We start from the raw sequence: 56143 nt of genomic DNA on the forward strand, positions 1-56143 counted from the left end.
ACGGACGCACCCCACGGTTCCGGGCCATGACCCAGCACCGCCTGCCTCTCCACCTCACCTTCGCTGGAAACCGCGAGGCGGCATCGGCGTGCCCGACGGTCGACGCACCGCTCACCCCGTGACAACGCCCGCCAGGCCGGTTAGTCGTCAAAAACAACCAAGGAGGGCCTGCCCATGTTCACTCACATCGTCGTCGGCGCGAATGACCCCGAGGCCTCCCGCGCCTTCTATGACGCTGCCCTGGGCGCCCTTGGCCTCGGTCCGGCGCAAGGTCCCGACCCGAAGGGCCGCTACTGGTGGCGCAATGACCGGGGCGTCTCTTTCGCGGTCGGCAAGCCCATCGACGGCGATCCGGCCTGTCATGCCAACGGCGGCACCATCGGCTTTCACGCCAGGACGCCCGAGATGGTCCAGGCCTTCCACGACGCCGGCGTCGCGGCGGGCGGTCGTTCCATCGAGGATCCGCCCGGTGAGCGCAACGGCCCTTTCGGAAAGCTGATCCTCGCCTATCTGCGTGATCCTGACGGCAACAAGGTCTGTGCCCTGCATCGCCCGGGCTGAGGTTTGCGTGACTTTTGACGACGTCGGCCTCACGCTCACAGCCCGGACTTCGGAGGCGGTCGATCGCGCTGATCTGAAACCGGGGGCCGAGGCTCTGTTCCGGCTGTTCCTCCAGAGGGAGCCGGAGTTCGGCTTCAACCCCGACATCACGGTCGACTATCCCGAGATTGACCAGGGTGTGGACAGCCCCTTTCTGGACGAAGCTCCAGCCTATCTGGCGAAGCGGCTTGCGGAGCTGGAAGCAGAAGGCCGGTCGGTCGGTCGGGTCGTGATCCTGACGACCTGGGCCGATCGGGTCGGTGCGGCGCTGACGGCAGCGGGTTGGACCGGCCAGCCCATCGATATGCCTGCCGGACCGGACGGCACCTGGACCTATGCGTTGAACCGGTCCGACGGCGCGCACACGCTCTATGTCGAGGCCGTCAATGAGGCTGACCCCAAGATCAGGCCGGACTTCCTGCTGGAATTGCATGACGCTGATGGGCGGCTACGCGGCGGGGCCTGGGGCTCGATCCATGATCGCGACGGACAGCGGTATGCCTATCTGGCCACCATGACCCTGGACGAGGGCCTGCCGCCGGGTGTTGGAACCGCCCTGGGTCAGGCCGTGGACGCCGCCATGAGGCAGGCCGGGGTCGGCGTGGTGCATCTGGGCACCCAGACGGCAGGCCCCTTCTACCGGCGGCTGGGCTATCGCATCACCCACAACCTGGTACCGGGTCTGCGGGTCAGGACCGATGCGAACGGCCAGACGATCAGCACCGATCTGGTGATGATGGAGCGCCGACTGGCTGACGGTTGACGCATGGGGCCCATGCGTCGAGGAAGGGCCATGGAAACCCTCAAGACCCACACTGTCCACGGCGGCACCCTGCGCTATCTGAGGCACGACAGCGTTCAGACCGGTACGCCGATGACCCTGTCGGTGTTTGTGCCGCCCGGCGAGGGGCCGTTTCCGGTGTTGATCTGGCTGTCGGGCCTGACCTGCACTGAGGACAACTTCACCACCAAGGCCGGGGCGTACCGGGCCGCGGCCGAGCATGGCCTGATCATCGTCGCGCCCGATACGTCGCCGCGCGGCGAGGGCGTGGCGGACGATCCGGCCTATGATCTGGGGCAGGGGGCCGGCTTTTATCTGGATGCCAGCCAGGCCCCCTGGACGCCGAATTTCCGCATGGAGTCCTATGTCATTGAGGAGTTGATCGCCCTCATCGATGCTGAGTTTCCGACAACAACGACCCGCTCGATTCTCGGCCACTCGATGGGCGGTCACGGGGCCTTGACCCTGGCGCTGCGCCACCCGGATATGTTCCGGTCGGTGTCGGCCTTTGCTCCGATCAGTTCACCGACGCGGTGCCCGTGGGGCGAAAAAGCCTTCAGCGCCTATCTCGGCGACGACCGGTCCGCCTGGGCCGAGCACGACGCGGCCCTGTTGCTGGCCTCCGGCGCCGGGCGCGGTGCCTTCGACGACATTCTGGTCGACCAGGGCGATGCTGACCCCTTCCTGACGGAGCAGCTCAAGCCCGAGCTGTTGCGATCCGCTGCTGACGCTGTGGGACAGCGCCTGACGCTGCGGATGCAGCCAGGCTACGATCACAGCTATTTCTTCATGGCCAGCTTCATCGACGACCATGTGGCGTTTCATGCGGCACGGCTGAGGGGCTGACACCGTGGCGGGATCCGTATCCATGCAGGAGTGGCTTGCTCGGGCATCTGCCGCGCGACAGGCGGGTCGTGCAGCAGAGGCCGCGACGGCGTACGAAGCGGCCCTGGCGATCCAGCCGGCCAATCCAAACGCCTGGTACAATCTCGGTCTGATGAGGCGCCGCCTGGGGCAGTTCGAAGCCGGGCTGGAGGCCTATGCCGAGGCATTGCAAAGGGGCATCAGCGACCCGGAAGAGGTCCATCTCAATCGTGCGGTCATCCTGATTGACGACCTCGACCGACCCGAGGATGCGCAGCGCGAGTTGGCGGCCGCCCTTCATCTCAATCCTGCCTACGTTCCCGCGCTACTCAACCTTGGGAACCTGCATGAGGACCGGGGAGCCCGGGAAGAGGCGCGCGCGACCTACGCGCATCTTCTGGCTTTGGTTCCCGACATGCCGTTGGCCTTGGCTCGGCTGGCCAATGCGACGCGGTTTTCCAGCCGCACTGATCCGCTGATCGTTCAGCTAGAGCAGGCCCTGACGCGACCGGTGGCCCAGGATGACCGGGCGGAGCTTGCGTTTGCATTGGGCCGCGCCCTGGATTCGGTGAGGGACTACGACGCCGCGTTCCAGGCGTTCAGCGCCGCGAATGCCGCCTCACGCCAGGCCTCAGGTGCCCGGTATGACCGCAAATCCGCTGAGGCGCTGATTGGCCGCCTGATCGCCACCTTTCCTCGGAAAAGTGCGAGCTCTGCGTCTAACCGGGTTTCGCCATCTGTTTTTATTTGCGGGCACTTCAGATCCGGCTCGACGCTGCTGGAGCGGATTCTGGTGGGACACTCCGGCCTCCGCTCAGGGGGTGAGCTGGATGTCTTGCCGTCGTTGATTGTCGGGCACCTTCAGCCCTGGCCGGAGGCTGCGGCTCGTTTGAGCCCCGATGCGACCGCCCGGTTAGCTCAGCTCTATGTCGATCAGGTCAACGCGCGGCGTCCGGGGGCTGGCCTGGCCATCGACAAGCGCCCGGACAATTTCCTGGCCATCGGTCTGATCAAGACGCTGTTTCCGTCGGCCAGGATTCTCCACACCATACGGGACGCGCGAGACGTCGCGCTCTCGAACTGGATGCTGCACCTGAGTCCGAGCATGGCCTACGCCCTGGATCTGGAGGATCTGGCCCACTGGCATGGCTGCTATCGGCGCCTGATGGACCATTGGAAGGCGCTCTGGCCTTCGGACATTCTGGATGTTGACTATGACCGTCTTGTCCGGGAGCCAGAGGCCGCGATCAAGGATGTGACGACCTTTCTTGGTTTGGCGTGGGAACCTGACGTTCTGGACTTTTCGGCACGGCAAGGCGCGGTGCGGACCGCCAGCGTCTGGCAGGTGCGTGAGCCGCTCTACTCGACCAGTTCCGGGCGCTGGCGAAACTATGCCGGCTGGTTGCCTGAGCGTTGGCCGGCGACCCTCGATGTGCCTGACCAGATCGAGAACTGAACCCTGGGAAGCGTGCAATCTGACTGGGCAGTCCGATCGATTTCAAGGACACCTATTTGATGACGCCAGGAACGAATTCGTGTTTCGCGGCTTGGCATTGCCAGCGGCTCGCCTAGATACGGCGTAGCTGAAGATTCTTCTCAAGGAGCCGTTCCATGGCCTTCACCCTGCCGCCCCTTCCTTATGCCTATGACGCCCTGGAGCCGGCCATCGACGCCGAAACGATGACCTTCCACCACGACAAGCACCATCAGGCCTATGTCGACAACCTGAACAAGGCCGTCGATGCCGACGCCTCGCTAGCCGGCAAGTCGATGGAAGAGATGTTCGCCACTATGTCCAAGCTGCCCAAGGCCGTGCGCAACAACGGTGGCGGTCACTGGAACCACAGCCTGTTCTGGGAGCTTATGGCGCCGCACGGTCAGACGGGTGAGCCGTCCGCTGAACTGGCCGCCGCCATCGACCGCGATCTGGGCGGCCTGGACAAGTTCATGGCTGACTTCAATGCCGCCGGTGCCGGCCAGTTCGGCTCCGGCTGGGCCTGGCTGATCGTTCAGGACGGCAAGCTGAAGATCACCTCCACGCCGAACCAGGACAACCCGCTGATGGACGTCGCCGACGAAAAGGGTGCCGTGGTCCTGGGTGCCGACGTCTGGGAGCACGCCTATTACCTGAAGTACCAGAACCGCCGGGCCGACTACCTCAAGGCCTTCTGGTCGGTGGTGAACTGGAACAAGGTCAACCAGCTTTACGCGGCTGCGATCTGATCCCGCTGGGCTAGAGCGGCGTTGACATGCCGGCCTGCGAACCTTCCAAATCCAGGTAACGCCGAATTTCGGTGGGCGATGGAGGATTGCAGGTGGCTATTCGCTCATGTCTAGCAGTCTTGGTGCTGGCTGCGTCGCTTGGCGTGGCCGCGGAGGCTGCGGCCCAGTCTCGACCGACCATAGGCCCGCCCGCACCACCGCTACCGTCACCACGGCCTCCTGTCGCGCCGCTTTCGCAAGCACAGGTCCAGGCGTCAGTGCGACAGGCGACCGGTCGTCTCGACGCCTCTGTGACCGGTGCGCCGATTACCGTGTCGGTGCGGCAGCCCTACCACGCCGCGACCGGGGCCAGCCTTGGTTTCGGCAACGCCTATCAGGTCTTGCCCCAGGCGAATGAAGCGTTGCTACCTGCCGGGCAGACGGGGGGGCTTGCCATCGTCACCCTGCCGAACACCTTCACTGGCGAAACAATGATCGATTGCGAGATTGCCAATGCAATGTCGGTCCGTTGGTTCGGAGCCTCAGAGGAGGCGGGCGAGGTTGGGACGATGAATAACCACGCCGTCTTCGTTGTGCCCGCGTCGGCTGGAAGTACGATCTATATTCAGTCGTTGAGCGTGGGCTCCTGGACGTTGCAGGCCTGCCGGTTGCAGCGCGTCCACTGAGCGGTCGGGCAGCCTCAGCAATGGCTGCCGTCGTATGCTCTTAACGCAGGTACTTTATCGAGCGAGCTCTCGGATGCGCTCTTGCCGCTGCGGCCTGCCTTAAGACTCGGCGACACAACTGAATTTGCTCGCCCCGAGGCTTCGGGTAACGTCGCAATGTGGGAATGGAGGTCAATGCCATGATGTCTCGTGTGCTGTTTGTAGTGAACCTTGGTCTTGCATGGGTGATAATCTCGAGCACGGTTTTAGCTCAGCCGCAGATTGCGCCAGGCCGGGGGCCCCGCTCCGAGCCGCCGGTGCCAACTACATTGCCTGAAATCCCGCCGCTTCCGGACTCTCAGGTTCGCGCGGAGCTGAGGCGTTGGCTTGGACGAGACAATTTTTCTTTCAGAGGGTCTGCGATCACCCTCTCCGTGCAGCGACCTTATGACTCGGCGTCTCAAATCGCCCTGGGCTTCAGGAATGCCACTTATGCACTTTCGGGAATCAATCGGGCCTGGTTTGGACAATGGGGAGTGACCGGGGTGGTCGAGGTGAGTTTCCCACCAGCCAGCGAAGGCCTCTATGCGGTCGATTGTGCGCTTTGGGGCACCAGAGAAATTCAGTGGAGCGGCATGCATGAAGGCAGAGGCACTGTCACCGTGATTGACGATCATGCTGTCTTCGTTGTGCCAGCGACCTTCCAGAATACAATCACTATTCGGCCTGTCGAAGCGGAGGACTGGGGGTTCCATAGCTGTCGCCTTCAACCCCTTCAGTGATAGCGCCTCAGATTCGTCCGCAACTCGCATAAAATTCGTTTGTCGTTCGGGCTTGGGAACGGCCTTGGTCCGAAGTGCTTGGATGGGCCAAGCGCTTGTGTTTCAGATTCTGGTCATGCTGGAACAGGTGCGGACAAAGGGGAGTGCAAGCAGACCAACGATGTCGTATTTGTCTTGGTATCTACCATTCTCAGTCGACTTGGAGCCCCGCCGTGATCCGATTTCTCTGCCTCTTTGTGCTGACACTCGCGTTCGCTGGATCGGCTGCGGCCCAGAATGTCGCCGCTGACGCCGGCGATGAACCGTTGCGCTGGACTATCGCCATTCACGGCGGAGCTGGAACCATCGAGCGCAGCCAGATGACGCCCGAGCGCGATGCGGAATACCGGGCGGCCTTGACCGCTGCCATCGAGGCCGGGTCCGAGGTGCTGCGCAACGGCGGCTCGTCGCTCGACGCCATCCAGGCCTCCATCGAGGTCATGGAAGACAATCCGATGTTCAACGCCGGGCGCGGCGCGGTCTTCACGGCCGAGGGCGCCAACTCGCTCGACGCCGCCATCATGGACGGCGAAATGATGCGGGCCGGCGCCGTCGCCGGCGTCTCGCGCACGCGCCACCCCATCGCCCTGGCCCGCGCCGTCATGGAGCAGTCGCCCCACGTCATGCTGGCCGGGGAGGGGGCGGACGCCTTCGCCGTCTCAGTCGGCCTGGAACAGGTGGAGCCGGCCTTTTTCTTCACCCAGCGCCGCTGGGACCAGTTGATCGAAACCCTGAATCAGCGCGGCTGGCCAATCCCCGAGCGTCCGGCCGGCACGGAGCCCACCCCTGGGGCTTCTGCCGCACTCAGCGACGGCGACGACCACCGCTTCGGCACCGTCGGCGTCGTGGCCGTCGACAGCCAGGGTCGCATCGCGGCGGGCACCTCCACTGGCGGCACCACGGCCAAGCGTTGGGGCCGGATTGGTGACACGCCGGTCATCGGCGCCGGCACCTGGGCCGGACGCGGCTGCGCCGTCTCGGCGACCGGAACGGGCGAGTATTTCATCCGCCTGACGGTGGCGCGTGACATTTGCGGCCTGAACGACATCAACGACATGCCGATCGCCGAGGCGGCCGAGGCCATGATCAGTGAACTTGGCGCGATCGGCGGCGACGGCGGCGTCATCGCCCTGACGACCGACGGCTCGGTGGCCTTCTCGATGAACACCTCGGGGATGTACCGCGGCTGGGCCGACCAGGACACCGCGCCCCGGGTGGCCATCTATTCGGATGAGGACGTCCTGCCCTGAGGCGATGGACCGCCGCCGCCGGGGCCGAATTCGTCGGCTGATTGGCGGCGTCGTCCTTGACTCCCCGCCAGCCTCTGCCTACCTCCCGGACGCCTTTGGCACTCAGACACGACGACTGCTAGCAGGCGCGACTGAGGGCCGCTCAACTGTCCACTAGGGAGACACATCACATGGCGTTTCGTCCGCTCGGCGACCGCGTCCTGGTCAAGCGCGTCCAGGAAGAAGAAAAGACGGCTGGCGGGATCATCATCCCCGACAATGCCAAGGAAAAGCCGCAGGAAGGCGAAGTCGTCGCCGTCGGCCCCGGGGCCCGCGACGATGATGGCGACTTCATCAAGATGGAACTGTCGGTCGGCGACCGCATCCTGTTCGGCAAGTGGTCGGGCTCGGAAGTGAAGATCGACGGTCAAGACCTCATCATCATGAAGGAATCGGACGTCCTGGGCGTGCTGTCCTAAGCACCCGGCACCGCCGAACCTCTTTCCCGAAATTCTGAAATCAGGAGCACGCCCCAATGGCTGCTAAACAAGTCTACTTCAACACCGACGCCCGTGACCGGATGCTCAAGGGCGTCAACATCCTGGCCAATGCGGTCAAGGTGACGCTGGGTCCCAAGGGCCGCAACGTCGTGATCGAAAAGTCCTTCGGCGCGCCGCGCTCGACCAAGGACGGTGTCTCGGTCGCCAAGGAGATCGAACTCGAGGATCGCTTCGAGAACATGGGCGCCCAGATGATCCGTGAGGTCGCGTCCAAAACGAACGACAAGGCCGGTGACGGCACGACCACCGCGACCGTCCTGGCCCAGGCCATCGTGGTCGAGGGCATGAAGTCGGTGGCCGCCGGCATGAACCCGATGGATCTGAAGCGCGGCATCGACAAGGCCGTGGCCAAGGTCATCACCGAAATCAAGGACAGCTCCAAGAAGGTCACGTCCAACGACGAGATCGCCCAGGTCGGCACCATCTCGGCCAACGGCGACGACGAAGTCGGCAAGATGATCGCCAAGGCGATGGACAAGGTCGGCAACGAAGGCGTCATCACCGTCGAAGAGGCCAAGACGGCCGAAACCGAGCTGGACGTCGTCGAAGGCATGCAGTTCGACCGCGGCTATCTGAGCCCGTACTTCATCACCAACGCCGACAAGATGCAGGTCGAGCTGGAAGAGCCGCTCATCCTGCTGCACGAGAAGAAGCTGTCGTCGCTCCAGGCCATGCTGCCGATCCTGGAAGCCGTGGTTCAGTCGGGCCGTCCGCTGGTGATCATCGCCGAGGACATCGAGGGCGAGGCCCTGGCCACCCTGGTGGTCAACAAGCTGCGCGGCGGCCTGCGGGTCGCGGCGGTCAAGGCGCCGGGCTTCGGCGATCGCCGCAAAGCCATGCTGGAGGACATCGCCGTCCTGACCGGCGGCCAGGTGATCTCTGAGGACCTCGGCATCAAGCTGGAAAACGTCACGCTCGACATGCTGGGCAAGGCCAAGAAGGTCACCATCACCAAGGACGACACCACCATCGTCGACGGCGTGGGCGAGAAGGACGCGATCGAGGCCCGCATCGGCCAGATCAAGACCCAGATCGAAAACACCACGAGCGACTACGACAAGGAAAAGCTGCAGGAGCGTCTGGCCAAGCTGGCCGGGGGCGTGGCGGTGATCCGGGTCGGCGGCTCGACCGAGATCGAGGTCAAGGAGAAGAAGGACCGCGTAGACGACGCCCTGAACGCGACCCGCGCGGCCGTGGAAGAAGGCATCGTCCCGGGCGGCGGCACGGCCCTGCTCAAGGCGTCTCTGGCGCTTGAGAACATCGCCACCGACAACGCCGACCAGCAGGCGGGCGTCGCCATCGTGCGCCGCGCGCTGCAGGCCCCGATCCGCCAGATCGCCGAAAACGCCGGCGTCGAAGGCTCGATCGTGGTCGGCAAGGTCCTGGACAACAAGACCGCGTCGTTCGGCTACAACGCCCAGACCGAAGAATACGGCGACCTGGTCAAGATGGGCGTCATCGACCCGGCCAAGGTCGTGCGCACGGCGCTTCAGGACGCGGCCTCGGTCGCCGGCATCCTGATCACCACCGAAGCCGCCGTGGCGGATGCGCCCAAGAAGGCGGCCCCGGCTGCGCCCGACATGGGCGGCATGGGCGGCATGGGCGGCATGGATTTCTAATCCAGCCGTTCAGACCCGAACGACGGAAAGGGTGGGAGCGAAAGCTCCCGCCCTTTTTCTTTGTATCGACCCACGCGAGCCGCCTCGGGACGGTTGGCGTGTGAAGATTGTCAGATTTCAACAGAAAATCAGTCTTGGAAGCCCCGTTCTCGCGGGCTAGCAAGGGTCGTCGATCGGCCAAAGGGGCATCGGCAGGGGGATATTTCATGCGCACCAGCGTCGCAATTGCCGCTCTAGTCCTTGCCGCGTCAGGCACCGCCGCCTGGGCCCAGCCGGGGCCGAATTACCAGGGCGCTCTGACAGACCGGGCTCCTCGGGCGGAATACACCCTGGATCTCAGCGCCGGTCAGATCGTGACCCTCACGGCCTTCGGCACATCAGGCCTGGATACGATGCTCACCCTGATCGGGCCGGATGGTCGCCAGGTGGCGGCCAATGATGACGTCGTGCCCGGCGATCTCAGTTCGCGGATCATCTATGCGGCGCAGCGCCCGGGCCGCTACCAGGTGCAGGTTTCCGGTTACGGCAATGCCACCGGCGACTTCGAGATGGACGTCTATTACGGGGCCAACGTCGGCCTGTCGTACCAGTCGCGGTCACTTCAGGATGCCATTGCGGCCCTGTCGCGCCGGCAGACCGAGGCGCGCTATGAGGTCGACCTGCCGGCCGGGGAGCCGTTCGTTGCGACCACCATCGCCTTGTCCGATGGCCTGGATACAACCCTGACGCTGATCAGCGCATCCGGCGAAACCGTGGCCGAAAACGATGACCGGGGCGACGGCACCCTGAACTCGCAACTCATCTATCGGGCCGATCAGCCGGGCCGGTACACGGTGGTCGTCAGCTCCTTCAGCGGCCAGGACACCGGCGATGCCGTGGTGTCGATGGCGATCGATCCCAACGCCCAGGCCCCGTTCAACTACGCGACCATCGCACGCAGCGTGATGGCGCGGCATACCGGAACCATCAACGACAACAATCCTGAAGACGAGTATCCGCTGGACCTGACGGCGGGCCAGACCATTCTCGTTATGGCCGACTCTCCGAATGAAGACCTGGACCCGGTCATCACCCTCAATGGGCCGGATGGCTATCCGGTGGCGCTGAACGATGACCGCAGCGACGGCACGCTGAACTCGGCCTTTGCCTTCACAGCCCCGTCGGCGGGTCGATATGTGCTGAACATGACCCGGTATTCGGACGGCGCGTCGTCGGGCGACTATGCGCTGGAAATCTCCGGCGTCGATGCCGGCCTCGTTGCCGAGTTGCAGGCGCAGTTTGAAAATCCGGTGCATCTCAGCGGGCCGGAACAGGTTCTGGAGACGACCGATTTCCGCCTGATGTACACCTTGCAAGGGCGCGACCGTACGACCGAGGAATATGCGCGCGCGACGGCGGACGCCATCCAGCGCGCCTATGACACCCAGATCAACGGCATGGGGTGGTCCGCACCCGTCCGAGACTCCAATGGCCGCTATCGCGCCTATATCGCCGACGCGGGTGAAGGCACGATGGGCTATATGAAGGGGGTCGAGGTCATCTTCGACAATCCCCAGACGCCTGGTGTGCGCGAGCGGGCGGCTTCACGCACCATTCTGGTGATCGACAACAACCTCAGTGAGGGCCGGGAAGAGGGCGAAGACCCCATGCGTCTGATGCGGGCGACCGCCGCGCATGAGTTCAATCACATGGTCCAGTACGGCTATGACGCCGAAGAGGGGCTCCAGTGGTTGTATGAATCGACCGCGTCCTGGATCGAGACCGCCACCATGGGGCAGGACGAAGACGCCGCCCGCTATGCGGTGACGGATTTTGCAGCCCCGCAGCTATGCTGGACCACGACCGAGGCTGGGCACAACTACGGTCAATGGACCCTGTTGCAGTCACTGGCGGACCGTCACGGGCCGCGCATCGTGACCCGTCTGTGGGAGAATGCCGCCACCCTCGATGGAATGGAAACCATGACCACCACGCTGACAGAGGCCGGGACTTCGATCCCGATGGCTCTTTTGGATTGGCGGATCCAGAACTTTGCCCGAGACTATGAAATGGCCCCCCGGATCGATGGGGCGGTGGCCCTTGCCGGTGCCGGCAAGCGGTCAGGCGGAGCGGTCCGCGGGTCCGTTCAGGAACTGGGTGCCGCCTATCATCAGGTTCGCGCGCAGGGGCCCCAGCGTTATGCGATCGAGGGACCGGACAGCCTGTCGATGACTGGTCTGGGTGTTCGCAACGGACAGGTTGAGGTCACGCCTTTGGGCCGCGACGGTGTGTTTGATGCGACCGGCTATGATTTTGCGGTGATCATGGTGTTCAACGGCGAAGTGCCGGACGCGCCCGGCGATTGCAGCGACACGAGCTATCGGATCGACATGTCATCGTCGCGTGAGGCTGCAGCTCCCGCTCAGTCGCGCGTCGATGCTCAGCACTTCCGCACGCCGGGGGCCTAGTGACCGGCCCGCGTCGTCGCCTGTGACGGATCGCGTTCGCCTGACGTTGGAGGCCGGCGTCGCCGACGTGCGGCTGAGCCGCGACGACAAGATGAATGCGCTCGATCCGCCGATGATCGAGGGCATTGCCGCGGTGATCGATCAGCTCGCGGCGACGCCGGGCCTCAGGGCCGTCGTGCTGTCGGGCGAGGGGCGGGCCTTCTGCGCGGGGCTGGACATGATGTCGATGGCCGGGCTGGCCGCGACCGACTTCGACATCATGGCGCGCACCCATGGGCCAGCCAATGTGTTTCAGCAGGTGTGCTGGGGCTGGCGGAGCCTGCCGGTTCCGGTGATCGCGGCAGTTCACGGCGTCGCCTTTGGTGGTGGACTGCAGCTGATGTCCGGCGCCGATGTCTGCGTCGCGCGGCCTGATACGCGGCTGTCGGTCATGGAGATGAAGTGGGGCATCGTGCCGGATATGGCGGGCTTCGCCCTGTGGCCCGGCCGGGTGCGCGACGATGTGCTGCGCGAGCTGGTCTATACGGCGCGCGAGTTCTCTGGCGACGATGCGGTCGGCTACGGCTTCGTCACCCGCACGGCGGAAGATCCCCTGGCCGAAGCCCTGGCCCTGGCGCGCGAAATTGCGAGCAGGAATCCCGAGGCGATCCGGGCGGCCAAGCGGCTGTCCAACCTGTCGATCAGCGGGAATGTCGAGGCGGTGCTGCTGGCCGAAAGCCGCGAACAGGGCGCCCTGATCGGACGTCCGAACCAGATCGAGGCGGTGGCCGCCGGGATGCAGAAGCGGCCGGCGCGCTTCGAGGATTGATGGGCTCAGTCGCCGGCGTTTGATGATGGCCCGAGCGGCAGGACGAACCGCTCGCCCCGGGCGTTGACCCGGAACCAGCGGCCCTGTTCGCGCAGGGTGCCTTCGAGGACCGGCGCACCGGTCAGGGCGTCGCGGTGCGGATAGACCTGAACGGCGATGACGCGCCCGTCATAGAGCGGCGTCACTTGGTCCATCGCCGTGTGGCCGACCAGGATGCGGCTGACCCCGTAGAAGGTCAACGACCGGTCGACCTCGGCGCGCGGCATATAGGGTCGGTCGGGCTCAGCCGCTTGCGGGAAATAGCCGCGGAACCACAGCGGGCCGAAGGTCCCGGCGATGAGAAACGCGTCCGCATCCAGTTCGGTGCGCCGGGCGACCGGGGTGTCCAGGCTTCGCCGGACGCCGGCGTTCAGGTCGCGGATCGACAGGCCGCGATCTACCACCTGGGGCGAGATGCCGCCGTGCAACAGCAACAGGTCGCCCAGCTTGAGGACCGCCGGCCGCGAGCGCAGCCAGTCGCCCAGCAAGGTCTCGGCGGTGAACAGGTCGGGATAGGTCTCAACACCCAGAATGCGCGCCACCTCCGGGTAGCGCGGGTGCAGGTAGCGCAGGTCGTTGCGCAGCACGATGTTCTCGTGATTGCCCAGCAGGACGTGTAGCGCGCCGCCCGCCGCGCGCGCCTCGCTCTCCAGCTTGTAGAGCAGCCACAGGATTTCCAGCTGATAGGCACCGCGATCAAAGATGTCGCCCGTCACCACCATCTGGCCGCCGCCAAAGGTCCAGTTCAGGTTCGCGTCGATCACCCCCTGACGGCGCAGGAACTCCACGACGATGTCGTATTCGCCGTGGGTGTCGGCCAGCACCAGCAGGCGTGTCGCCGGATCGAGCGGCAGCTCATCGGGGGCCGGCGCCTGGACCCGGGCGCGCAGGGGAACCTCGAAGGCGGGGATGTCGCCAACGGCCCGCACGGTGATCCGGCCGGTCCGGGAAACGCGATGTTCGTGCGGGTTGAGATCATCGGACACGCTCAAGGCCCGCCAGTCCCGGGTGGTGCCAGGCAACAGATAGGGACCATCCCCGGCGGCCGTGACCGGGGCCGGCTGTTCCGGTTCCTGCGCGGCGGTAGCGAAGGCGGTGCCGGCGACCGCAAGGGCCACCAGCAGCGGTCGGATCACTCCCACTCGATCGTCCCCGGCGGCTTGGACGTCACGTCATAGACCACGCGGTTCACGCCGCGGACCTCGTTGATGATTCGGGTCGCCGTGCGGCCGAGCATTTCCCAGGGGAACTGGTAGAAGTCCGCCGTCATGCCGTCAGTCGAGGTGACGGCGCGCAGGGCCAGGACCTTCTCATAGGTGCGGGCGTCGCCCATGACGCCGACGGTCTTGACCGGGAGCAGCACGGCGAAGGCCTGCCAGATGTCGTCATAGAGGCCGGCCTTGCGGATCTCGTCCAGATAGATGGCGTCGGCGTCCTGGAGCGTGGCGACGGCGTCGGGCGTGATCTCGCCGGGGATGCGGATGGCCAGACCGGGGCCGGGGAAGGGGTGGCGACCGACGAAGGCGTCGGTCAGGCCCAACTCGCGGCCCAGCGCCCGCACCTCGTCCTTGAACAGTTCGCGCAAGGGTTCGACCAGCTTGAGCTTCATATAGTCGGGCAGGCCGCCGACATTGTGGTGGCTCTTGATCACATGGGCCTTGCCGCTGGAGGCCGAGACGCTCTCGATGACGTCGGGATAGAGGGTGCCCTGGGCCAGGAACTCGGCCCCGTCGATCTTGTTGGCCTCACGGTCGAAGACCTCGATGAAGACCCGACCGATGGTCTTGCGCTTGATTTCCGGGTCCGACTGGCCGGCCAGGGCACCGAGAAATTCCTGAGACGCATCAACGTGGATCAGCGGGATGTTGTAGTGCTCTCGGAAAAGCGTCGTGACCTGTTTGGCCTCGTCTTTCCTCAGCAGGCCGGTGTCGACGAACACACAGGTCAGCTGGTCGCCGATGGCCTCGTGGATCAGCACGGCGGCGACCGATGAATCCACCCCGCCCGACAGGCCGCAGATGACCTTGGCGTCGCCGACCTGTTCGCGGATATGGGCGATCTTTTCGTCGCGATAAGCGGCCATGGTCCAGTCGCCCGACAGCCCCGCAATCTTATGGGTGAAGTTCTTCAGCATCTGCGCGCCGCGCGGCGTGTGCATGACCTCGGGGTGGAACTGAATGCCGTAGAGACGCCGGCGCTCGTCGCCGATCACCGCATAGGGCGAGCCGGGCGAGGTGGCGATGACGTCAAAGCCTTCGGGGATGGCGACGATCTTGTCGCCGTGGCTCATCCAGACCGTCTCTTCCTCGCCGACGCCGGCGAGGCCATCGAGCAGGGGCGAGGCTTTCTTCACCGTGATCTCGGCGCGACCGAACTCTCTGGTGTGGCCACCCTCGACCTTGCCGCCGAGCTGCTCGCACATCGTCATCTCGCCGTAGCAGATGCCCAGGACGGGGACCCCCGCGTCGAAGACGGACTGGGGCGCGCGGGGGCTGCCTTCCTCGTGCACGCTCTCCGGCCCGCCCGACAGGATGATGGCGGCAGGAGACATCGCCTCAAGCGCGGCCTCGGCCTTCGCATAGGGATGGATCTCGCAATAGACGTTCGCCTCGCGCAGCCGCCGGGCGATCAGCTGGGTCACCTGGCTGCCGAAATCGACGATGAGGACTTTCTGGTGGGCGGTCATTGCGGGTCCGTAGTTCGGGTAAGTGCTTGAGCAAAAAAGCCGTCGGTTCCGGCGCTGAGCGGCGACAGGCGCATCGCCTCGCCGATCTGCGCGAAACCCTCCGCGCGCTCCACAAACGCCGCCACCCGGTCCTCGTTCTCTTCGGCGAAGAAGGAGCAGGTGACGTAGATGAGGCGACCGCCCGGTTTGACGAAGGGGGCGGCCTGATCGAGCACGGCGTCCTGTTCGACGGTGCGGCGTTCGAGTTGGTCGGGCGTCAGGCGCCATTTGGTGTCGGGGTGACGCCGCCAGGTGCCCGAGCCGGTGCAGGGGGCGTCGACGAAGACGACGTCCATCTTCCCTTCGAGCCCCTTGAGGGCGTCGGGGTCGACAGGGCTGCGGACCTGAAGGTTTCGCACGCCGGCCCGCTGGGCGCGGGGGATGATGTCGGCCATCCGCCGGGCGTCACTGTCATAGGCGTAGAGCTGGCCGGTGTTGGCCATCAGGGCGGCCAGGGCCAGGGTCTTGCCGCCGCCGCCGGCGCAGAAATCAAGAACCTGTTTGCCCTTGATGTCGCCAGCCGTCAGGGCGGCCATCTGGCTGCCGAGGTCCTGAACCTCGAACCAGCCCTTGTGGAAGGCCGGGATGGTCTCGACCGCGCCGGTTCGGACGGCTGGGTCGGGTGCCGGGATGCGGGCGGCGGTCGGAACGTCGGCGACCGGCTCGGCCCCCAGCGGCTGGAGCGCCTTGAAGGCGCGCTCCGGCTCGGTCTTGAGGCTGTTGATGCGCAGATCGACCGGCGCGCGCTCGGCCAGCGCCGCAGCCTCCTCGGCGCGGGCGTCGCCGAAGACGCGATCCAGATGCGCATCTAGCCAGTCGGGATAGTCGCCGCGCACCGGATCGGGCGCGTCGTCGAGCGGGCGAGGCGAGGCGAGGGCGGCGGTTTCGACCTCGGTCAGGGTGCCGGGACCATGCGGTTCCTCGGCGGTGGCGTCCGCGATGCGCTCGAGCGGCCAGCGCCAGCCCCAGGCCAGCACGCCCAGAATGGCGGCGCGCGGACTGTCATCGTCCATGCGCCAGCCGGTCGAGCGGCGCTTTCTCAGGGCGTCGAGCACCAGGCCGGACACGAAGGCGCGGTCTTTGGCTCCGGCGAAGCGGGAGCGGTCTGACCAGCTTTTCAGCGCCACCTTGGCCGGGACACGGCGGGTCTCAAGGTCCGTGAGAACCTCAAGCGCTGCAGAGATCCGGCCACCGTCTCTCATGCCTCAGGTGAACAACGCATAGAGGGTCATGCCCAGGCCGACGAGCGACAGCATCCAGGCCGCGGTGCGCAAGCCGGTCACGCCGAACCGATAGAGCGGCAGATAGATGACGCGACCCAGCAGGAACAGGTGCGTGCCCCACATCGACAGTTCGCCCTGCTTGTCAGCCAGATGCACCAAGGCCACGGCCCCGAGGAACAGCGGCAGGGTCTCCATGAGATTGATCTGGGCGCGGATCAGGCGTCCGGCGGCCACACCCGGCGGGGCGACCTCGCCGTCGCGGGGGCCGGCGTTCCATTTCAGGCCGAGTTCATTGGTCCGCGCGGCGGCGGCCCAGAGGATCTGGACCAACGCCAGAACGATGGTGAAGCCCGCGACGATCAGGTCGGGGTGCACGTCAGAAAAGATCGACGGATGGTGCATGATCAGAGCCCTCCCAAGCTCAGCCTTGCCGATAGTTCGGCGCTTCGCGCGTGATCATCACGTCGTGGACGTGACTTTCGCGCAGGCCCGCGCCGGTGATGCGAACGAACTTCGCGCGTTTCTGGAATTCTTCGATGGTCGCGGCGCCGACATAGCCCATCGAGGCGCGAAGTCCGCCGACCAACTGGTGTAGTACCGGCGAGATCGGCCCCTTGTACGGCGTCTGGCCCTCAATGCCTTCGGGGACCAGCTTCATCTGGTCAGAGACTTCCTTCTGGAAGTAGCGATCCGCGGAGCCGGAGGCCATGGCCCCGACCGAGCCCATGCCCCGGTACGATTTGTAGGACCGGCCTTGATACAGGAAGACCTCGCCGGGGCTTTCGTCGGTGCCGGCGAACATCGAGCCGAGCATGGCGACCGAGGCACCCGCCGCAATCGCCTTGGCCAGGTCGCCCGAATATTTGATGCCACCGTCGGCGATGATCGGCACGCCGCTGTCCCGCGCGGCGCGGACCGAGTCCATGATGGCGGTCAGCTGGGGCACACCGACCCCGGCGACGATACGGGTGGTGCAGATGGACCCCGGCCCAATGCCGACCTTCACGGCGTCAGCACCGGCGTCGATCAGGGCACGGGCGGCGTCATAGGTCGCGACATTGCCGGCGATGATCTGGGTGCGGTTGGTCTCACGCTTGATCCGCTCGACCGCGCGGGCGACCTGAACCGAGTGGCCGTGGGCGGTATCGATCACCACGACGTCGGCCCCTGCCTCGGCCAGCATCATCGACCGCTCATAGCCGGCGTCGCCGACGGTAGAGGCGGCTCCGACCAGCAGACGGCCCTGATCGTCCTTGGCGGCGTTGGGGTGGGCCTGGGCCTTTTCGATGTCCTTGACGGTGATCAGGCCGACGGCGCGGAAATCTTCGTCGACGACGATGACGCGCTCGATCTTGCGGGTGTTGAGCAGGCCTTGTGCCTCTTCGCGACCGGTGCCCTCGCGGACGACCGCGAGATTGTCGCGGGTCATCAGGTCGCCGGCGGTGCGCGCGCCGTCGCCTTCAAAGCGCATATCGCGGTTGGTCAGGACCCCGACCAGCTTGCCCGTGTCGCGCTCGACAACCGGGAAGCCCGAGATCTTGCGACGTTCGCGGATGGCCCGAACCTCATCGAGTGAGGTGTCCGGGTGGATGGTGATCGGGCTGACCACCATGCCGCTCTCATAGCGTTTCACGCTACGGACCTGCTCGGCCTGTTCCTCAGGTGTCAGGTTGCGGTGAATGACGCCCAGCCCACCGGCCTGGGCCATGGCGATGGCCAGCCGGCTCTCGGTCACCGTGTCCATAGCCGACGAAGCCAGCGGAATGTTCAGCGTGATGTCGCGCGTCAGCCGGGTCGAGGTGTCCACCTGGGTGGGCATGACCTCGGACGGGCCGGGTTCGAGCAAAACATCGTCGAAGGTGAGGCCTTCGCGAATCTCCATGGGAGTCTCCGTTTTGCGGGCGGGCTATAGACCCCTCTTCGCGGGTGCGGCAAGGGGCAGGCCGCGCTTATCGTCATGATTAGAATTATTGCCTTGTCGCGTGGCGGGCGAGTGACCATCCTTTTGCGATGGTCAGAATGATCGCAGATGCCGCCAGACAGCTATGGCTCAAGATCGCCTCCTACGGAGCGATGCACCTGGTCGTGGCAATCCTGGTGGCCTGGGCGATCACGCGCGATTGGCGTCTGGCGTTGGCAGTCGGGATGATCGAGCCCGTGGCCCAGACCCTCGCTTTCGCGGTCCATGACCGGGTCTGGCACCGGATCGAAAGGCGAGGTCGCCTGTCGGGTCTGCAAGAAGCGTCTGAGGCGATTGAAGGGCGTTTGGGTCTGCACGACCATCACGCCTGCAATCATGCCCTTCCGACCAGCTTCAAGACCCTGGCAGCCAAGTCGTTCAGCTATGGGATCATGCACTTTGCCGTGGCGGTGACGGTGGCCTTCGCCCTGACGCGCGATTGGCGCATTGCCCTGGCGGTCGGGATTATCGAACCGATCGTGCAGACCGTCTTCTTCACCGTGCATGACCAGATCTGGCGACGGATCGAACGCCGCCGCGCCGGGATCAGTCCCGATCCGGTGCCCCGAGGGGAAAGTAGGGCCTGAAACGTCGGGCCGCCTCGACGCAGCGCGCAAAGGACGGGCGGGCCAACAGGCGCTGCCGATAGGCGATCAGATGGCTGAGATTGGCCGGGATTTCGTGGGTCCAGTCCGCATAGAACAGCGCCGGAGCGGCCGCACAGTCCGCCAGGCTAAAGCCGCCGCCCACAGCCCATTCCCGACCGGCCATCCGATAGTTGAGCCAGGCGTAGCTGGTTTCCAGCATATCGCGGGCGCGACCAACCCCGAACGGATCGGGGTTGGCTCCTTGAGGACGGATCGCCTCGAAGATGATGTCCTGTTGTGGGCGATTGACGTAGTTGTCGAAGACGCGGTCCATCATGCGCGTCTCGACCGCAAGGATCGGGTCGTGCGGGATCAGCTGGATCGGCCCCGGATAGAGGGCCGCCAGATATTCGATGATGGCCGTCGCTTCCATCACGGTCCGGTCGCCATCGACCAGCAGCGGAAACCGCTTCATGGGCCACCGCGAGGCTAGCTCGTCCATGACACCGGGGTCTTCGAGAAACCTTTCCTCGAAGGGGATGTCGTTCTCATAGAAAGCGATCAGGGCCTTCTGGCAGTAGGACGAGAACGGATGGGTGTAGAGGCGCATCTCAGGCTCCGTTTGGGCCCGAAGCCTGGTGTTTTTTGCCCAGGTCGGGAATCGGGCAAAACGGGTACCATGACCTATACGCTCTATGGCATCCCCAACTGCGACACCGTCAAGAAGGCCCGGATGTGGCTGGACGAGCGGGGCGTGCGCTATGCCTTTCACGATTACAAGAAGGCCGGAATCGACGAGGCCCGCCTCAAGAGCTGGGTCGAGGAGCTGGGCTGGGAGGCGGTACTGAACCGGGCCGGGACCACATTCAAAAAGCTCGACGACGCCGACAAGGCTGATCTGAACGCTGGCAAGGCCGTGGGCCTGATGTTGGCGCAGCCGTCCATGATCAAACGCCCCATTCTGGATCTGGGTGATCGGCGGATCGCGGGGTTCAAGTCAGACATCTATGAAGCCGCCCTGGGCGCTTTTCTTTAGCGGGTGCTGCATCCGATCTGGTGGGCGGCGGCGATACAGTCTCGAACGGGCGTCGACGGGGCGGCCTGAACGGAGACGAAGACGATGGTGGAGCTGTTCCGCGACTTTTGGTGGCTGATGTTCCCTCTGGCCGCGGTGATCTGCGGTGCCTGGGACCAGTGGATGAAGAGCCGGACCCGCGCCGACGAGATGCGGGTGCTGGCCGCTTATGCGGCGGCGGGCAAGGAGCCGCCCGCGGAGCTTCTGAGAGCGTTGCGGCGCGATCCGGTGGAGGGCTGATCGATGGAAGACCTGTTTCGCAATTTCTGGTGGCTGATGTTCCCGATGGCGTGGTTCGTCGTCGAGGGGTGGAACAGCTGGCTGAAGTATCAGGCACGACGTGACGCCCTGAAGCTGATCCAGGCCTATGCCGAAAAAGGGCAGACGCCGCCGCCCGAACTGTTGGGCACGCTCAGCGGCGTCACCGCCGCCGACCCGTTGCTCGGCGATCTGGCGGCCACTGGAAGCGCCGCGCCCTCGACGACCAACTGGGGCTGGTATCAGGTGGCCTTGTTTGGCGGTCTGGCGGGCGGTTTCGTCTTCCTCGCGCGAAGCAACATTCTCGGCGACGAGGGGCTGGGCGACGCCATGATGGTGGCGGCGGTGGTGCTGGGCGCTCTGGCCCTGGCGTCGCTGGTCTACGCCATCACCTGGAAGCGCCCCCGAGGCTGAGGTGGATGCCGGGGGTGCCAGCCATCCGACGGATCAGGCCCTGGCCGAGGCGGCCAAGGCCGGGTCATCGCGCGCCTTCTCGGAGCTTGTGCTGAGACATCAGGCGGCGGTGCGGGGGTTCCTGAGGCGGGTGTGCGCCGATCCGTCCGAAGCGGACGACATGGCGCAGGAGGCACTTGTGACGGCATGGACGAAGATCGGAACCCTGAAACCGGACGCCAGCGTGCGGTCGTGGTTCTGCGGCCTGGCCTGGCGCAAGGCGATGACGACCCAGCGCGGTCGGGCGCGGTCCGCCGCGCGGGATCGTCAGTGGCTGGAGACCCGGCCTGAGTTCGATACCCCTGCGGCGCGCGACCAGATCGCGGTGCGCAAGGCGTTGGACAACTTGCCGGAGGATCAGCGTGCCGTGGTGGCCCTGTGTCTGGCCGGAGACTGGTCGCACGCCGAGGCAGCTGAGGCTTTGGGTCTGCCGCTGGGCACCGTGAAGTCGCATGCGGCGCGCGGACGCGCTAAACTGCTCGAAGCCATGGGAGAAGCGCCATGACCCCCGACGATCGTCTGAAAGCCGCGCTTGGCCTGGGTGCCGAGCCGCCGCCGGTTGATCACGCCTTCGTCGCCCGCGTGGCCGAGGGGATCGAGGCGCGGCGGTTCAGGCTGAAGCTGTCAGTGCTGGCGCTCTGGGCCGCGGTGGCGGCGCTCCTTTGCTGGGTGCTGGTTCCCGTGATCGAACAGGCCAGGTCCAACGCGGCTGCTTCGCTTCAGCCCATTGGGCTGGGTCTGGTGGTGGCGGTCGGCGTCTGGTTGTTGCGACGGGCGGATGTCGGCGGTGCCTTGCGACTGGCGCGCAGGTTCGTCCGCCCCGGCACGTTCTAGGCTTACAAAGAATTCATGCGACGGTCTGCATCCGTCGGGCTGGGTCTGAGCCTCTTCCCATCAGACGGCGGGCGTCGGGCCTGCCGATTAATGAATGAGGCCCCCCATGGGTGTTGAAGTGATTGTTCCCCTCGGCCTGTTTGCTGCGGTTGCGGCGATGGTGCTGGTACCGGCGTGGCTCAAGAGCCGGGATCGGCGCGACATGCAGCAAACCGTGCGCCATGCGCTCGATAAGGGAGAGGCTCTGCCGGCCGAACTGGTTGAGGCGATCGCCAAGGCCTCGCGTGGTCGGATCGCCACGGCGCATACCGACCTGCGCACGGGCGTGATTTGGCTGGCGGTGGCCGCCGGCGTCGCCACCTTCGGCTGGATGATTGGGTTCGAAGATCAGGAAGCGGTCTATCCGATGGTAGGACTGGCTGCAGTTCCGGGCTTCCTGGGTCTGGCTTTCGTTGTCCTGAGCTTCTTCAACAAGACGCGGGCGGACTAGGCGGATCAGGACCAGACGGAGGACGGTCGGTGACCGCAACATCATCCAGACTGGCCCGACTTCACGACACCGAGCTGGTTGCCATGGCAGCGGCCGGCGGTCGACGGGAGTTCGGGGAATTGGTCCGCCGCCATGCCGCTTCTGTCCGGGGTCTGCTGCGTCGCATGGGCGCGGATCCGGCCCTGGCTGACGACGTGGCCCAGGATGCCTTTATCCAGGCGTTCGAGCGGTGCGCGGATTTTCGCGGTGAGGGCACCTTCTCCGCCTGGGTCCGCAGGATTGCAGCGCGGCTCTACATCAAGCGCCGTCAGAAGGAGGCGCGCTGGACGGAACTGTCAGAGGCGGAAGAACCCGTGACCCTGATGCCAGACGGGGCCCGAAGCCTCGATCTTGATGACGCCCTCAAGGGACTGAGCGAGATCGAACGGATGTGTGTCAGCCTTTGCCATGGTGCCGGTCTGACCCAGGCGGAAATCGCCGATGCCTTGAAGTTGCCGCTAGGAACGGTGAAATCTCATGTCAAACGTGGTCTGGATAAACTTCGCGCGCAGCTGGCCGTCGCGCCGACCGGTCAAGGGAGACGCGCCCATGTCTGATCCGGACGCCTTCGACGGCGAGATCGAGCGGATGTTTGCCCGCGCACCCGCCTTTGACGACACGGAAGCCTTTGCTGATCGGGTCGATCGGAGGCTTGGCCTCAGTTGGTACCTGCGAACGGTGGTGTTGACAGGGGCCGGCGTGGTGGGAGGGTTCTTCGCGGTCCGTGAAACGCTTGACGCAGGGCTCGGGACGGGGTTGAGCCAGATCGCCGCGATGACGTCACAGACGCCGCAATCCTCCGCAGGCCTCGACTGGAGCCAGCTCGGCGCCCTGATGAGCAGCAGGGGCCTGGACCTCGCCATGATCCCGGCGATGCCTCTGTTCTGGCTGGTTTCGGTGGCGGTGATCGGGGCGGCTGTGGCCTCGGCGGTGCACGCGAACCAGGGCGGATGAGACCCGCGTCGATAAAAAGCCGCGTTTGAGGGGTGAGCTTGCGTTGCGGCGGACAGCGCGAACCTCTAGGTTCGCGGCGCTTTATGTTCCGCCCGTTCCGGGCCAGGGGAGTCGACGCGCCTTGTCAGACGTATTTGAAGAGGTCGAAGAGAACCTTCGTTCCGAGCGCTGGAAGCATTTGTTTCAGCGTTGGTGGCCGGCTGCGGCGGCCATCGCGGGGGTAGCGGTTCTGGTGGTTGGGGGGATCTGGTTCCTCGACGCCCGCAAGGGTTGGTCGGGGGCTGAAGCCTCACAGGCCTACCAGCGGGGTCTGGACGCGCTCCAGGCTGAAGACCAGTCAGCGGCCGAAGCCGCCTTTGTCGAAGTCGAAGGTGCCGGCAATGGCCCGTATCGGGCTTTGGCCTTGATGCAACGCGCGGCGTTCCGGCTGGAGCGGGGTGAGACAGCCGAGGCGGTGGCCCTGTTCGATCAGGCTTCAGAGGCGACCAATCAGCCGTTGATTTCCGATATTGCCCAGCTCAAGGCGGCTTGGGCGTTGATGGACAGCGGGTCGCTGGAAGATGTGACGACACGGCTGTCTCCGTTGACCGAAGAAGGCCGTCCGTTCCGGTTTGAGGCCCAGGAGGCCCTGGCCCTCGCTCGGCTTCAGCATGGCCAGACAGATGCAGCGCGCCAGCAGCTTCAGGCCCTGACGCTTGAGCTCGAACTGCCCGACTCCCTGCGCCAACGTGCCCAGATTACGTTGGGGCTCATCGAGTCCGGTGCTGCGGCCAGCATCCCCGGCATCATTGAAGCCGCGGGCCGAGCTGCAGATCAGGCCGAAGCCGAAGCGGCGGCGGCTCCGCGTCCGGGGGCGACCGCTCCCGGAGCCCAGGCTCCCGCGGCAGGTGCCGCGACAGATCATTGATTTCAGGCGAAAGTCCCTGTCCATGAAACTGAACCTGAAAATTGTCTCGACAGCTGCCCTCTGCGCTCTGCTGGCCGGCTGTTCGACCGTTAGCAATACGGCCCAGCGAATCTGGCCGTTCGGCAATGACGACAACGACCGCCAGGCCGTGGCTTCCGATGGCGAGCGTGTCTCGATCCTGCAGTTCGAAGACTCGGTCGAGGTATCGAGTGAACTGGCCGGTCGGGCGTTCAACCTGCCGACGCCGCGTGCGGTGACGGCCTGGCCAGAGCCGGGCGGAACGGCTGAGAACTCCATCGAACACGCCCAGGCCGGTGAGCAATTCCGTATCGCCTGGCGTCACGACATCGGCGAGGGCTCAGGCCGGACGACCCAGGTGACGTCTCCGATCGTCGCCAGCGATGGTCGTCTCTACGTGCTGGATGGCCACAACCAGGTATCGGCTGTGGATGCGGCCTCCGGGCGGACCGTGTGGCGCTACACCGTGACCAACAGTGAGCGGGATCGCGGTGGCCTGCTGTCCTTTGGTCGCACCGGCGGTCAGAATCAGGGCTTTGGCGGCGGCCTGGCCGTGGGCGGGGACCGCGTTTTCGTGACCTCTGGCCTGCGCGTGGTGACGGCCCTCAATGCCGCCACCGGCGACGTCATCTGGACGAGCGAGGTTGAGTCCCCGATCCACAGCGCCCCCACGGTGGCCGGCAATCGGGTCTATGCCGTGGATATCGACAATCAAATCATCGCCTTTGATGTGACGACCGGAAATCAGAACTGGTCGTACCAGGCCATTGCTGAGCCGGCACGCATCCTGCGTGCTTCCAGCCCAGCGGTATCCGGTGAGGTCGTGATCGCGCCCTTCTCGTCGGGCGAGCTGGTAGCTCTGCGGACCTCCAATGGGCAGATGCTGTGGCAGCAGGTGCTGTCGCGTACCAACCGGACGAATGCTCTGTCGGAGCTGCGCGATATTACCGGGCGTCCTGTCGTCTATCAGGGCTCGGTCTATGCCGGCAGCCATTCAGGCCTGTTTGCGGCTATGGACCTGCGTTCGGGTACGCCGCGCTGGCAACTGCCGATTGCGACGTTGAATGCCCCGTGGCCCGCCGGAGATGTGGTCTATGTCGTCTCCAAGGCGGGAGAGGTGATCACCATCAATCGCGCCAATGGCCAAGTCTATTGGATCTATGACCTGAACGAGGGCCGCCAACGCCAGGAAGGTGGGGTGCTCGGCATGTTTGATCGCACCGTTCGCCCGATCTGGTCGGGTCCGCTGCTGGCCACCAATCGCCTGGTTCTGGTCAGTTCGGAAGGTGAGGCCGTCGCCCTCAACGCCCGGACCGGGGCTGAGGAAGCCAGCCTGAATCTGGGCGGGGCCGCCTATATTGCTCCGATCGCTTACAACGGCATGATCTACGTCCTCACCGACGAAGGTCAGCTGATTGCCATTCAATAGGCCGGGGAGGCCGTCCGTAGCGTGAGCCTCAAGGTCGCGATCGTCGGACGGCCGAATGTCGGCAAGTCGACCCTGTTCAACCGCCTGGCGGGCAAGAAGCTCGCCATCGTGGATGACCGGCCGGGCGTGACCCGTGACCGTCGCTATGCGCGCGGCATGCTGGGGGACATCGACCTCACATTGATTGACACCGCCGGGTTCGAAGACGTCTCGGACGAAAGCCTGGAATCGCGGATGCGCCGCCAGACCGAACTGGCGGTCGAGGAAGCCGACCTGATCCTGTTCGTCATCGACGCCCGCGAGGGGATCGTGCCGCTGGACCGGATCTTTGCCGACCTGGTGCGCAAACGCGACAAGCCCACCATCCTCATCGGCAACAAGGCCGAGGGGAAGGCCGGCGACGTCGGTCTGGCCGAAGCGGTGCGCCTGGGCTTTGGTGAGCCGATCGGTCTGTCGGCCGAGCACGGCGAGGGCATGGCGGACCTCTATGCCGCCGTCGCCCCGTTCGAACCTGAGGACGAAAGCGACCAGGACGAGGCCGGCAAGCCGATCATGGTCGCCATCATGGGTCGCCCCAACGCGGGCAAGTCCACCCTGGTCAACCGCCTGCTGGGCGAAGACCGGATGCTGACCGGGCCCGAGGCCGGTATCACCCGCGATTCCATCTCCGTCGATTTTGAATGGGACGGCCGCCCGGTGCGGCTGGTCGACACCGCCGGGATGCGCCGCAAGGCGCGCGTCCAGGAAAAGCTGGAGAAGCTGTCGGTCGCCGACACCATCCGCGCCCTGACCTTTGCCGAGGTCGTGGTTCTGGTGATGGACGAGGCCAACGCCTTCGACACCCAGGATCTGCAGCTGGCCGATCTGGTGGAGCGCGAGGGTCGGGCGCTTGTCTATTGCATCGCCAAGTGGGACCAGGTCGACGACGGCAAGGAACGGCTGGCCAAGCTCCGCGAAGAGGCCGACCGCCTCTTGCCCCAGCTGAAGGGATCGCCCCTGATCGCCTTGTCAGCCCAGACCGGGCGCGGCGTCGACCGGCTGATGCCGGCGGTGTTCGAGGCGCACCGGCAGTGGTCGGCCAAGGTCAAGACGCGGGATCTGAATGACTGGCTGGCCATGGCCGTCCAGCGCCATCCGCCGCCCGCTGTCGATGGTCGCCGGATCAAGCCGAAATATATGACCCAGACCAAGGCGCGTCCGCCGACGTTCGTGCTGTTCGCTAACCGCGCGTCGCAGATGCCGGATCATTATAAACGCTATCTGATCAATAGTTTGCGTGAGAGTTTTGATCTCCCGGGCGTGCCCATGCGCCTCACGGTCAAGTCCGGGGCCAATCCCTTCGCCGACGGCCCCGGCCCGGAGAAGACCGCGCCACGCCGCAAAATCAAGGCGGACGCCGCCGAGGCGCGCGACGACAAGCCGCGCAAGCCCAAGGTCGCCACCAAGCGCGTTACGGGCCTCAAGTCCGGTTCGGGCAAGAAGTCCGGCTCCACCGTCCTGGTCGGCAAACGCGCCCGCGGCGGGGCCAGGCCCGTGAGCCGGTCGGGCCGGATCAGGACGGCCCCGAAAGGCAGCGGGAAGCGTTAGGCCCCCTCCGTCGCCGCATAGACCATGATCCCGGTGGCGATCGCCAGGTTGAGGCTGTCGGCCCGGCCGCGCATGGGGATCTTGACCGTGAGATCGCAAGCTCCCGCCAGGTCGTCGGTCAGGCCGGCCTGCTCATTGCCCATCAGGATCAGACTGGGTGTCCGGTAGGGCGCGGCACGATAGTCGTGTGTGGCGTCCAGCCGGGTGCCGACCACCGAGCCGGGCCAGCGGGAGCGCCAGGCCAGGAACTCCGTCCGCGACGCGCGGCTGACGCCGACGGCGAAGATCGAGCCCATGGTCGCGCGCACGGCCTCGACCGAGAACGGATCGACGCAGTCGTCGATCAGGATCACCCCGCCGCAGCCGGCGGCATCCGCCGTGCGGATAATGGTCCCAAGATTGCCCGGATCACGCACCTGCTCCAGGGCCACCCAGCAGGGCGCGCGGGCCGGCTCGATGTCATCGAGCGCCGTAAAGGCCTGATCAAAGACGGCCAGGACCGTCTGGGGATTGTCCTTGCGCGACACTTTCTCAAGGATCTCGCGGGTGACGACGATGACCTCGCCGCCGTTCGCCAGCGTCTCGGCGCGGGCTCGGTCGAGCAGGGGGTGCGGGCGGGCGTCCTTGCCGACCAGAAGCTGACGCGGCGTCTGACCCAGATCGAGTGCCTCGCCGATGAATTTGAGGCCCTCGGCGAGGAAGGTCCCGGTCTGGTCGCGGGCCTTCTTCATATGGAGGGCGCGCACGGCCTTGATGGTGTCGTTGGTGAGGGAGGTGATCTCCCGCTCGCGGCTCACAGGTCGCTCCAACGTGCAAAGAAGCTGAGGCCGATTTCCGCGGCGCGGGGGCTGTCCTCCACCAGACCCAGTTCGCCCCAGTCGATGACCCCGCCGCGATCTTTCAATCGGTCGGCCAGTAGATGGGCCAAGGCCATGCCCGAGATGCGCGCAGCATAGGCATTGATCAGGAGGAATGCGGCGTCTTCGGCCAGCAGTTCGGCACAATCGCTGACCAGCTGAGCGGTGTCTTCGAACAGCCGCCAGACCTCGCCATCGGCCCCGCGACCGTATTTGGGCGGATCGAGGATGATGCCGTCATAGCGGTTGCCGCGGCGGATCTCGCGCTGGACGAACTTGCGGGCGTCCTCGACGATCCAGCGGACATTGCTGACGCTCGATAGCTCGGCGTTCTCACGGGCGTAGGCGACGGACTTCTTGGACGCATCGACGTGGGTGACCTGTCCGCCCGCCGCCGAACAGACCAGTGAGGCCACGCCGGTATAGCCGAACAGGTTGAGGATACGTGGGGCCTCGCGAGCCGCAACCGCCCCCTGCAACCATTCCCAGTTGGCCGCCTGCTCCGGGAAGAAGGCGAGGTGGCGAAAGTTGGTGAAGCGGGCGTTGAAACGGGCCGCGCCCCAGGCCAGTGCGGTCGTTTCGGGCTGAGGTCGGTTGAAGCGCCAGTTGCCGGCTTCGTCGTCGTCGGTGGGATCGAAGACGGCGTCCGCCTTGTCCCACATCGCGGGCTTGGCCGGATGCCACATGGCCTGAGGCTCGGGGCGCACCACCAGGGCCTGGCCGTAGCGTTCGAGCTTCTGGCCATCGCCGCTATCGACCAGGGCGTAGTCGCCCCAGGCGCGGGTCCGCAAAATCTCAGGCTGGTCGGCGAGGCGTGGGCTCATGGGGCGCTTTTAAAGGGCGGAGAGGGCTGGGGCCAGCGTGTCACCGCCGCCGGCGGCGCGATCGGCGTCGACGCATCAGCGACAACAGCAATCCTTCACGTAGCCCGCGATCCGCGACGCGGAGGTGTTCGCAGGGCCAGGCACGCTGCACAGCCTCGAGAATGGCGGCACCGGCGAGAACCAGGTCAGCTCGGTCCGGTCCGATACAGGCGTGGCCCGCGCGCCCGGCCCGATCAAGTTCAAGCAGGCGATTGGCCACGGCGCGGCATTCGCCGGACGTCATGCGCAGCCCATCGACCCGGGCGCGCTCATATCTGGTTAGCCCCAGGTGCAGGCTTGCCAGGCTGGTGACGGCCCCCGAGGTCCCAATCAGCTGCGCGCGGTTGTCAGCGAAGGCCGGCCGATGGGCGTCGGCTCCGTCAAACGCCTGTAGTCGTTCCTGAATGGCCCCGACCATGGCCTCATACCAAGCGAGATCCGGCGTAGGCGGTTCGGGGAATCGCTCCGCGAGGGTGACGACACCGATCGGGATGCTGTGCCAGGCCAGCATTTCAGCCGGCTGGCGGTCAGTTCCGCCGCGCGGGCGAACCCAGGACACTTCGGTGGAGCCGCCGCCAACATCGAGGATGATGGCGGCCTGAAATTGGCTGTCGATCAGGTCGGTACAGCCGACGACGGCCAAACGCGCCTCTTCCGAGGGGGCAATAATGCTCAGGACCAGGCCGGTTTCCCGCTCGACCCGCGCCAGGAACTCGGCTCCATTTCCAGCTCCACGGCAGGCCTGGGTCGCGACGGCACGCACCCGGCTGACCTGCCGACGTCGGATTCGTTCGGCACAGATTCCGAGGGCCGCAACTGCCCGGTCCATGGCTTGCGGCGACAGCTGGCCGGTTTGCGACAGACCCTCGCCCAGACGGACAATGCGCGAAAAGGCTTCGACGATGCGAAATCCACCATGGGCGCGGCGAGCGATCAGAAGGCGGCAATTGTTTGTGCCAAGGTCCAGCGCCGCGTAGAGCGGCGCATCACTGCGGGCTGCGCGCTCGGCCTTGCGAGCGGGCCCGGGGAGGGCAGTCTCAGGCATGGCCCGATCCATCATCAGAACACAAGGCACCAGCGCCTCGGCTCGTTTTCGTGAACCAGAATAACGGGTTGGCGGTTCCTGTCTAGACACCAGCACGCCGCGTTCAGGGTCAGGTCATGTCGGGTTCGTCAGTTTCAGGCCATGAAACCGAGATTGGCAAAATTTGCGATCGGCCAGATGGTGCGTCACCGGGACCTGCCGCTACGGGGCGTCGTGATCGATGTCGATCCCGAGTTTGCTCACGGCGATGACTGGTGGGAGGCCCTGCCGTTGGAAGGGCGGCCTGAGCGTCGCCAGCCATTCTATCGGATCATCACCGAAGGGTTGGATGCAGACCAGGCGGCCTATGTGTGCGAACAGAGTCTGTTGGCTGACCCTTCCGGTGAGCCTATCCGTCACGTTGAGGCTGAGCGGCATTTTTGCGGCTTCAGGGATGGTCGCTATCAGGTTCGTCGCAACGACTTGAACTAGCCTGACCTACCGCCGGGGCGTTCGGCAGGCTACATAGGCCCCAAGCGCGAATGGAGGCCGCAATGTCCGATTTCGAACACGTCTTTGACAAGCCGCCCGAGGGGGCAGCGGACGATTGGACCATCCCGCAGGATTGGGTCGCCTACACCGATGTCGAACATCAGACGTGGGACACGCTGTATGCGCGGCAGATGAAGGTACTCCCTGGTCGCGCCGCCGAGGTCTTCTTGGATGGCTTGAAGGCGCTTGATCTCAGCACCGGCGGCATCCCGGATTTCGCGGTGATGAATCCCAAACTTCAGGCCCTGACCGGCTGGACTGTGGTCTGCGTGCCGGGGTTGGTTCCTGATGAGGTGTTCTTCGACCATTTGGCCAATCGACGTTTCCCCTCCGGGCAGTTCATCCGTCGACCGGATCAACTGGACTATTTGCAGGAGCCGGACATCTTTCACGATGTCTTCGGCCATGTGCCGATGCTGACCAATCCGGATTTTGCTGCCTACATGGAGGCCTATGGTAAGGGGGGGCAGCGAGCCGCCTCTCTCGGCATGCTCCCCAATCTGGCGCGATTGTATTGGTACACCGTTGAGTTCGGCCTGATGAAGGAGGACGACGAACTCAGAATCTATGGTGCCGGTATCGTTTCGTCCGCAACGGAGAGCGTTTTCAGTTTGGATGACCCGTCCCCCAATCGTCTGGGGTTCGATCTCGAGCGCGTGATGAAGACCCTCTATCGGATCGACGATTTCCAACAGGTCTATTTTGTCGTGGATACGATCGAGCAGCTGAAACGCGAAACGCTTCAGGATTTCGGCCCCATCTACGACCGGCTGGCCGGGCTGGAGCCGATCCCCATCGAGACGATCTTGGCTACGGATGTGGTCTATACGGACGGGACCCAGGCCTACGCCAGCAAGGGTGGCCGCTTCGCCGGCTGAGGCTTTGGGGCTCTGGACGGCGCAAGTCGGAGGAACGCCGTTCTGGAGAATTGAATGGACGGGCCTCGCGGTAAGGGTGAGGCTGGCGCGTCAGTTGTGAAGGCGTAGTCTGGGAATGTTTGCTCTAGCGACCCTGGGTCTGGTTGCGGCGGCGTCACTTGCTGTCGTTCATGATCCGCATGGGTGTCCTGAAGCACCGCATGACGTCCGCGCGTTCTGCAATTGCGTCGACTACGGACAGGCTGCGGCAGCGCGCGGCTACTATCAGCCGCGCGTATCGATCTATCGCAGACCCGGATATCATCCGAGGCCTTATCCGGTTCCGCCGACCCATGAACCGCCAGCCTACTATCCGCCACCGCGCGAGCCGGTGCCGCCGGCGTACTATGGTGGGGGGCCTAACTACTATGTTCGTGGACGTCCGGTGCAGGTCGCCGGCGGACAGAGCTATGTGCAGGGGCCGCGCATCTATGTTGACGCTCCGCCGGTCTATGTGGAGCCGGCTCAGATTTACATCGAACGGCCCGAAGTCATTGTTCGCCCGTCGGAAGTGATCGTCGCACCGCCTGAGGTCCATTTCGGCCCCTGCCCGGAAGGGGTGGAGTGCTATCAGGATCCTTCCGTGGCCGCGCAACCGCAGCAAGCCAACGGCGGTTAGTCGGCGGTGTCCACCGTCGAGCAGAGGTCCTGGGTTTCGCGGGCCATTCGGAAATAGCCGCCGCTCAGCGCATGGGCCCGAGCGCCACCGCAATCGCCTTCGCTCAGCAGGTGGCCGACACGTAGGCGGGCCGCCTCATACGCGTTTGCGAGATCACGCAGACGGCGGGCCTCGACCCTTTGCGAGGGCAGGCACAACGACATCCAGCGGGCTTCGGCACAGCGAGCGACCAGAGACGTCTCGGATTCAGTCAGCACGCCAGGGTCACGACTAAGCGTCGCGACTTCGGCGTTTGTCGTGGAGGTGCCGGATGATGTTGATGACACTGCGGTGGCACCGGTGTTCTCCGCGCTGGTCCCTTCTGACGTCCCCGTCGGTGCTACAGGGACCGAAACGGGCACAGAAGCTGGGGCAAGGGGCTCGCTGGTTAGAAGTTGGACCTCGGGCAGTCGATACCGGCAAATCCATCGCTGATCGACGAATTCACAGCCCTCAAGCGTCGCCGCCTGCGGCTGCCCTGCCATCGCGGCCGCCAAGGCCAGGCTGATTTCCCACATAGGCACCGTCCCGGTTGCGGTCGCACACCCCTGTTCACTCTAGCAGCAGGCGGAGGAAAGGGCGAATGATCCAGCAGGAAAAGCAAGAATTCGCCTGGTGGGAGAAACTGGTCGGCTTCCGTTGCGCGAAGCCTTCATGTACCGTTGCTATTCATTAACCATATAGCTGGGGAGTTTTGGGGATGTTTTGGCTTTCAAGTTTGGTTCTTTCAGCGGCGCTGTCGACAACCGCCGTTGTAGATGACCATGGCTGTCAAGAGCGGGTGCATAACCCGAACGAGCCTTGCCTCTGCACCATCGAAGTCGATTTCTATCGACCGGGTCCGGGACAAGGACCAGGAGGCCCGGGTGGGCCGGGCGGCCCGGGTGGTCCGGGTGGTGGCTGGAATGGTCCAGGGACGATCCACGTAGCGGCTCCGGGAGCCCGCGTCATCGGTCGCCCGATCCGTATTGACGGGCCTGTCGTACATATCGCGGGTCCGCCGATCTACGTCGACGCCCCGCCGGTCTATGTCTCGCCGGCCCAGATCTATCTGGCCCGGCCTGAAGTGGTGGTTCGTCCGTCGGAAGTCGTGGTGGCTCCGCCGCAGGTCAATGTTGAGCCCTGCCCGAACGGCGGCACCTGCCAGTAGTCTGTCTCGGCTTCTCTGAAGCCGAACGATCCTAGATCGATGAGCGGGGTCGCTTCCTGGGCGGCCCCGTTTGTCGTTGCGCAGGCAATCACGCCGAGGCAGGTCGTATCGTCTTGCCCATGCGGATCAACGGCACCGGTGCGCCACCGCGTGCATCGACGATCCGCTCAATGTCGTCATACCCGCAGGCGCGATACAGCGGTTCGCCGCCCAGTGTCGCCACCAGTTCCACGCGATCAAAGCCGGCCTCTCGCGCCGCGGCCTCGCACAGGCTTAGGACCAACTTCCCCACACCGCGGCGAACGAAATCCGGGTGGGTGTACATGGCGCGCACCCTTGCCGCGTCGACGCCTGGGTTCAGAGGCGCGGGCTCGCGGCCCGGCGTATGGTCGCCGCCGTACGAGGTGATCCGGTAGCTCCATCCGCCACAACCTGCAGCCTGATCGTCGATCTCGATCAGAAAATAGGTTCTGTCGGCAATCAACTGGCTGTCGACCCCCATGATCAGGCGGCTGGCCTGGACTTGTTCGGGTGTCAGGAACGCGGCCAGGGGACCGGAGATGGCGGCATCCATGAGGGCATGGAGAACCGGGATGTCATCCTCGGTCGCGATGCGCCAAGCCAGGTCGGTCACCGAACCGCCTGCTCAGGTTGGCAGGGCGGCTGCGACACCTCAGTCCCTCTGAAAGTCGTAGAAATCCGACCCCAGCGCCAGGATCGAGGTCAGTTCATCCAGCGCCCCCTGCGTCTCCAGCAGCAGGGCCGGGTCGGCGAGGTCAGCGGGTAGCAAACGGTCGCGGTACCAGTGGCTGGCCCAGACGGTGAGGGCGGCGTGCAGGCCCTCATCAAGTCGCTGAGCCGGGTTGGCAGCCTCCAGTTGCTCGCGGGTCAGGACCACGCGCAGGCGCAAGCAGGCAGGCCCACCGCCATTGGCCATCGACTGGCGGACATCGACATACTCCACGCGTCCGATCGGTCCATTGGAAGCGGCGAGGGCTTGTGCAGCCTCATGGGCGCGCGGGTTGGCTTCCGTCTCGCTTGGGGCTAGCAGGACCAGTCGATCCTCACCCGGAACGACCAGAAGTTGGCTGTTAAACAGATAGGATTTCACGGCATCAGCGAGCGGCAGATCGGCCGAGCTTATCTCCAGGAAGGCCGGATCGAACAGACCATCGGCGGCGCGGCGGATGGACTCCAGCGTGGCGGCCTTGTCCTCAAAGGCCGTCTCATGGAACAGCAGTGCTTCGCGTGTGCCGACGCAGACCACGTCGTTGTGAAAAGCGCCGCCGAGGATGGCGGCCTTGCCCTGACGGGCCAGAATCGGGCGGGCCGCGCCATGACGGCGGGCGATGGCGGCGGAGGCCTGTTCGGTCTGACGGGCCGGAAAGTCGGCGCTGGGCCAGTGTTCGAACGCATCCTTGCCCCAGACCAGCAGATTGACCCCCGGAGCACCGTGTTCGGCGCAAAGACGAACGTGGTTGGCCGCGCCTTCGTCTGACAGGTGGGCGACAGCGGGCAGGGGGTCGTGTACCACGAACTGGGTGGGATCAGGGAACAGGGCTCTCAAGGCCCGTGTCGTCTGGGTCGCCTCAATCGAACGGTGCAGGTTGGACACCAGATTGGCCGGCGTGAAGTGAACCCGGCCATCTGTCGAATCCGCGCTTGGTGTCACCGTGGCCGCGTTTGCCGCCCACATGGACGAGGCCGAAGAGGCGGCAGCAGCAAACGACGGTGCGCTCTTCCAGGCGGCTTCGACAACCGAGGCATCGCTCCCGCCGAAACCGAGTCCTCGCAGCCAGCCGACATAGGGGCGTTCGTGCGGCGGCATGACGAACTGGGGGAGGCCCAGGTCGACCAGCCGTTTCATCTTGGCCAGGCCTTGAAGAACGGCCCCGCGCGGATCTGACGCCTCGCCGGCGTTCAGGGCACTGGCCAGATTGCCGGGCGACAGACCGGCATAACTGTGCGTCGGGCCGACCAGCCCATCGCAATTGGCTTCATAGGCGAGGGTCATGCGCGCAATCCCTTGATTTCGCCCTCGACATTCCTGACTTCGCTGGCCTCAAAGCTGGCGACGGGATAGGCGCAATAGTCCGCGGCGTAATAGGCGCTGGGGCGGTGGTTGCCAGAGGCCCCCAGCCCACCGAAGGGCATGTCGCCCGCCGCACCGGTGGTCGGGCGGTTGAAGTTCACCACGCCGGCGCGAATGCGCTGGATAAAGCGGTCCCAATTCCGTGGATCATCAGAGAAAAGCCCTGCCGAGAGCCCATAGCGGGTGGTGTTGGCGGCCTTGATGGCGTCATCGAAGGTTCCCACGCGAGTGACCTGCAGGAAGGGTGCGAAGATCTCTTCGTCGGGGACGTTGACGCCTGTGACGTCGATGATCGCGGGCGCGGCGAAGGCGTCCGATAGTCCCTCGATGCGTTTGCTCGGGCGGATCACGCCGGCGCCGGCATCAATGCGGCCCTGAAGGGCGGCGCGCGCCTGCTGGGCGGCGCGGACGGAGATCAGCGGGCCACCGAAGGGTTCAGGTGTTGAATCCCATGGCGCATAGGTTAGGCGACCGGCGATGGCGTCGACAGCGGCGATGATGTCGTCGCCTGCCTTGCCTTCCGGCACGATCAGGCGGCGTGCGCACGAACACCGCTGGCCGGTGGTGACGAAGGCGGACATGGCGACGATGCCGGCCACGGCCTCGACATCAGCAACATCCCAGACAACCAGCGGATTGTTGCCGCCTAGTTCAAGCGCAAGAATGACATGCGGATCGTCGGCAAACTTGCGACGGAAGTGAGCGCCGGCGGCACCCGAGCCCGTGAACATCAGCGCGTCGATGGGCTGATCCAACAGGGCAGCGCCGACGTCACGACCACCCTGGACGATGTTGACGACGCCCTCGGGAAGATCGGCTTCAGCGAAGCACTCGGCCATCAGTTGACCGGTCAGGGGAGCCTCTTCTGACGGCTTGAACACGACAGTGTCGCCCGCCAGAAGCGCCGGCACGATGTGGCCGTTCGGGAGATGGCCGGGAAAGTTGAACGGACCAAGCACCGCGGCGACACCGTGCGGCCGATGGCGCAGAACGGCGCGACCGAATCCAGTGGACGTTTCGCGCTCGCCGGTCCGCTCGTCGTAGGCGCGAATTGAAATATCGACCTTGCCCTGCATAGCGGCCAATTCGGTCGTGGTTTCCCAGAGGGCCTTGCCGGTTTCGCGGCTGATGGCGTTGGCGATCTCGGAGGCGCGGGCCTTCAAGGCGGCCTGATACCGCTTCACGGCATCAATTCGATCCTGGCGTGAACGATCTGCCCAGGAGTCGAAGGCCATGCGGGCCCCGGCAACAGCCTCACCAATCTGGGCCGGTGTGGCTTCAGTGCCTTCCCAGACGGTTTCACCGGTTGCCGGGTCGATGGAAGAGAATACGGTCAACTCAGTCTCACAGGATGGCGCGGACGGGATCGCCGTCCTTGATTTTCAGGGCTTCGGCTGTCTCCAGCGAAATCTCGATGCCGCCTTCGACGGGTTCGGCAATCGCGCGGGTGGCACGGAAGTTCATCAGGCCCGTTGTTGAGAGCAGGTGCGGATCCCCTTCGACCTCCGCCGTGACGATGGCCCTCGTCATCCGGGCCTCGCGGACGGTTCGAATGGCGTCGCGCTGACAGGCCATGGTCGGGCCTGCATCAAAGACATCGACCAGACCATTGGCCTGGAAGCCCTCGCGCTCGAGGAGCTTCTTGGCCGGCTTGCCCTCTTCGAACACCTGGCCGATGGCAGCTTGGGCGTCCCGGTGCATCAGGCTTTCATAGAGTGGGTGGTGCGGTGCCAGATCGAAGATGAACTGGCCGTCGCCCTTGCCGGACAGCTCGTCGGCACTCTCGAAATCCATGCCGAAGAACTTGGAGGTGACATGTTCCCAGAAGGGTGACTTCCCCTGAGCGTCGAAGCGGCCGCGCAGTTCAGCCAGGACCATATTGTTGAACAACTCGGGGCGTGTTCCGATCAGAAGGTACCGCGAGCGGGAGAGCAGCGCGCCCGCACCTCCGACCCGGTTCTCCGGCTTGAGGAACAGCGATCCAACCTCGGTCCACCCCCGGCACTCGTTGACGAAAACGAGGGCAGGTTGGTCATTCCGGTGCGACCCGGCTTCCTCGGACACATGATAGTGCGAAAAGGTCATGCGCCGGAAAGAGGCGAACGGTCGCTTGAGGCCGACGGCAGCCTTGACCCCGGCCAGCCCGACCACCTGGCCGGTGTCCGTCTCTTCCATCATCAGAACGTACCAGCGGTCCTCGACTGGAAGGGTTTCCGAGAAGGATCCCTCGCTGATCTCGAGTCGTCGACGCAGCGTCGGCTCGTGCTCGGGCAGGCTGGTAAAGCCGGGGCCGGACGCCTGGGCCAGCCCCATCAGGGCGTCATAGTCGGCAGATCCTGCGGGACGGACAACGAGCATTCTAGAGAGTCTCCAGGCGCAGGCGTTTGAGCGCGTGCGCGTCGATTTCGCCCGAGGCGACCTTGGCGAGGATGAGGGTCGAGAGTTGTGCCCGTTCGACGAAACTCTCGGGCCAGGCAAATTCAGCCTCGGAATGGATGTCGCCGCCCCGCACCCCCAGGGTGTCGATATTCGGCAGTCCCGCGGCGTGCAGGTTGTTGCCTTCGCAAACACCGCCGGAGGGCTTGAAGACGATGTCCTGACCAAGCAGGGCACCGGCCTTGGCCACAACCGCCATCAAGGCCTGCTGCGAGGCATCGGCAGGCTTGGGCGGACGGGTAAAGCCGCCGTGCAGGTCGGTCGTCAGCCCTTCGAACGGTGGGTGGGCGGCCAACTGGGCCACCTGTTCGCTGACCCATGCCGCAGCCGCCTGATCAGGGACGCGAGCGTTGAAATGGATGACGGCGACGTCCGGTACGACGTTCAGCGGGGCCCCGCCGGTGATTCTGGCGACATTCAGGGTCACACCCTCGTGCCGGCCGTTCAGGGCGTGCAAAGCGGCGGCGATGATCGCAGCCCCGGCAATCGCATTGCGGCCTTCGTGGAAGGCGCGGCCGGCATGGGCAGATCGCCCATGGACAACGATCCGCCAGTTGGCCGAGCCCTTGCGGGCACCCGCCAGAGCTCCATCGGGCATGGCCGGCTCATAGGTCAGGCCCAGATGCCCGCGACGGCCCAGTTCGGCCAGGACCGGGCCGGACCCCAGCGAGCCGATCTCCTCGTCGGGTGACAGCAGCACAGTCCAGCCCACGGCGTGTCGGGCAGGATGGTCCTCGAAGGCCTCAAGCGCGGCGAGGATGACGCTGATCCCACCCTTCATGTCTGCGATCCCGGGCCCGTGCAGCGCGCCGTCGTCACGCACCCGGACGGTCTGGAACGGACTGGAGGCCGGATAGACAGTGTCGTAGTGCCCGGTCAGAACAACCTGGGTTGGGGCCTGCGGCCGCATCGTCAGCCTCAGTGCCGGTGGATAGGGCTGCTCGGTCAGAACGCCATTGTCACCGACCTCAATCGTCTCGACCAGCGGCACCCGCTCGATGTCGCAGGATAGGCTGTGCCGAACCTCGGCTTCCAGCACATCCAGCTGCGTGTTCAGCCCATCCAAATTCCGACTGCCGGAGTTGATCGCGCACCAAGCGACCGCCCGATCAATGATCGCGTCCCCGCGCGCTTCGACGTGGGCGAGCGCTACCCGATCATCATCCAGAATTTGCATGGTGTGGGTTTAGCCCGGCTCGTCGCTCTGTTCCACCCGCCGCCTAGGTTCTTCGTCGCGTGACGTGCGCCGCCAGCGGACGTACAGGCGGGCATTTCCATCGGCCCCAACGCGGGAAACGACAGAGACATTTCGACGAGCCCGCCATTCCACCTGAACGGCGGCACCGGCCTCGCCGCCGCCGATAACCTCAAAATAGAGGTCGTCGCCGATATATTTCCCGCCTGCGACGGTCAGGCTCGACGCATCACCCCCGAACGAAAGTCGGTCCAGACCCGCGAACTCCCTGAGATTGCCAACGACATCGAACCCGCCGCCACCGGCCAGGGCGGCGACACTGGACGCGAGCTGGGCGGCCTCAACCGGGGACAGCTGGGATGCGGATCGTCCGAAGAGCACCTGCGACAGAATCTCGTCCTGGGGAAGGGCGGGCGTCGAGGTCAGGGTAATGACCGGCCTGGCGGCGGTCCCGCGCACCTCGATCCGCGCCGTCAAGGTCGGGTCCTCCCGCACGGCGGTCAGGGCCAGCCGGATGTCTTCAGGTCGGGTGGAAAGTGAAACTGTACCGCCTTGTTCAAAGGTGAACCGTCGACCGCCGAACTGATAGTCGCCTCGTACCACGCTGGCCGTGCCGCTGAGGCGAGGGCGACTGATCGATCCTGCGACGTGGGCATTCAAGGCCATTTCGACATCCAGACCGCGCCCCTCGATGAAGACGCCCCCATCATTCGACCGGAGCCGGACATCAAGATTGAAGGCGGAGCGTGACCGGCGGGCTTCGCGCTGTTCTGCTGTTTCCTCGACCTCGTCTTCGAGCCCGCCTGGACGATTGATCTCGATCACATCCAGCTCAACCACGGACGTACTGTTGGGCAGATCATCGGCCGAAATCACCGCATGGGTCACGTCGAGATCACCGCTGAGCGAGATCGCCCCGGCCGCGGACCGTTCGACCCGGATCGGCCCCGACGCCCTCGCATTTGCCAGGTCCGTCTGGATGACGCGGAAGTCTTGCAGTTGGAGGGTGAAGCTGGAAGCAGAGCCAGTCGTCAGCCCCAGGACACCTGATCCCGTGACACGCCCGGCGTCGCCACCACGACCATCGGTCGCGGCGAAGGTCAATATCCGTGCCGTGTCCGTATCGAACCGCGTCTGCATGGCGAGGTCGTTCAGGACGATCCCGACCCCGCCGTCTTCGAAACGTCCCTGGGCGATGTTCAGATAGCCGTCGACCCGTGGCTCATTGAGCGTGCCCGCAAGCGTCGCATGGCCATCGACCATCCCCGACAGGCTGCGTTCGCCGCCCAACAGGAGGTCCCAGATCGAGCGGATTTGGCCCTGCAGTGTCACCTCGCCAGACATGGGCTCTGCCCGGTTGACCGCGAGATGCAGCGGGGCGGCGCTGGCCGTCACGGGTAGGCTGAGGCTGGCTTGCGACTGGACACCTGTGGCGTCGGAGGCTGAGGCATCGACCAGAAGTCGATCATCAATCAGCCGCGCTTCGATCAGGGCATCGATATCCATGTCCGCCCCGGCATCGCGGCTGCGTGCATTCTCAAGCCTGGCGGTCACGGTGCCCTCCAGATCATCGCGTGTACCGCGCAGATTGACCTCGCCGGTGACACGACCGGCCAGATCGGGCGCGATGGAGCGCAGGTCGACGCCGCTGAGGGTGGCCTGGATCAGGGCAGCGGTCCGGTCTTGCCGCAGCTCTCCATTCAGGACACCTCCGCCGACGCCCAGATCGACACGGATAACCTTGCCGCCGTTCGTCAGGGCGATGACCGCGGGCGACCGCGTTTCAAAGGGCACTTCGCGAACGCGGCCACCGCCCTGGAGCGTGACGGTCTGGCTTCCGTTCTGGCGGGCGTAGACGCCAGAACCCTGAAAGCTGATCGGGAATGTCCCGGCCACGTCCGTCTGAAGGGTGAAGGGGAGGCGCGCCAGGGTGCCCTCGCCCTGTAGTCGCAAGGCTCGAATGACATAGTCCGAACCAGAGAAGCGGACGCCACGACCGGTCACGTCCAGCACAGCGGAAGTATCCCCGCCCCCTTCCGTCAACAGGATGCGGCCCGAGGCATTTCCTGCCGCCAGGAAGGCACCGGGCCGTGCCTCGAAGGTGAGATTGGCGCTGGAGGGGGCCGCGCCTCGCAGGGCCAGATCGCCGTTGGCCGTTATGCCTCCAGCGTTGATGTCCAGTCCGTTCAGTTGCACGCCGTCATCGGCGATACGGAAATTTGAGAACGCCCGCGCCGGGCCATAGGCACTCCCGCCCGTGATGGTTACCCGCCCATGAGAGGCGGCGATGTCGTGGCGGAAGCTCAGAATCAGGTGTGTATCGGAAAGACTGAGGGGACCAGCCTCGATCGTCGTGAAGTCTGCCGTCAGGTCCAGCACGGGGCGGGCCAGGGTTCCGGTCAGCGCCCCTGCTCCGGTGGCCGCGCCGTCAATCTCGACCGGCCCGATGCCGAAAGGCCCCCGCGCGGCCCAGTCGAGAGCCAGGCGGAGATCGCCGCTGTCCAGACCGATCAGCCCGCGGGCGTTCAGACGACCGGCCTGCCCGGCAAGGCTTGCCCGTTGAATGGCAATGCGCCCGTCTCCAAACTGCCCGGATCCCGTCAGTGTCGGCGACGAGCCGAGCAGGCGGTCCAGCTCGGACAGGCCCGAGTGGAAGCGTCGGGCGTTCGCTGAAAAGTCCAGTTGCCAAGGCGCGCGACGGGTTTGGCTCGTTCTGAACGATAGCCCCAGCGTGCCGCCAGCCTGCTGATGCAGGCGAGACATATCCGAGACGCTCGCAGTGCCTTCGGCCCGCAAGGTGCCGTCCAGGCCACGCGACCCTTCGGCGGTAATATCCAGCGCGGCACCGTCCAGATCGAAGCGCCGGATCAGCAGGCGAGAATCCGCCAGGCGGCTGCCTCGGACAAGAGCGCGCGGATGACTGCCGATCAACGACGCCAGAAGGCTGTCACCGGTGCCGCCTTCGCCCGAAAAGTCACCTTCGAATTCGTACTGACCGTCGCGGGCTTCGATCTCGATGGGGCCACTCAGACGCCGCAGGCTGTAGCCGGCCATGGACGCCTGTTCGACGCCGGTTCGGCCGTTGAAGCTCCATCGGCTGCCCTGTGATCGGAAAATGCCGTCAATCTGGGCGGCGCGCGCAATATCCTGCCCGGCCAGCCGCGAAAGCGATGGGGTAAACGCCCGCACTTGAAGACCCTCCTCGCCCGCAGTGCCCTCTTTCGAGACGGCACCGCGCACGGCCAGGGTCAGATTGTCGGCACGAGCCCGTACGCCGATGCCGTACTCACCCTCGCGGCCCTGCACCGGGCGCACCCCGATGCCGAACTGGAGCTGGGGGCCGAACCGCGCGATCAGGGGCTCCAACAGGCTTGATCCGGCGAACCGGATGAAGCCTCCCCCTTGCCCCCCCGTCTCATCAAAGCGCCCGCGTGCCTGAACCGGCTGATCGTCGCCCGACGTCACCAGGGCGTCGAACGCCTGGGAATTGATGCGGATATCGAGATCAAAGGGCTGATCCGGGGAATATCCCAGAGCGCCGGCCAAAGAGCCACCTTGGCTCTCGTGGGCGCGTGCTTCGAGCGTGGAGCCCATGAGTTCGCCGTCCGGGCCACTGGCGAAAGCGAGCCGGAGAAAATCATCCGCTCGCGCCACGTTGTGGGCTTCAATCGCCGCGGACTTGCTGCCGTTGCGGTCCAGCAAGGTTTCGCCCTGGAGGTCCCAACGACCGTACGCCTCCGAAAAGCCCTCAAGGAGCTCAAGTCGTGTGGAGAAGTTGTCGATATCAATGGTCAGGGGTTGCCGCCCAGGCGGTGTCAGATCAGGCTCGAGGCTCGGTCGGCGTATGACCCGGATGACTTCGGCTTCGATGGTGTCGGCATGAAAGCGTCGCATCACCAACGGCAGATAGGACCAGTCCACCCTGACCTCGCGGGCCTCGAGCCAGATGCCGTCCCGGTCGGTAACCGTGACCCGGCGGAGGGTAAAATCATCAAAGAGATCGCCGCTCAGGCCCTCGACATTGATGCGCCCGTACCGCCCCAGTTGCTTGCCCTCGACGAAGCCCAGGATCAGATCCCGGCCCGCCGGTGTCAAAACCGCCAGTCGCCCGATGCTCACCAGGGCGACAAGCCCGGCCACCAGACCGATCAGCGCGATCAGGGCCCAGCCGCGCCAGCCGCGACGGCGCGTTTCGACTGTGTCCGTCTCGGTCGGCGTCGTCGGCGCATCGGGGCGCCGGTCAGATTTGCGCTTCCGGCTCAAAAGGCTTGGCCGATGCTGATGTAGACTTGGAATTCGGGGTCGGTGTCACGTCGATCGAGCGGGACGGCGATGTCGGCGCGGATTGGCCCGAAGGGCAGGTCGTAGCGAACCCCGGCACCGACCGAGTATCGGATGTCAGAAAAATCCGGGGCACTGGTGGTGCCGATCGATCCGGCGTCCACGAATACGGCGGCCCCGAGCTCATGCCAGATGTTGCGCCGCCGGATCTCGATACTCGTCTCGAATAGCGAGGCACCGCCGACGGGTGTTCCGTCCTGGAATTGCGGGCCGACACCCTGGTAGTCGAAACCGCGCAGTGAGCCGCCGCCGCCGGAATAGAAGCGACGGTCTGACGGGATGTCGTTTCCACTGGCACCGGTAATGGAGCCCACCCGGATGCGCCCCGCCACGATGGTTTTCTCGCTTTCGTCGAGTGGCCGGTAAACGCTGAGCTGGCTGGTTGCACGCAGGAAGGCGAAGGAGCCATCTCCGGTCACAAGCGTAGGCTGGACATCGGCGCTGAAACGCCAGCCGCGGCTGGGGTCCAGCGGATTGTCCGTCGAATCGATCAGGCCGATTGCTCCGAAGGTCGCAATGACCAGATTCCGTTCGATCGGGGTCAGCGGGAGCACCAGATTATTGACGTCCAACTCGCCATAGGACCCGGCCTCGATAGCGGCGCTGCCGGACAGGAAGGACGTTTCGCCGATCCGCTGACGGACCTCGACGCGTGCCCCGCCCACGCGCCGGTCATAGGCGCGAGTATCCTCGTCCAGCACATAGGCGCTCATCGCCAGGGTTCGGCCGGGCTGGCGCCAATGCGGCAGGCTGAGTTCCACGCCAATGCGACTGTTGATCTCGGCCAACCGCACATCGAAGGTCAGGGTGTCGGCCCGTCCAAAACGGTTGCGCCACGTCCACAGGGCATCCACGCCGACGCCTTCAGCGGTGGAATAGCCGGCCCCGGCCTCCAGGACGCGGCGCGGCTGATCGCTTAGTGTGACGACGACGGGCCGCAACCCGTCTGGCGTTGTCGCTTCCGGGCTGGCCAGCGCAATGGAGACGCTGTCGTAGACGGTGGTTTCCAGAAGGCGCCGCTCCAGCTCTGCGACGGCATCAGGGGTGTAGCGGTCGCCGGGCTCCCACGGAGCCAGGCTCTCGACCCAGGCGCGGTTCGTTCGGCCTTCCGTTTGCAGCAGAACGCCATTCAGCCGAACGGCATCTCCGGCCAGAATGCGAAAGGTCGGCTGAAGCGAGCTGGCGGCGTGGTCGACAATCACACGGCGCTGGCCGGCCGAGGCATCGGGGTAGCCCAGCTCGGACAGGCGGGCGACGACCCGCCCTTCGGCGGCAAGAACATCGACGGCGCGGCCGGGTTGTCCCGGCGCGAGGTTGAGGGCGGCTTCTGCCTGGGCCAGGGTTGCGTGGTCTGGCTCGGGGGCGATCCACTCAATCTCAGGATTGCTGAGCTCGAAGCGTGTTCCGGGCACGATCGAAATGACCGGCACGGGTGGGGAATCCCCTTCCACATCGTCTTGAACCTCGGCCCCGTAGTAACCTTCGGATCGAAGGACCGCGAGCGCACTGGCCGCAGCATCCCGGGCGCGTCGCCGCGCCTGGAAGCGATTGGCCGGTGCTTCGTCCACTTCCCCGACCGCATCGCGGATGCGTTCACCCAGGCTCTCTGGCAAGTCGCCGTCGACCCGCGCGCGTGGCTCTGCCGTGGCCATCGAGGGCCACAGGCTTCCGGCGATCACCAGAAACGGAATCAGTGAGCCAAGACGCACTTAGTCCCCTTGAATACAGCCTTTGAACCCGGCCTTGCTGCTGTGCTCAGCCGGAATCAATGTGCCGACTGCCTTAGTGAAACATCGTGGGACTGTCGGGTTCCACACTTTCCTGGCTGCTGCGGGCATCGCCCATGTCGCCACTCGCCGCAGTTGTCGGGGCCGTTTGCTGGGCCGGTTCGGATTCCGTCGGCGTCTCGGTGGCGGCGCTGGCCTCAGCGGCATCGCTGGCGGCATCACCGGCTGCGGGGGCCTCGGGCGCGGGGCCTGAGGTGAGGTTGGTGTCCGAATCCTCGGCTGTGGGCTGGCAAGCTGCCAGGGACAAAACCAATGCCCCACCGGCGATGGCAAGAAGCGGCAGGCGCATAATTGATCTCCGAATGGGCGGTATCAGTAGAAGACGGTTTCGCTGTCCGGCTGGACGCTTTCCTGGCTTGAACGGGCCTCGCCCATGTCGCCTGTGTCGCGCGGGGGGGGAGCGGTTTGTTGGGCGGGTTCCGGCTCGACGGGCGCGGCGGCTTCTTCGGCCACGTCTTCGGCCGCAGGGGCCTCCATCGGCGGCGGGGCGGGCGGCGCTTCCTGGGCCGGATCAGAGGACTGGAATTCGCAGGCCCCAAGCGCGGCACCCGCCGCGAAGACCAAGAGAATCAAAGGAAGACGAATGCGCATATCCGATCACCCGATCACTGAATTGGTCGCGATTCTATCCCGAAAATGACCACCTGCGATAGTCCTGTCAGGCTTCGTCATCCCGTGGGTGCCGTGTGTGCCACAGTTCGGTCATCAGGCGCGGGGAGATGGTACGTCCTCTCGGGCTCGAACCGAGGACCCTCTGATTAAAAGTCAGATGCTCTAACCAACTGAGCTAAGGACGCGCCGTCTTGCTGCTATTGACCGAGGCTCGAGCCGATTTCTCTGTTCGTGCCCGGTTCGCAGGGCGGCGTTTCTGTTCCATTCGCGCCGGTACGTCAAGACAGGGCTGTGCCCCATTTGCATCCCGCGTTAGGAAGCACCCATGACAGTCAGCCGCCTTCTCATTCTTGTCGGGGCCGCAGTGGTCCTCGCCGGGTGTGCGTCCAATGGGACCACGGCACGCATTGGCCGCAATCTCGCCGATGCGGCGGCGCAGCCGCTGGAAGATCTGAACCTTCGCCGCGATCCCATTCCGGCGGTTCTGACCCGGGCGCTGGTCAATCCCTATTCCCAGGAGGGGATGGAAACCTGCATGGCCATTGCGTTGCAGGTGCGTCATCTGAATGAGGCCCTCGGTCCCGACCAGGATGAGCCGCCGCCGCCCCGCGCCGGGCTGAGCCAGCAGGCGGTGGAAGCCCTCGCGGACGCCGCTGTCGATGCTGTCCGCAGCGAAACGACCGACTTCATTCCGCTACGAGGGTGGGTCCGCGAACTGTCGGGAGCTGAACGTCACAGCCGGCGTATTCAGGCGGCCATTCAAGCCGGACGCGCGCGGCGGGCCTTCCTCAAGGGTGTCGGCATGCGCCAGAACTGTGCACCGCCGGCAGCGCCCAGCTGGTTCCGGCCCCGGCCGCAAAACCGGCGCGGTCTGAGATGGCCGTGGGGTTAGGCTGTTTCTTTGAGGTGACGCGCGCGAAAGTCGCGGCGGAACGCCTCGAAACGACCCTCTGAGATCGCTGCCCGCATCGCCGCCGTCAGCGCCTGGAAGAAGGCGATGTTGTGCCAGCTCAACAGCACCTGGCCGAGGATTTCCTCGGCGCGGACGAGATGGTGGAGGTAGGCCATAGAATAGTCGCGGCTGGCGGGACATTCGCTATCGGGATCGAGGGGGGCGTCCAGTTCGGCGAAACGGGCACCCTTGAGGTTTATCGGGCCGTCCCAAGTCCAGGCCTGGCCGTGGCGACCTGAGCGCGTCGGCAGGACGCAGTCGAACATATCGACGCCGCGCGCCACCGCCTCAACCAGATCAATCGGCTTGCCGACGCCCATCAGATAGCGCGGCCGGTCGGAGGGCAGCATGGGCGCAGCGTAGTCGAGAGTATCGCACATGGCCTGATGACCTTCGCCCACGGCCAGGCCACCGATCGCGTAGCCGTCAAAGCCGATGTCGACCAACCGCTCGGCGCTCTCGCGGCGCAGATGTTCGAAGGTCGAGCCCTGCTGGATACCGAACAGGGCCTGGGTGTCACGGGCACCGAAGGCGGCCTTGGAGCGGCCAGCCCAGCGGGCGGACAACTCCATGGCGGCGCGGGCGCGCACTTCCTCGGCGGGGTAGGCGACGCATTCGTCCAACTGCATGACGATGTCTGAGCCGAGTAGGTCGGCCTGGATTTCGATCGAGCGTTCGGGGCTGAGCACATGGCGCGAGCCGTCTATGTGGCTGGCGAAGGTGACGGCGTCCTCCGTCACCTTGTTGATGTCGGACAGGCTCATCACCTGAAAGCCGCCGGAATCGGTCAGGATCGGGCCGTCCCAGCGCATGAAGCGATGCAGGCCACCCAGCCGCTTCACCCGCTCGGCGGTGGGACGCAGCATCAGATGATAGGTATTGCCCAGGATAATGTCGGCACCGGTGGATTTGACCTGATCGACCGTTAGGGCCTTGACCGTGCCGGCGGTGCCGACCGGCATGAACGCCGGCGTGCGAATGTCGCCGCGGGGGGTCTTGAGGACGCCGGTGCGGGCCGCGCCATCGGTGGCGGACAGGGTGAAATCAAAGGCCATGGAGGCGCGCCTCTACACCCAATTCCCGGCGCTCGGAAAGGGTGATGCTTATGGTGGAGCTTGCAACCGTGGCCGTGACACCCCATCCTACTGGGCATCCGAGATCATCCAGACAGGTCGCCCCGCGCGTCGCGCGAGGGCGCGTTCCCGTTTCTGTCGGTTTGAACCTCTCGTCGATCAACCTTTGAAGGACACATCTTGTACGCAAAACGCCCCGCCAACGCCGCTCCCCGTTCCAACAACCGCCGCCAGGGCTACGTCCGCCCGCTCGTTCGCGCCCGCGTCGGGCTGCTGATGCGAAAGGGCTCAAACTTCGGCGAGTTGGCGGATGCCGAACAGGTGGTGCGTGGGGCCGGCCTGGGTCTGGCACCGTTGTCGAACAACAATGAACCGCTGAGCGACGGCGGCATCACCATCATGGCGACGGCCAAGATGGCCGATCTGGACTCGGGGGCCCTGCGCGGCCTGGTCATTCCCGACGGGACGGACGCGGACAGCCATGTGACCGACGCAGCCAAGCGGGCCATGTCCGCCGGTCTGCCTGTGATGGCTTTTGGTGACAGCGTGGCCCTGGTGGCGTCCGCCGCCGGCGTGACGGCGACCGCAGGGCACGCGGCTTTGATCTCGACAGGGAAGTTTCAGGTGCTGGACGACATGAAGGCGGTCACCGCCGCCGCCGAGGCGATCAACTAATCGTTCTTCAGGCCCGGAAGAGCAAACTTCCGTCGCCATAGGAATAGAAGCGATAGCCGCCTGCGACCGCGTGGTCGTAGGCGGTTTTCATTTGGGCCGTGCCTGCGAAGGCCGAGATCAGCATGAACAGGGTCGACCGCGGTAGGTGGAAGTTGGTCATCAGCACATCGACCGCCCGGAACCGGTAGCCGGGCGTGATGAAGATGGCGGTGTCTCCGTGGAACGGCTGGATGACGCCGTCCTCGCCGGTGGCACTTTCGAGCAGGCGCAGAGACGTGGTGCCGACGCAGACGATGCGACCGCCGCGCGCATGGACGGCGTTCAGAGCCGCCGCCGTCGCGGTGGCGACCTCGCCCCATTCCGAGTGCATCCGGTGGTCGTCGGTGTCATCCACCTTGACCGGCAGGAAGGTGCCGGCACCGACGTGCAGGGTGACGGCATGGGTTGAGACGCCGCGCGCGGCCAGGCGTTCCAGCAGGTCCGGCGTGAAATGCAGGCCCGCCGTCGGCGCGGCGACCGACCCGTCGTGCTCGGCAAAGACGGTCTGATAGTCGGACCGGTCCCGATCATCCTCGGGACGCTGGGCCGCGATGTAGGGAGGAAGGGGCATGACCCCGACCTCGCGGATGGCGTCGTCCAGCATGGGGCCGGACAGGTCGAAGCGCAGGATCACCAGGCCGTCGTCGCCCTTAGCCTGGACGGTGGCTTCGAGCCGGCCAAGGTTGCAGGCACCGTCCTCGGTGCGGCCGAAGCGGATGCGGTCCCCCGGCTTGATGCGCTTGCCGGGCTTCATAAATGCGGACCAGACGTCAGGGCTGTCGCGATGATGCAGGGTGGCCTCCACCAGGATCGGCGGCAGGTGGTCGCGATGGCGCTCGCCCGAAAGGCGGGCAGGGATTACGCGCGTGTCGTTAAAGACCAGAGCGTCGCCGGGCTGAAGCAACTCCGGCAGGTCGCGCACGAGCCGGTCCTCCAGCGGCGCGCCGGGCCGCACGACAAGAAGCCGCGCACTGTCGCGCGGACTGGCCGGACGCAGGGCGATGCGGTCGTTCGGCAGGTCGAAGTCGAAATCAGAAACCTTCATCGGGTGCTGTCGGATGGGTCCAGCAGGCCGCAGGCGAAAGGTTGGTTCGGATTGTTGCGCAGGCGCGCGGTCTGGCCCTCTTCCAGCACGATGGCGAGCGGGCCGTCGCGGCGGTTGACCTGGACGATCGTCGGGCCGACGAGGTTGCAGGTCTTGTCGTCGAAGATTTCGAGACAACGGGGGTAGGCGTCGCCGTCTCGCGGCAGCACGCCGTTGGGCCGCTCACGCTGGGCGCGGTCGCTGCTGTTGGAGAAGGCACCGAACTCGACGCCCTGGGCATTGAGGGCGGCCCAGTCTGTCTGCGGGCAGGCGGGAGCGTCGGGCGGAATGTCCCGCGGCCCGAAGCTGATCAGCGCCCAGGCGATGAAGCCGCCGACGACAACGGCGATCGGGGCCAGTAATGGGAGGATGCCCCACGAACGCTTCTGAGATTCGGTCACGTTGTTTCGACCTCCAAGCGTGCCGACAGGTCAAGGGCTTGGGCCAGGGTGCCGAGGCGCTTCCTGACCTTATCGCCGCGCAGCAGATCGGCATGGGCGCGGCCCACGCGCAAGACGAGATCGGGGCCGTCGACCACCAGCCGCGTGGTCGACAGCAGTTCGGCCGAGCGCGCCGACAGGTCGCTGGCCAGTCGCAGGGCCAGGCCGTGCAGCCGCGCGCGCTCCAGCCCGCCGGTGCCGAGCAAGCGCGCCACCAACTGCGCCTCTGGCGCGCCCTGCCCGCCGTAGCGGGCGTGGATGGCCGAGGCGAGGAAGGCGCGCTCGGCATGGACGAGGCCCGCGACCGGTGCCCGCAGGACCTGCTCAAATGCTACATCAGCCCGGTGGTCGGGGTGCAGACGCGAGCCGACGTCGGCCAGGGCAGCGCCTGCGGACAACATGACGGCGTCTCGTTCTGCCGAGAACTGAGGCTTCAGCGGGCTGAGCACGGGCTTCAGCCAGGCGACGATGACCCGATCCAGGCCGTGTTCCAGGCTCTCGCGATCGCCGAGCGCGCGGCAGCCTTCCAGTAGCGGATCGCGGGCGCGGACCGCAGGCGTCATGGCCTCGAGCAACAGGCCTTCGCGCAGGCCGTAGGCGGAAAAGGAGACGGTCCTGACGCCCAGCTTCCTGCACAGGCGGGACAAGACCCGCGCCGCGTGGGGCAGGGTGAGCGCGCGCGCCCTGTTTGTGCGGGCCAACTTCTCCAGAGTCGGGCGCGACAGGCGGCCGAGCAACGCGGCCATCTCGTCGACCTGGGCGGCGGACATTTCGTACTGGTGGACGATCTCCAGGGCGTGGCGTTCCTGGCGCATATGGAGCAGGGCCAGGCTGCGCCAGGCACCGCCGACGGCATGCAGGGTTTTCGCCTCAAACCCTTTGGCCGGTCTTAGGCGGGTGTCGATCTCGGCGATGGGGTCATCGTCGTCAGCTTCCATGGCGAAGGGGCCGAGGGGCAGGGTGACGCCCTGGCCGGCCTCGCCGCCGGTGACCGGCACCAGTTCGAGGCTCGATCCGCCCAGGTCCGCGACGACGCCTTCGGCTGCGGGATTGCCGGCGATGACTCCAAGGGCCGCGTAGCGCGCCTCTTCCTCGCCGGACAGGACGCGGATCTTCAAGCCGGTCTCGGCCACGACGCGATCACAGAAGCCGGGGCCGTCGATCGCCTCGCGCACAGCGGCGGTGGCGACGATGTGTCGCTCAGCCAGTGGCAGGGTTTCCATCAGGACGGCGAAGCGGCGAATGGTGTCCACCGCCTCGGCGACGCCCTCGCCGGACAGCTTGCCGGTTGCGGCGACCTCACGACCGAGCCCCGCCAGGACCTTCTCGTTATAGCCGGTCCAGATGGCGCGGCCCTGCAGGCCGTAGACGACCAGGCGCACGGAGTTGGACCCCACATCCAGGACCGCCGCCTCGCGGGTGCGGAAGTCAGCGCTTGCGGTCATAGCGAATGGCCTTGGGCCGGTCCTTGGCGCGGCGGCCGCGTCCAGACAGGCTGGGGTTGGTCATAAAATAGTCGTGCGCGGAGAAGGGCGTATCGGCTTTTCCGACCTTGGCGCGTGAATAGGTTCCGTCGGCATTGAGGAACCAACTCTGGGCCTCGTCCTTCAGGTTGGCCAGCATGATCTGGTCCATGATCTGGTCGTGGACGGTGGGATTGAGCGCCGGGACCATGATCTCGACCCGGCGATCCAGATTGCGCTGCATCCAGTCGGCGGACGAGAAGAACACCTCAGCCCGATCGCTGGGCAGGTCCTTGCCGTTGGCGAAACAGGCGATGCGGGCGTGTTCGAGGAAGCGCCCGACGATCGACTTGACGGTGATGTTCTCCGACAGGCCTTTCACGCCGGGTCGCAGGCAGCAGACGCCGCGAACCACCAGCTCGATCTTCACCCCGGCCTGGCTGGCTCGATACAGGGCATCAATGATCTCGGCGTGGACCAGGGAGTTCATCTTGGCCCAGATGGCGGCGGGCTTGCCCTTGCGGGCGTTGTCGGCCTCCCGCTCGATCAGATCGAGCAGCCGCTTCTTCAACGTCAGCGGGGATACAGCCAGTCGCTCCAGGTCATCCGGCTCGGCATAACCGGTGATGAAGTTGAACACCTTGGTCGCATCGCGCCCCAGGGCGGGATCACAGGTGAACAGGCTCAGGTCCGTGTAAATCCGCGCCGTCACCGGGTGATAGTTGCCGGTGCCGAAGTGGCAGTAGGTCCGCAGGCCTTCGGCCTCGCGCCGGACGACGGCGGAGATCTTGGCGTGGGTCTTCCATTCGACGAAGCCGAAGACGACGTGGACGCCGGCCCGCTCCATGGCGCGCGCCCAGCGCAGATTGGCTTCTTCATCGAAGCGCGCCTTGATCTCGACCAGGGCGGTGACGTTCTTGCCGTTCTCGGCGGCCTCGATCAGGGCGGCGACGATGGGGCTGTCGTTGGAGGTGCGATAGAGCGTCTGTTTGATGGCGATGACACTGGGGTCGCGCGCCGCCTGGCGCAGGAACTGAACCACCGCGTCGAAGCTCTCGAACGGATGGTGGACCAGGATGTCCTTCTCCCGGATGGCGGCAAAACTGTCGCCGCCGTGTTCGCGAATGCGCTCGGGGAAGCGCGGTTCATAGGGCTTGAACTTGAGGTCGGGGCGTTCCGATGGGATCAGCTCGTTGAGCTGGCCCAGACCCAGCAGGCCGTCGATGATGTCGACATCGGGCGGGTCGGCATCGAGTTGCTCGATGATAAAGGCCGCCAGATCGTCCGGCATGGCCTTTTCGATCATCACCTTGACCACGTCGCCCAGGCGCCGCTGCTTGAGACGGCTTTCAAATTCGCGGACCAGGTCCTCGGCCTCTTCCTCGATCTCGATATCGCTGTCGCGGATCAGTCGAAACAGGCCGCTGGCCTCGACATCACAGCCGGGAAACAGGTGGTCGATGAACATCATCACCATCGTCTCGAGGGTGACGACCCGCCGGCGTCCCTTGGCCGAGCGTCCGTCCGTGGGCAAGGCCCAGAAGCGGCGCACCTGGGTCGGGATCGGGGCCAGGGCATACAGGACCCGCCCGGTCGAGCGCCGCCGCAGCTTGAGCGCCAGCGAGAACCCCTGGTTCGGCAGGAAGGGGAAGGGATGGGCCGGGTCGATGGCCATGGGGGTCAGCACGGCGAAAAGCTGGCTCAGGAACTCGGGCTCCAGCCGCTCGCGTTCGGTCTTGGTAATGTGGTCGGCATCGACAACCTCAATGCCCTCCGCCGCCAGCTCGCGGCGTAGCTTGCGCCAGGTCTTCTGCTGGTCGTCCATCAGCTGTTCGGCGGCGACGTCGACGGCCTCGAGCGTTTCGGGCGGGGTCAGGCCATCCTGGGAGAGGACGCGCACGCCCTGGCGGACCTGGCCCTTGATGCCGGCCACGCGCACCATGAAGAACTCATCCAGGTTGTTGGCCGAGATCGACAGGAAGCGCAGACGCTCGAACAGGGGGTGGCGCGGATTGGTCGCCTCTTCCATCACGCGCTGATTGAAGGCCAGCCAGGAAAGCTCGCGGTTGAAGAACCGTTCGGGCGACGCCAGCAGGGCCTGGTCCAGCGCAAGCGGGCCGGCCCGCGTGGCGGTCGATCTCGGCGAGGCGTCTGCGGTGTCGGCCATGGCGGCGTAATGACCCGTCGGGCCTTGTTCGGCAAGGTCCGGTCAGGGCTGGGGCTGGAAAAGCTCCGCCGTCTCGGCCTCGAGCAGCTCACGCGCCAGGGCCCGATTCAGCTTTCGGCCCCCAGCTTCGACATCCAGCCGCGCGACCATGGCCCGCGCCGCCGGGATGGAACGGTCCATCCGCAGCACCAGATAGTCGATCAGGTCATCGGCCGGGGTCATGGCCCGTTCGTCGAAGAACCGGCGCAGGGCCGCTGCCAGGACCGTCTCATCTGGGGTCTCCATCCGCACGGCGCGAACCGAGTCCAGCCGCGACCGCAGGTCGGGGACGCGTGTGTCGCGACCGGCCAGCGTGCCCCGAGACGTTAGAAGCAGGGCCCCGCCGGGAAGGCGCGCCAAGTTTATCAGATGAAACAGGATCTCGTCATCGGTTCGGTCCGCGTCATCCAGCAGGATCGCCCGGCCTTCCAGTTCGGACAGATCCTCCAGCCGCACTTCGTCGCCCTGAAAGCCTATCGCCCCGACGCGCTCGGCCCAGTCGGCGGCCAGATGCGACTTGCCCGCACCCTCGGGGCCGATGAGGGCGAGGATGGACTCCCCCGGTATTGGCCAATGATCCAGGGTTTCGGCCGCCGCCCGATTGCTGGGGCCACGCATGAAGGCGGCAAACCGCGCCCTGGGCTCGCGCACCAGCGGAAAGCGCATCTGATCGGAGGCAAGTCGGCGGGAACCGGGCTGAGACATGACGTCTGTCTAGCGGCCCCTTGCGACAAAATCAGTCGTGCCCGACGGGCGACTGGGGACAAGACCGTGCTTTCTGTGGGTGGGCGGTAGGCTGCACGATCACTTACGCCGATCCGTGGGGGCCTGACCAACGGCTCAAATGTTGCCAGCCAGATCAACACCTATGACGAATACGGCGTGCCGGGCACCTTCTCAGGCCGGTTCGGCTATGCTGGCTCCATGTATCTGAACCGCGCCATGGCCGCGCCGTGGAATATGCGGAACCGCCAGTACAACCCGACGCTGGGCCGCTTCATGCAGACGGACCCGATCGGGATACAGGGCGGGGTGAACCTGTATGGGTATGTGGGGAACGATCCGGTGAATGTCGTGGATCCGTGGGGGTTGCAGCCGGATGAGGTGGGGCCGGTCGATGTTTGGGGAAGGAGGTGCTCTCCAGGCGCAACCTGCCTTCGGGGCGACGATGCGCGGAGGTTTCTCGAAGATCTTATGGACCGACTGATGCAGAGAGATCAATATCGAGAACCGCATGACCTCGTTACGGAAACGGTTGTGTGTCGTCGAGATCGACTGTGTACCGAGGAGAGGGTTTTCCAATGTTTGCGGCGATACCCCGCGCCCGGGGCATCTGGACGAAATCCGGTGAATTCAGGAAGTCAAACTTACGTGAATATTACGGCCTTTGGTGTGGGAATATCGGGCCATGTCGTTCATCGAGTTGATCCGGGAAGTCGAACGGTGAGAAATACGACCTTGCCAGACCATACGCTCTATCCTGGAGTAGTAAGCCGAAGTGTTACAACTTACGGAAACTTTATCGGAATTGAAAATCATTCTTATGGAACTGGGCAGATGGGGGGAATAAATTCGGCGCTATCATTACCGCTATGGCAGACGCAGAATGCGCTGATAACTGCGTGCGTGGCGCAGAGATGAGAAATTTTCTGTTCATATTAGCATTCACCGCAATGCAAACCGTGGCCTCGACCGTCCTGTTTATTTTTCTTGTGTATATAGGGAGGTATGAGATCGCCGGGAATATAGTTCTCATATGTGGATTCGGGTTTATATCGAGTATTGCATCAACTATTATTGCGATAGTTCTGCATCAAAATATTGGTTTTCTTTCCGTATTTAGAATTGTGGTGTCTATTGTAATATTTGCAATATACATTATTTATTCATTTTATACATCATCCATTATTCACGACGGCGTTGTAATATTTAGATATGGAGAAATAGGTCCTGGATTTTATAAGTTCATTTCGATATATATGATTACGTATATATGCATCTATTTAGCGATAGACTTGTTTCCGTTGCTTTTATCCAGGGGGGTATTTCTAGTGAATAGGTCGCCTCGGTGACGTCCGGCTATGGCACGGCAGATGCCGTGAGCCAGAGCCTGACCTATGCCGTGAACGGCCAGGTCGCGACCCTGACGGATGGGGAGGGTCATCTGACCACCTGGACCTATGACGGGTTCAGCCGACCGTGGCGGATGTATTATCCCAATGCCACGGGCTCCGGGTCGTCGAGCACCGACTATGAGCAGATCAGCTATGACGCCTACGGGCTGATGAGTGCGACGCGCACGCGGGACAATCAGACCTTCAGCTACACTTACGACGCCCTGGGTCGGTTGACCTATGTGGCGACGCCGGCGGGGATGCTGGATCAGATGCGGCAGTATGATCTGCTGGGGTCCCAGACGGCGGCGGTGTCGGTGGGGACGGGGGGTTATGGGCTGTACCGGACCTTTGATGCGCTGGGCCGGATGACGGCGGAGGAGCATCTGGGGGTCGGGGTCTATTTTCAGTGGGATGCGGCGTCGAACCTGACGCGGAT

Annotated in this window: 56 protein-coding genes and 1 tRNA gene (1 of these 57 cut by a window edge); 31 read left to right on the top strand and 26 right to left on the bottom strand. The window is 65.1% G+C overall.

Annotated elements, in window-relative coordinates; genetic code table 11:
• Positions 1-174 precede the first annotated feature (174 nt).
• The 11 genes from G391_RS0108430 (at position 175) to G391_RS0108480 (ending at position 12596) form a co-directional block, all read left to right on the top strand.
• Positions 175-561, top strand: coding sequence for a VOC family protein (locus G391_RS0108430; protein ID WP_029087132.1), 387 nt, complete (start codon positions 175-177; stop codon positions 559-561).
• A gap of 7 nt (positions 562-568) precedes the next feature.
• On the top strand, positions 569-1363 hold the full coding sequence (locus tag G391_RS14330) for a GNAT family N-acetyltransferase (RefSeq protein ID WP_156893907.1): 795 nt from the start codon (positions 569-571) through the stop codon (positions 1361-1363).
• Positions 1364-1393: 30 nt separating this feature from the next.
• Entirely contained in the window at positions 1394-2227 is an 834-nt protein-coding gene (gene fghA / locus G391_RS0108440) for an S-formylglutathione hydrolase (RefSeq protein WP_029087133.1), read from the top strand.
• A gap of 22 nt (positions 2228-2249) precedes the next feature.
• Entirely contained in the window at positions 2250-3701 is a 1452-nt protein-coding gene (locus tag G391_RS0108445) for a tetratricopeptide repeat-containing sulfotransferase family protein (protein WP_029087134.1), read from the top strand.
• 155 nt (positions 3702-3856) lie between these two features.
• The gene (locus G391_RS0108450) at positions 3857-4468 is read left to right on the top strand and encodes a superoxide dismutase (RefSeq protein ID WP_029087135.1); all 612 of its coding nucleotides are present in this window, start codon (positions 3857-3859) and stop codon (positions 4466-4468) included.
• 257 nt (positions 4469-4725) lie between these two features.
• On the top strand, positions 4726-5133 hold the full coding sequence (locus G391_RS0108455; RefSeq protein WP_029087136.1) for a hypothetical protein: 408 nt from the start codon (positions 4726-4728) through the stop codon (positions 5131-5133).
• Between the two features lie 973 nt (positions 5134-6106).
• Positions 6107-7183: an isoaspartyl peptidase/L-asparaginase family protein gene (locus G391_RS0108460; RefSeq protein WP_029087137.1), complete on the top strand. Its 1077-nt coding sequence runs from the start codon at positions 6107-6109 to the stop codon at positions 7181-7183.
• Between the two features lie 170 nt (positions 7184-7353).
• On the top strand, positions 7354-7641 hold the full coding sequence (gene groES / locus G391_RS0108465) for a co-chaperone GroES (protein ID WP_029087138.1): 288 nt from the start codon (positions 7354-7356) through the stop codon (positions 7639-7641).
• 56 nt (positions 7642-7697) lie between these two features.
• Entirely contained in the window at positions 7698-9341 is a 1644-nt protein-coding gene (gene groL, locus G391_RS0108470) for a chaperonin GroEL (protein ID WP_029087139.1), read from the top strand.
• A 206-nt stretch (positions 9342-9547) separates the two neighbouring features.
• Positions 9548-11788: a PPC domain-containing protein gene (locus tag G391_RS15195; RefSeq protein WP_051257250.1), complete on the top strand. Its 2241-nt coding sequence runs from the start codon at positions 9548-9550 to the stop codon at positions 11786-11788.
• A 22-nt stretch (positions 11789-11810) separates the two neighbouring features.
• Positions 11811-12596 carry a crotonase/enoyl-CoA hydratase family protein gene (locus G391_RS0108480; protein WP_029087140.1) on the top strand — a complete coding sequence of 262 codons (786 nt, stop codon included), beginning with the start codon at positions 11811-11813 and terminating at the stop codon, positions 12594-12596.
• 5 nt (positions 12597-12601) lie between these two features.
• On the opposite strand, the gene G391_RS14340 is transcribed toward G391_RS0108480, so the two are convergent.
• The 5 genes from G391_RS14340 to guaB are packed head-to-tail and all read right to left on the bottom strand — an operon-like array spanning position 12602 to position 18465.
• Positions 12602-13777, bottom strand: coding sequence for a metallophosphoesterase (locus tag G391_RS14340; protein WP_084169200.1), 1176 nt, complete (start codon positions 13775-13777; stop codon positions 12602-12604).
• The gene (gene guaA, locus G391_RS0108490) at positions 13768-15321 is read right to left on the bottom strand and encodes a glutamine-hydrolyzing GMP synthase (RefSeq protein WP_029087141.1); all 1554 of its coding nucleotides are present in this window, start codon (positions 15319-15321) and stop codon (positions 13768-13770) included. The genes G391_RS14340 and guaA overlap by 10 nt, the downstream gene beginning before the upstream one ends.
• Positions 15318-16562, bottom strand: coding sequence for an RsmB/NOP family class I SAM-dependent RNA methyltransferase (locus G391_RS0108495; RefSeq protein ID WP_029087142.1), 1245 nt, complete (start codon positions 16560-16562; stop codon positions 15318-15320). The genes guaA and G391_RS0108495 overlap by 4 nt, the downstream gene beginning before the upstream one ends.
• A gap of 3 nt (positions 16563-16565) precedes the next feature.
• On the bottom strand, positions 16566-16985 hold the full coding sequence (locus tag G391_RS0108500; protein ID WP_051257253.1) for an MAPEG family protein: 420 nt from the start codon (positions 16983-16985) through the stop codon (positions 16566-16568).
• A gap of 19 nt (positions 16986-17004) precedes the next feature.
• Positions 17005-18465: an IMP dehydrogenase gene (gene guaB, locus G391_RS0108505; RefSeq protein ID WP_029087144.1), complete on the bottom strand. Its 1461-nt coding sequence runs from the start codon at positions 18463-18465 to the stop codon at positions 17005-17007.
• A 128-nt stretch (positions 18466-18593) separates the two neighbouring features.
• Between guaB and G391_RS14345 the strand changes: the two genes are divergently transcribed.
• Positions 18594-19130: a DUF2061 domain-containing protein gene (locus tag G391_RS14345; protein ID WP_051257254.1), complete on the top strand. Its 537-nt coding sequence runs from the start codon at positions 18594-18596 to the stop codon at positions 19128-19130.
• Here G391_RS14345 and G391_RS0108515 read toward each other — a convergent pair.
• Positions 19090-19740, bottom strand: coding sequence for a glutathione S-transferase family protein (locus G391_RS0108515; RefSeq protein ID WP_029087145.1), 651 nt, complete (start codon positions 19738-19740; stop codon positions 19090-19092). The two genes, G391_RS14345 and G391_RS0108515, sit on opposite strands and share 41 nt — an antisense overlap.
• A gap of 69 nt (positions 19741-19809) precedes the next feature.
• Between G391_RS0108515 and G391_RS0108520 the strand changes: the two genes are divergently transcribed.
• The 11 genes from G391_RS0108520 to der all read left to right on the top strand — a co-directional run bounded on the left by G391_RS0108520 (position 19810) and on the right by der (position 27174).
• The gene (locus tag G391_RS0108520) at positions 19810-20166 is read left to right on the top strand and encodes an ArsC family reductase (RefSeq protein ID WP_029087146.1); all 357 of its coding nucleotides are present in this window, start codon (positions 19810-19812) and stop codon (positions 20164-20166) included.
• An 84-nt stretch (positions 20167-20250) separates the two neighbouring features.
• Positions 20251-20445, top strand: a complete 195-nt coding sequence (locus tag G391_RS0108525; protein WP_029087147.1) for a hypothetical protein — start codon at positions 20251-20253, stop codon at positions 20443-20445.
• Positions 20446-20448: 3 nt separating this feature from the next.
• Positions 20449-20877, top strand: a complete 429-nt coding sequence (locus tag G391_RS0108530; RefSeq protein ID WP_029087148.1) for a hypothetical protein — start codon at positions 20449-20451, stop codon at positions 20875-20877.
• 1 nt (position 20878) lies between these two features.
• Positions 20879-21421 (top strand): RNA polymerase sigma factor, encoded by a 543-nt coding sequence (locus G391_RS0108535; RefSeq protein ID WP_035304202.1) that lies wholly within the window; start codon positions 20879-20881, stop codon positions 21419-21421.
• Positions 21418-21750 (top strand): hypothetical protein, encoded by a 333-nt coding sequence (locus G391_RS0108540; RefSeq protein ID WP_029087150.1) that lies wholly within the window; start codon positions 21418-21420, stop codon positions 21748-21750. Before G391_RS0108535 ends, G391_RS0108540 begins: the two co-directional genes overlap by 4 nt.
• Positions 21751-21856: 106 nt before the next feature.
• On the top strand, positions 21857-22240 hold the full coding sequence (locus G391_RS0108545) for a DUF6249 domain-containing protein (protein ID WP_029087151.1): 384 nt from the start codon (positions 21857-21859) through the stop codon (positions 22238-22240).
• Positions 22241-22323: 83 nt separating this feature from the next.
• Positions 22324-22836 carry an RNA polymerase sigma factor gene (locus G391_RS0108550; RefSeq protein WP_051257255.1) on the top strand — a complete coding sequence of 171 codons (513 nt, stop codon included), beginning with the start codon at positions 22324-22326 and terminating at the stop codon, positions 22834-22836.
• Entirely contained in the window at positions 22829-23233 is a 405-nt protein-coding gene (locus G391_RS15200; protein ID WP_051257256.1) for a hypothetical protein, read from the top strand. Before G391_RS0108550 ends, G391_RS15200 begins: the two co-directional genes overlap by 8 nt.
• Positions 23234-23354: 121 nt before the next feature.
• Entirely contained in the window at positions 23355-24140 is a 786-nt protein-coding gene (locus tag G391_RS0108560) for a tetratricopeptide repeat protein (RefSeq protein WP_029087153.1), read from the top strand.
• Positions 24141-24162: 22 nt separating this feature from the next.
• Positions 24163-25587, top strand: a complete 1425-nt coding sequence (locus G391_RS0108565; protein ID WP_029087154.1) for an outer membrane protein assembly factor BamB family protein — start codon at positions 24163-24165, stop codon at positions 25585-25587.
• A 21-nt stretch (positions 25588-25608) separates the two neighbouring features.
• A complete protein-coding gene (der, locus tag G391_RS0108570) occupies positions 25609-27174 on the top strand; it encodes a ribosome biogenesis GTPase Der (protein WP_029087155.1) in 1566 nt (521 codons plus the stop codon).
• Here der and G391_RS0108575 read toward each other — a convergent pair.
• Genes G391_RS0108575 through G391_RS0108585 form a run of 3 tightly spaced genes read right to left on the bottom strand, consistent with a single transcriptional unit; the run spans position 27171 to position 29939 of the window.
• Positions 27171-27971 carry a TrmH family RNA methyltransferase gene (locus G391_RS0108575; protein ID WP_035304204.1) on the bottom strand — a complete coding sequence of 267 codons (801 nt, stop codon included), beginning with the start codon at positions 27969-27971 and terminating at the stop codon, positions 27171-27173. The genes der and G391_RS0108575 overlap by 4 nt on opposite strands.
• Positions 27968-28855: a class I SAM-dependent methyltransferase gene (locus tag G391_RS0108580; protein ID WP_029087157.1), complete on the bottom strand. Its 888-nt coding sequence runs from the start codon at positions 28853-28855 to the stop codon at positions 27968-27970. Before G391_RS0108580 ends, G391_RS0108575 begins: the two co-directional genes overlap by 4 nt.
• Before the next feature lie 40 nt (positions 28856-28895).
• Positions 28896-29939: a Ppx/GppA phosphatase family protein gene (locus tag G391_RS0108585; protein WP_029087158.1), complete on the bottom strand. Its 1044-nt coding sequence runs from the start codon at positions 29937-29939 to the stop codon at positions 28896-28898.
• 141 nt (positions 29940-30080) lie between these two features.
• Here G391_RS0108585 and hspQ point away from each other — a divergent pair, with 141 nt between their 5' ends.
• The 3 genes from hspQ to G391_RS15915 all read left to right on the top strand — a co-directional run bounded on the left by hspQ (position 30081) and on the right by G391_RS15915 (position 32006).
• The gene (gene hspQ, locus G391_RS0108590) at positions 30081-30410 is read left to right on the top strand and encodes a heat shock protein HspQ (protein WP_029087159.1); all 330 of its coding nucleotides are present in this window, start codon (positions 30081-30083) and stop codon (positions 30408-30410) included.
• Positions 30411-30472: 62 nt separating this feature from the next.
• The gene (phhA, locus tag G391_RS0108595) at positions 30473-31348 is read left to right on the top strand and encodes a phenylalanine 4-monooxygenase (protein WP_029087160.1); all 876 of its coding nucleotides are present in this window, start codon (positions 30473-30475) and stop codon (positions 31346-31348) included.
• 115 nt (positions 31349-31463) lie between these two features.
• Entirely contained in the window at positions 31464-32006 is a 543-nt protein-coding gene (locus tag G391_RS15915) for a hypothetical protein (protein WP_051257257.1), read from the top strand.
• On the opposite strand, the gene G391_RS0108610 is transcribed toward G391_RS15915, so the two are convergent.
• Positions 32003-32263, bottom strand: a complete 261-nt coding sequence (locus G391_RS0108610; protein ID WP_029087161.1) for a hypothetical protein — start codon at positions 32261-32263, stop codon at positions 32003-32005. The two genes, G391_RS15915 and G391_RS0108610, sit on opposite strands and share 4 nt — an antisense overlap.
• Positions 32264-32745: 482 nt before the next feature.
• Here G391_RS0108610 and G391_RS15210 point away from each other — a divergent pair, with 482 nt between their 5' ends.
• Positions 32746-33195: a hypothetical protein gene (locus tag G391_RS15210; protein WP_051257258.1), complete on the top strand. Its 450-nt coding sequence runs from the start codon at positions 32746-32748 to the stop codon at positions 33193-33195.
• A gap of 88 nt (positions 33196-33283) precedes the next feature.
• Here the strand turns inward: G391_RS15210 and G391_RS0108620 are convergent, their stop codons facing one another.
• From G391_RS0108620 to G391_RS0108665, 10 genes are all read right to left on the bottom strand, one after another.
• Positions 33284-33829, bottom strand: a complete 546-nt coding sequence (locus G391_RS0108620; RefSeq protein WP_029087162.1) for a GNAT family N-acetyltransferase — start codon at positions 33827-33829, stop codon at positions 33284-33286.
• Positions 33830-33868: 39 nt separating this feature from the next.
• Positions 33869-35209, bottom strand: coding sequence for an N-succinylarginine dihydrolase (locus tag G391_RS0108625; protein ID WP_029087163.1), 1341 nt, complete (start codon positions 35207-35209; stop codon positions 33869-33871).
• Positions 35206-36624 carry a succinylglutamate-semialdehyde dehydrogenase gene (gene astD, locus G391_RS0108630; protein WP_029087164.1) on the bottom strand — a complete coding sequence of 473 codons (1419 nt, stop codon included), beginning with the start codon at positions 36622-36624 and terminating at the stop codon, positions 35206-35208. Before astD ends, G391_RS0108625 begins: the two co-directional genes overlap by 4 nt.
• A gap of 7 nt (positions 36625-36631) precedes the next feature.
• Positions 36632-37645 carry an arginine N-succinyltransferase gene (locus tag G391_RS0108635; protein WP_029087165.1) on the bottom strand — a complete coding sequence of 338 codons (1014 nt, stop codon included), beginning with the start codon at positions 37643-37645 and terminating at the stop codon, positions 36632-36634.
• Position 37646: 1 nt separating this feature from the next.
• On the bottom strand, positions 37647-38900 hold the full coding sequence (locus G391_RS0108640) for a hydrolase (RefSeq protein WP_029087166.1): 1254 nt from the start codon (positions 38898-38900) through the stop codon (positions 37647-37649).
• Positions 38901-38909: 9 nt separating this feature from the next.
• The gene (locus tag G391_RS14365; RefSeq protein ID WP_084169202.1) at positions 38910-43181 is read right to left on the bottom strand and encodes a translocation/assembly module TamB domain-containing protein; all 4272 of its coding nucleotides are present in this window, start codon (positions 43179-43181) and stop codon (positions 38910-38912) included.
• Positions 43178-44968 carry an autotransporter assembly complex protein TamA gene (locus G391_RS0108650; protein WP_245572069.1) on the bottom strand — a complete coding sequence of 597 codons (1791 nt, stop codon included), beginning with the start codon at positions 44966-44968 and terminating at the stop codon, positions 43178-43180. Before G391_RS0108650 ends, G391_RS14365 begins: the two co-directional genes overlap by 4 nt.
• 73 nt (positions 44969-45041) lie before the next feature.
• On the bottom strand, positions 45042-45335 hold the full coding sequence (locus G391_RS14370; RefSeq protein WP_035304206.1) for a hypothetical protein: 294 nt from the start codon (positions 45333-45335) through the stop codon (positions 45042-45044).
• Positions 45336-45358: 23 nt separating this feature from the next.
• Complete coding sequence (locus G391_RS0108660; RefSeq protein ID WP_029087168.1) at positions 45359-45637, bottom strand: hypothetical protein; 279 nt, start codon at positions 45635-45637, stop codon at positions 45359-45361.
• A gap of 129 nt (positions 45638-45766) precedes the next feature.
• A tRNA-Lys gene (locus G391_RS0108665) sits at positions 45767-45843 on the bottom strand.
• A 140-nt stretch (positions 45844-45983) separates the two neighbouring features.
• Here G391_RS0108665 and G391_RS14375 point away from each other — a divergent pair.
• Positions 45984-46550: a hypothetical protein gene (locus G391_RS14375; protein WP_035304208.1), complete on the top strand. Its 567-nt coding sequence runs from the start codon at positions 45984-45986 to the stop codon at positions 46548-46550.
• Here the strand turns inward: G391_RS14375 and tgt are convergent.
• The gene (gene tgt / locus G391_RS0108675) at positions 46547-47665 is read right to left on the bottom strand and encodes a tRNA guanosine(34) transglycosylase Tgt (RefSeq protein ID WP_029087169.1); all 1119 of its coding nucleotides are present in this window, start codon (positions 47663-47665) and stop codon (positions 46547-46549) included. The genes G391_RS14375 and tgt overlap by 4 nt on opposite strands.
• Before the next feature lie 198 nt (positions 47666-47863).
• Here tgt and G391_RS0108680 point away from each other — a divergent pair, with 198 nt between their 5' ends.
• On the top strand, positions 47864-48358 hold the full coding sequence (locus G391_RS0108680) for a hypothetical protein (protein WP_029087170.1): 495 nt from the start codon (positions 47864-47866) through the stop codon (positions 48356-48358).
• Positions 48359-48365: 7 nt separating this feature from the next.
• Here the strand turns inward: G391_RS0108680 and queA are convergent, their stop codons facing one another.
• From queA to G391_RS0108705, 5 genes are read right to left on the bottom strand one after another with little or no spacing between them, the layout of a single operon-like run.
• Positions 48366-49442, bottom strand: a complete 1077-nt coding sequence (gene queA, locus G391_RS0108685) for a tRNA preQ1(34) S-adenosylmethionine ribosyltransferase-isomerase QueA (protein WP_029087171.1) — start codon at positions 49440-49442, stop codon at positions 48366-48368.
• Complete coding sequence (locus G391_RS0108690; protein ID WP_029087172.1) at positions 49439-49882, bottom strand: hypothetical protein; 444 nt, start codon at positions 49880-49882, stop codon at positions 49439-49441. The genes queA and G391_RS0108690 overlap by 4 nt, the downstream gene beginning before the upstream one ends.
• Positions 49879-51366, bottom strand: a complete 1488-nt coding sequence (locus tag G391_RS0108695) for a Ppx/GppA phosphatase family protein (protein WP_029087173.1) — start codon at positions 51364-51366, stop codon at positions 49879-49881. The genes G391_RS0108690 and G391_RS0108695 overlap by 4 nt, the downstream gene beginning before the upstream one ends.
• The gene (locus G391_RS0108700) at positions 51350-53551 is read right to left on the bottom strand and encodes an RNA degradosome polyphosphate kinase (protein WP_029087174.1); all 2202 of its coding nucleotides are present in this window, start codon (positions 53549-53551) and stop codon (positions 51350-51352) included. Before G391_RS0108700 ends, G391_RS0108695 begins: the two co-directional genes overlap by 17 nt.
• Positions 53552-53593: 42 nt before the next feature.
• Positions 53594-54295: a P-loop NTPase family protein gene (locus G391_RS0108705; RefSeq protein ID WP_029087175.1), complete on the bottom strand. Its 702-nt coding sequence runs from the start codon at positions 54293-54295 to the stop codon at positions 53594-53596.
• A 153-nt stretch (positions 54296-54448) separates the two neighbouring features.
• Between G391_RS0108705 and G391_RS15980 the strand changes: the two genes are divergently transcribed.
• Both G391_RS15980 and G391_RS0108710 read left to right on the top strand, forming a co-directional pair.
• Positions 54449-55231, top strand: a complete 783-nt coding sequence (locus G391_RS15980) for an RHS repeat-associated core domain-containing protein (RefSeq protein WP_425393395.1) — start codon at positions 54449-54451, stop codon at positions 55229-55231.
• Between the two features lie 427 nt (positions 55232-55658).
• Positions 55659-56143: the 5' portion of an RHS repeat domain-containing protein gene (locus G391_RS0108710; protein WP_029087176.1), read on the top strand. 166 nt of this gene lie beyond the right edge of the window; 485 of the gene's 651 nt are visible here — the first part of the coding sequence; the start codon lies at positions 55659-55661; the stop codon falls past the right edge of the window.

This window comes from Brevundimonas aveniformis DSM 17977 (assembly GCF_000428765.1).
Classification (GTDB): domain Bacteria; phylum Pseudomonadota; class Alphaproteobacteria; order Caulobacterales; family Caulobacteraceae; genus Brevundimonas; species Brevundimonas aveniformis.

Excerpts from the sequence above, each read along its gene's own strand:
- G391_RS0108430 (WP_029087132.1), top strand. The coding sequence starts at position 175 with ATGTTCACTCACATCGTCGTCGGCGCGAATGACCCCGAGGCCTCCCGC.
- fghA (WP_029087133.1), top strand. The coding sequence starts at position 1,394 with ATGGAAACCCTCAAGACCCACACTGTCCACGGCGGCACCCTGCGCTAT.
- G391_RS0108445 (WP_029087134.1), top strand. The coding sequence starts at position 2,250 with ATGCAGGAGTGGCTTGCTCGGGCATCTGCCGCGCGACAGGCGGGTCGT.
- G391_RS0108450 (WP_029087135.1), top strand. The coding sequence starts at position 3,857 with ATGGCCTTCACCCTGCCGCCCCTTCCTTATGCCTATGACGCCCTGGAG.
- groES (WP_029087138.1), top strand. The coding sequence starts at position 7,354 with ATGGCGTTTCGTCCGCTCGGCGACCGCGTCCTGGTCAAGCGCGTCCAG.
- groL (WP_029087139.1), top strand. The coding sequence starts at position 7,698 with ATGGCTGCTAAACAAGTCTACTTCAACACCGACGCCCGTGACCGGATG.
- G391_RS15195 (WP_051257250.1), top strand. The coding sequence starts at position 9,548 with ATGCGCACCAGCGTCGCAATTGCCGCTCTAGTCCTTGCCGCGTCAGGC.
- guaA (WP_029087141.1), bottom strand. The coding sequence starts at position 15,321 with ATGACCGCCCACCAGAAAGTCCTCATCGTCGATTTCGGCAGCCAGGTG.
- G391_RS0108495 (WP_029087142.1), bottom strand. The coding sequence starts at position 16,562 with ATGAGAGACGGTGGCCGGATCTCTGCAGCGCTTGAGGTTCTCACGGAC.
- G391_RS0108500 (WP_051257253.1), bottom strand. The coding sequence starts at position 16,985 with ATGCACCATCCGTCGATCTTTTCTGACGTGCACCCCGACCTGATCGTC.
- guaB (WP_029087144.1), bottom strand. The coding sequence starts at position 18,465 with ATGGAGATTCGCGAAGGCCTCACCTTCGACGATGTTTTGCTCGAACCC.
- G391_RS14345 (WP_051257254.1), top strand. The coding sequence starts at position 18,594 with ATGGTCAGAATGATCGCAGATGCCGCCAGACAGCTATGGCTCAAGATC.
- G391_RS0108515 (WP_029087145.1), bottom strand. The coding sequence starts at position 19,740 with ATGCGCCTCTACACCCATCCGTTCTCGTCCTACTGCCAGAAGGCCCTG.
- G391_RS0108520 (WP_029087146.1), top strand. The coding sequence starts at position 19,810 with ATGACCTATACGCTCTATGGCATCCCCAACTGCGACACCGTCAAGAAG.
- G391_RS0108525 (WP_029087147.1), top strand. The coding sequence starts at position 20,251 with ATGGTGGAGCTGTTCCGCGACTTTTGGTGGCTGATGTTCCCTCTGGCC.
- G391_RS0108530 (WP_029087148.1), top strand. The coding sequence starts at position 20,449 with ATGGAAGACCTGTTTCGCAATTTCTGGTGGCTGATGTTCCCGATGGCG.
- G391_RS0108540 (WP_029087150.1), top strand. The coding sequence starts at position 21,418 with ATGACCCCCGACGATCGTCTGAAAGCCGCGCTTGGCCTGGGTGCCGAG.
- G391_RS0108545 (WP_029087151.1), top strand. The coding sequence starts at position 21,857 with ATGGGTGTTGAAGTGATTGTTCCCCTCGGCCTGTTTGCTGCGGTTGCG.
- G391_RS0108550 (WP_051257255.1), top strand. The coding sequence starts at position 22,324 with ATGGCAGCGGCCGGCGGTCGACGGGAGTTCGGGGAATTGGTCCGCCGC.
- G391_RS15200 (WP_051257256.1), top strand. The coding sequence starts at position 22,829 with ATGTCTGATCCGGACGCCTTCGACGGCGAGATCGAGCGGATGTTTGCC.
- G391_RS0108565 (WP_029087154.1), top strand. The coding sequence starts at position 24,163 with ATGAAACTGAACCTGAAAATTGTCTCGACAGCTGCCCTCTGCGCTCTG.
- G391_RS0108580 (WP_029087157.1), bottom strand. The coding sequence starts at position 28,855 with ATGAGCCCACGCCTCGCCGACCAGCCTGAGATTTTGCGGACCCGCGCC.
- G391_RS0108585 (WP_029087158.1), bottom strand. The coding sequence starts at position 29,939 with ATGCCTGAGACTGCCCTCCCCGGGCCCGCTCGCAAGGCCGAGCGCGCA.
- hspQ (WP_029087159.1), top strand. The coding sequence starts at position 30,081 with ATGAAACCGAGATTGGCAAAATTTGCGATCGGCCAGATGGTGCGTCAC.
- phhA (WP_029087160.1), top strand. The coding sequence starts at position 30,473 with ATGTCCGATTTCGAACACGTCTTTGACAAGCCGCCCGAGGGGGCAGCG.
- G391_RS15915 (WP_051257257.1), top strand. The coding sequence starts at position 31,464 with ATGTTTGCTCTAGCGACCCTGGGTCTGGTTGCGGCGGCGTCACTTGCT.
- G391_RS15210 (WP_051257258.1), top strand. The coding sequence starts at position 32,746 with ATGTTTTGGCTTTCAAGTTTGGTTCTTTCAGCGGCGCTGTCGACAACC.
- G391_RS0108625 (WP_029087163.1), bottom strand. The coding sequence starts at position 35,209 with ATGACCCTCGCCTATGAAGCCAATTGCGATGGGCTGGTCGGCCCGACG.
- G391_RS0108635 (WP_029087165.1), bottom strand. The coding sequence starts at position 37,645 with ATGCTCGTTGTCCGTCCCGCAGGATCTGCCGACTATGACGCCCTGATG.
- G391_RS0108640 (WP_029087166.1), bottom strand. The coding sequence starts at position 38,900 with ATGCAAATTCTGGATGATGATCGGGTAGCGCTCGCCCACGTCGAAGCG.
- G391_RS14370 (WP_035304206.1), bottom strand. The coding sequence starts at position 45,335 with ATGCGCCTGCCGCTTCTTGCCATCGCCGGTGGGGCATTGGTTTTGTCC.
- G391_RS0108660 (WP_029087168.1), bottom strand. The coding sequence starts at position 45,637 with ATGCGCATTCGTCTTCCTTTGATTCTCTTGGTCTTCGCGGCGGGTGCC.
- G391_RS14375 (WP_035304208.1), top strand. The coding sequence starts at position 45,984 with ATGACAGTCAGCCGCCTTCTCATTCTTGTCGGGGCCGCAGTGGTCCTC.
- tgt (WP_029087169.1), bottom strand. The coding sequence starts at position 47,665 with ATGGCCTTTGATTTCACCCTGTCCGCCACCGATGGCGCGGCCCGCACC.
- queA (WP_029087171.1), bottom strand. The coding sequence starts at position 49,442 with ATGAAGGTTTCTGATTTCGACTTCGACCTGCCGAACGACCGCATCGCC.
- G391_RS0108695 (WP_029087173.1), bottom strand. The coding sequence starts at position 51,366 with ATGACCGCAAGCGCTGACTTCCGCACCCGCGAGGCGGCGGTCCTGGAT.
- G391_RS0108700 (WP_029087174.1), bottom strand. The coding sequence starts at position 53,551 with ATGGCCGACACCGCAGACGCCTCGCCGAGATCGACCGCCACGCGGGCC.
- G391_RS0108705 (WP_029087175.1), bottom strand. The coding sequence starts at position 54,295 with ATGTCTCAGCCCGGTTCCCGCCGACTTGCCTCCGATCAGATGCGCTTT.